The sequence below is a fragment of the Alteromonas sp. 5NW40-0090 genome (assembly GCF_057552975.1).
The window spans coordinates 115,344-173,014 of the sequence record NZ_BAAJLT010000007.1 but is presented as its reverse complement, the minus strand read 5'-3'; the positions used below and the strand labels follow the sequence as shown (position 1 = coordinate 173,014).

At 44.8% G+C, this 57,671-nt stretch carries 46 protein-coding genes and 1 tRNA gene (2 of these 47 cut by a window edge); 33 read left to right on the top strand and 14 right to left on the bottom strand.

Features of this window, described 5'->3' with window-relative positions; translation table 11 throughout:
- Nucleotides 1-49 carry the 3' end of a nitrogen regulation protein NR(II) gene (gene glnL, locus AC27KT_RS10545; protein ID WP_487129739.1) on the top strand. It extends 1,037 nt beyond the left edge of the window, so the window shows 49 of its 1,086 coding nt (coding positions 1,038-1,086); the start codon falls outside the window, past its left edge; its stop codon occupies nt 47-49.
- The gene (gene glnG / locus AC27KT_RS10540) at nt 39-1,448 is read left to right on the top strand and encodes a nitrogen regulation protein NR(I) (RefSeq protein ID WP_487129737.1); all 1,410 of its coding nucleotides are present in this window, start codon (nt 39-41) and stop codon (nt 1,446-1,448) included. Before glnL ends, glnG begins: the two co-directional genes overlap by 11 nt.
- 56 nt (nt 1,449-1,504) lie before the next feature.
- On the opposite strand, the gene AC27KT_RS10535 is transcribed toward glnG, so the two are convergent.
- The gene (locus AC27KT_RS10535; RefSeq protein ID WP_487129735.1) at nt 1,505-2,644 is read right to left on the bottom strand and encodes an HD-GYP domain-containing protein; all 1,140 of its coding nucleotides are present in this window, start codon (nt 2,642-2,644) and stop codon (nt 1,505-1,507) included.
- A gap of 203 nt (nt 2,645-2,847) precedes the next feature.
- Between AC27KT_RS10535 and AC27KT_RS10530 the strand changes: the two genes are divergently transcribed.
- The 4 genes from AC27KT_RS10530 (at nt 2,848) to AC27KT_RS10515 (ending at nt 6,555) form a co-directional block, all read left to right on the top strand.
- Entirely contained in the window at nt 2,848-3,573 is a 726-nt protein-coding gene (locus tag AC27KT_RS10530) for a 1-acylglycerol-3-phosphate O-acyltransferase (RefSeq protein ID WP_487129733.1), read from the top strand.
- Between the two features lie 32 nt (nt 3,574-3,605).
- Complete coding sequence (gene rraB, locus AC27KT_RS10525) at nt 3,606-4,004, top strand: ribonuclease E inhibitor RraB (RefSeq protein WP_136781856.1); 399 nt, start codon at nt 3,606-3,608, stop codon at nt 4,002-4,004.
- Between the two features lie 112 nt (nt 4,005-4,116).
- Nucleotides 4,117-4,932 carry a choice-of-anchor H family protein gene (locus AC27KT_RS10520; RefSeq protein ID WP_487129731.1) on the top strand — a complete coding sequence of 272 codons (816 nt, stop codon included), beginning with the start codon at nt 4,117-4,119 and terminating at the stop codon, nt 4,930-4,932.
- 168 nt (nt 4,933-5,100) lie between these two features.
- A complete protein-coding gene (locus AC27KT_RS10515) occupies nt 5,101-6,555 on the top strand; it encodes a diguanylate cyclase (protein WP_487129729.1) in 1,455 nt (484 codons plus the stop codon).
- A gap of 76 nt (nt 6,556-6,631) precedes the next feature.
- On the opposite strand, the gene AC27KT_RS10510 is transcribed toward AC27KT_RS10515, so the two are convergent.
- Nucleotides 6,632-6,841 (bottom strand): type II toxin-antitoxin system antitoxin, encoded by a 210-nt coding sequence (locus AC27KT_RS10510; protein WP_487129727.1) that lies wholly within the window; start codon nt 6,839-6,841, stop codon nt 6,632-6,634.
- 61 nt (nt 6,842-6,902) lie between these two features.
- The gene (locus tag AC27KT_RS10505; RefSeq protein ID WP_487129905.1) at nt 6,903-7,751 is read right to left on the bottom strand and encodes an SPFH domain-containing protein; all 849 of its coding nucleotides are present in this window, start codon (nt 7,749-7,751) and stop codon (nt 6,903-6,905) included.
- A 184-nt stretch (nt 7,752-7,935) separates the two neighbouring features.
- Between AC27KT_RS10505 and AC27KT_RS10500 the strand changes: the two genes are divergently transcribed.
- The 3 genes from AC27KT_RS10500 (at nt 7,936) to AC27KT_RS10490 (ending at nt 13,307) form a co-directional block, all read left to right on the top strand.
- Nucleotides 7,936-9,219, top strand: coding sequence for an ABC transporter substrate-binding protein (locus tag AC27KT_RS10500; RefSeq protein ID WP_487129725.1), 1,284 nt, complete (start codon nt 7,936-7,938; stop codon nt 9,217-9,219).
- A gap of 48 nt (nt 9,220-9,267) precedes the next feature.
- Entirely contained in the window at nt 9,268-11,934 is a 2,667-nt protein-coding gene (locus AC27KT_RS10495; protein WP_487129723.1) for an ATP-binding protein, read from the top strand.
- A 200-nt stretch (nt 11,935-12,134) separates the two neighbouring features.
- Nucleotides 12,135-13,307 (top strand): GGDEF domain-containing protein, encoded by a 1,173-nt coding sequence (locus tag AC27KT_RS10490; protein WP_487129721.1) that lies wholly within the window; start codon nt 12,135-12,137, stop codon nt 13,305-13,307.
- A 71-nt stretch (nt 13,308-13,378) separates the two neighbouring features.
- On the opposite strand, the gene AC27KT_RS10485 is transcribed toward AC27KT_RS10490, so the two are convergent.
- From AC27KT_RS10485 to pepA, 3 genes are read right to left on the bottom strand one after another with little or no spacing between them, the layout of a single operon-like run.
- Nucleotides 13,379-16,153: a valine--tRNA ligase gene (locus AC27KT_RS10485; protein WP_487129719.1), complete on the bottom strand. Its 2,775-nt coding sequence runs from the start codon at nt 16,151-16,153 to the stop codon at nt 13,379-13,381.
- 35 nt (nt 16,154-16,188) lie between these two features.
- On the bottom strand, nt 16,189-16,611 hold the full coding sequence (locus AC27KT_RS10480) for a DNA polymerase III subunit chi (RefSeq protein WP_071815862.1): 423 nt from the start codon (nt 16,609-16,611) through the stop codon (nt 16,189-16,191).
- A 6-nt stretch (nt 16,612-16,617) separates the two neighbouring features.
- Nucleotides 16,618-18,123 carry a leucyl aminopeptidase gene (gene pepA / locus AC27KT_RS10475; RefSeq protein WP_474854737.1) on the bottom strand — a complete coding sequence of 502 codons (1,506 nt, stop codon included), beginning with the start codon at nt 18,121-18,123 and terminating at the stop codon, nt 16,618-16,620.
- A gap of 263 nt (nt 18,124-18,386) precedes the next feature.
- Here pepA and lptF point away from each other — a divergent pair, with 263 nt between their 5' ends.
- Together lptF and lptG are read left to right on the top strand one after the other, a co-directional pair.
- Nucleotides 18,387-19,487 carry an LPS export ABC transporter permease LptF gene (lptF, locus tag AC27KT_RS10470; RefSeq protein ID WP_014950603.1) on the top strand — a complete coding sequence of 367 codons (1,101 nt, stop codon included), beginning with the start codon at nt 18,387-18,389 and terminating at the stop codon, nt 19,485-19,487.
- The gene (gene lptG, locus AC27KT_RS10465) at nt 19,488-20,549 is read left to right on the top strand and encodes an LPS export ABC transporter permease LptG (RefSeq protein WP_487129716.1); all 1,062 of its coding nucleotides are present in this window, start codon (nt 19,488-19,490) and stop codon (nt 20,547-20,549) included. It abuts the gene before it with no gap.
- 100 nt (nt 20,550-20,649) lie between these two features.
- Here lptG and AC27KT_RS10460 read toward each other — a convergent pair whose 3' ends face one another.
- Nucleotides 20,650-21,231 (bottom strand): RDD family protein, encoded by a 582-nt coding sequence (locus AC27KT_RS10460; RefSeq protein ID WP_487129714.1) that lies wholly within the window; start codon nt 21,229-21,231, stop codon nt 20,650-20,652.
- A gap of 244 nt (nt 21,232-21,475) precedes the next feature.
- On the opposite strand from AC27KT_RS10460, the gene AC27KT_RS10455 reads away from it, so the two are divergent.
- The 8 genes from AC27KT_RS10455 to AC27KT_RS10420 all read left to right on the top strand — a co-directional run bounded on the left by AC27KT_RS10455 (nt 21,476) and on the right by AC27KT_RS10420 (nt 29,821).
- A complete protein-coding gene (locus AC27KT_RS10455) occupies nt 21,476-23,506 on the top strand; it encodes a TonB-dependent receptor (protein ID WP_487129903.1) in 2,031 nt (676 codons plus the stop codon).
- Nucleotides 23,507-23,678: 172 nt separating this feature from the next.
- On the top strand, nt 23,679-24,212 hold the full coding sequence (locus tag AC27KT_RS10450; RefSeq protein ID WP_159493507.1) for an RNA polymerase sigma factor: 534 nt from the start codon (nt 23,679-23,681) through the stop codon (nt 24,210-24,212).
- Nucleotides 24,209-24,943: an anti-sigma factor gene (locus AC27KT_RS10445; RefSeq protein WP_487129712.1), complete on the top strand. Its 735-nt coding sequence runs from the start codon at nt 24,209-24,211 to the stop codon at nt 24,941-24,943. Before AC27KT_RS10450 ends, AC27KT_RS10445 begins: the two co-directional genes overlap by 4 nt.
- Nucleotides 24,944-25,108: 165 nt before the next feature.
- Nucleotides 25,109-26,701, top strand: coding sequence for a DUF4331 domain-containing protein (locus AC27KT_RS10440; protein ID WP_159493508.1), 1,593 nt, complete (start codon nt 25,109-25,111; stop codon nt 26,699-26,701).
- 11 nt (nt 26,702-26,712) lie between these two features.
- A complete protein-coding gene (locus AC27KT_RS10435; RefSeq protein ID WP_487129709.1) occupies nt 26,713-27,291 on the top strand; it encodes an Ig-like domain-containing protein in 579 nt (192 codons plus the stop codon).
- 83 nt (nt 27,292-27,374) lie between these two features.
- Nucleotides 27,375-28,445: a tetratricopeptide repeat protein gene (locus tag AC27KT_RS10430; protein ID WP_487129707.1), complete on the top strand. Its 1,071-nt coding sequence runs from the start codon at nt 27,375-27,377 to the stop codon at nt 28,443-28,445.
- 28 nt (nt 28,446-28,473) lie between these two features.
- Nucleotides 28,474-29,571, top strand: a complete 1,098-nt coding sequence (locus tag AC27KT_RS10425) for a HupE/UreJ family protein (RefSeq protein ID WP_487129705.1) — start codon at nt 28,474-28,476, stop codon at nt 29,569-29,571.
- Between the two features lie 163 nt (nt 29,572-29,734).
- Nucleotides 29,735-29,821, top strand: a tRNA-Leu gene (locus AC27KT_RS10420).
- Nucleotides 29,822-30,040: 219 nt separating this feature from the next.
- Here the strand turns inward: AC27KT_RS10420 and AC27KT_RS10415 are convergent.
- The gene (locus tag AC27KT_RS10415; RefSeq protein ID WP_159581769.1) at nt 30,041-30,382 is read right to left on the bottom strand and encodes a DUF6768 family protein; all 342 of its coding nucleotides are present in this window, start codon (nt 30,380-30,382) and stop codon (nt 30,041-30,043) included.
- Between the two features lie 43 nt (nt 30,383-30,425).
- On the bottom strand, nt 30,426-33,131 hold the full coding sequence (locus AC27KT_RS10410; protein ID WP_487129702.1) for a cation-translocating P-type ATPase: 2,706 nt from the start codon (nt 33,129-33,131) through the stop codon (nt 30,426-30,428).
- Between the two features lie 221 nt (nt 33,132-33,352).
- Between AC27KT_RS10410 and AC27KT_RS10405 the strand changes: the two genes are divergently transcribed.
- The 12 genes from AC27KT_RS10405 to AC27KT_RS10350 all read left to right on the top strand — a co-directional run bounded on the left by AC27KT_RS10405 (nt 33,353) and on the right by AC27KT_RS10350 (nt 51,255).
- Nucleotides 33,353-34,060: a Crp/Fnr family transcriptional regulator gene (locus tag AC27KT_RS10405; RefSeq protein ID WP_487129700.1), complete on the top strand. Its 708-nt coding sequence runs from the start codon at nt 33,353-33,355 to the stop codon at nt 34,058-34,060.
- Nucleotides 34,061-34,243: 183 nt separating this feature from the next.
- A complete protein-coding gene (locus tag AC27KT_RS10400) occupies nt 34,244-42,877 on the top strand; it encodes a glycoside hydrolase family 94 protein (protein WP_487129698.1) in 8,634 nt (2,877 codons plus the stop codon).
- Between the two features lie 78 nt (nt 42,878-42,955).
- Nucleotides 42,956-43,315, top strand: a complete 360-nt coding sequence (locus AC27KT_RS10395; RefSeq protein ID WP_487129696.1) for a BON domain-containing protein — start codon at nt 42,956-42,958, stop codon at nt 43,313-43,315.
- A 40-nt stretch (nt 43,316-43,355) separates the two neighbouring features.
- Nucleotides 43,356-44,441, top strand: coding sequence for an FtsH protease activity modulator HflK (gene hflK / locus AC27KT_RS10390; protein WP_487129694.1), 1,086 nt, complete (start codon nt 43,356-43,358; stop codon nt 44,439-44,441).
- Nucleotides 44,434-45,456: a protease modulator HflC gene (gene hflC / locus AC27KT_RS10385; RefSeq protein WP_487129692.1), complete on the top strand. Its 1,023-nt coding sequence runs from the start codon at nt 44,434-44,436 to the stop codon at nt 45,454-45,456. The genes hflK and hflC overlap by 8 nt, the downstream gene beginning before the upstream one ends.
- Nucleotides 45,437-46,291: a GGDEF domain-containing protein gene (locus AC27KT_RS10380; RefSeq protein WP_487129690.1), complete on the top strand. Its 855-nt coding sequence runs from the start codon at nt 45,437-45,439 to the stop codon at nt 46,289-46,291. The genes hflC and AC27KT_RS10380 overlap by 20 nt, the downstream gene beginning before the upstream one ends.
- A 598-nt stretch (nt 46,292-46,889) precedes the next feature.
- Nucleotides 46,890-47,486, top strand: a complete 597-nt coding sequence (locus tag AC27KT_RS10375) for an NAD(P)H-dependent oxidoreductase (RefSeq protein WP_474834880.1) — start codon at nt 46,890-46,892, stop codon at nt 47,484-47,486.
- A gap of 9 nt (nt 47,487-47,495) precedes the next feature.
- Nucleotides 47,496-48,038: a redoxin domain-containing protein gene (locus tag AC27KT_RS10370; protein ID WP_487129687.1), complete on the top strand. Its 543-nt coding sequence runs from the start codon at nt 47,496-47,498 to the stop codon at nt 48,036-48,038.
- Between the two features lie 8 nt (nt 48,039-48,046).
- Complete coding sequence (locus AC27KT_RS10365) at nt 48,047-48,421, top strand: cupin domain-containing protein (protein WP_487129685.1); 375 nt, start codon at nt 48,047-48,049, stop codon at nt 48,419-48,421.
- Between the two features lie 327 nt (nt 48,422-48,748).
- Entirely contained in the window at nt 48,749-49,105 is a 357-nt protein-coding gene (locus AC27KT_RS10360; protein WP_487129683.1) for a RidA family protein, read from the top strand.
- Between the two features lie 195 nt (nt 49,106-49,300).
- The gene (locus AC27KT_RS10355; protein ID WP_487129681.1) at nt 49,301-50,089 is read left to right on the top strand and encodes a lipase family protein; all 789 of its coding nucleotides are present in this window, start codon (nt 49,301-49,303) and stop codon (nt 50,087-50,089) included.
- Nucleotides 50,090-50,181: 92 nt separating this feature from the next.
- The gene (locus tag AC27KT_RS10350) at nt 50,182-51,255 is read left to right on the top strand and encodes an ADP-ribosylglycohydrolase family protein (RefSeq protein WP_487129679.1); all 1,074 of its coding nucleotides are present in this window, start codon (nt 50,182-50,184) and stop codon (nt 51,253-51,255) included.
- A gap of 127 nt (nt 51,256-51,382) precedes the next feature.
- Here the strand turns inward: AC27KT_RS10350 and AC27KT_RS10345 are convergent, their stop codons facing one another.
- Nucleotides 51,383-52,471, bottom strand: a complete 1,089-nt coding sequence (locus AC27KT_RS10345; RefSeq protein ID WP_487129677.1) for a Gfo/Idh/MocA family protein — start codon at nt 52,469-52,471, stop codon at nt 51,383-51,385.
- A gap of 175 nt (nt 52,472-52,646) precedes the next feature.
- Here AC27KT_RS10345 and AC27KT_RS10340 point away from each other — a divergent pair, with 175 nt between their 5' ends.
- Nucleotides 52,647-53,813: an AI-2E family transporter gene (locus AC27KT_RS10340; protein WP_487129675.1), complete on the top strand. Its 1,167-nt coding sequence runs from the start codon at nt 52,647-52,649 to the stop codon at nt 53,811-53,813.
- Between the two features lie 61 nt (nt 53,814-53,874).
- Here AC27KT_RS10340 and AC27KT_RS10335 read toward each other — a convergent pair whose 3' ends face one another.
- Entirely contained in the window at nt 53,875-54,621 is a 747-nt protein-coding gene (locus AC27KT_RS10335; RefSeq protein WP_487129673.1) for a hypothetical protein, read from the bottom strand.
- Nucleotides 54,622-54,729: 108 nt separating this feature from the next.
- On the opposite strand from AC27KT_RS10335, the gene AC27KT_RS10330 reads away from it, so the two are divergent.
- Nucleotides 54,730-55,599: a LysR family transcriptional regulator gene (locus AC27KT_RS10330; RefSeq protein ID WP_423076878.1), complete on the top strand. Its 870-nt coding sequence runs from the start codon at nt 54,730-54,732 to the stop codon at nt 55,597-55,599.
- Between the two features lie 157 nt (nt 55,600-55,756).
- On the opposite strand, the gene AC27KT_RS10325 is transcribed toward AC27KT_RS10330, so the two are convergent.
- The 3 genes in view from AC27KT_RS10325 to AC27KT_RS10315 are tightly spaced (at most 37 nt apart) and all read right to left on the bottom strand, a layout consistent with a single transcriptional unit that may run on beyond the window.
- On the bottom strand, nt 55,757-56,488 hold the full coding sequence (locus AC27KT_RS10325) for a HugZ family pyridoxamine 5'-phosphate oxidase (RefSeq protein ID WP_487129670.1): 732 nt from the start codon (nt 56,486-56,488) through the stop codon (nt 55,757-55,759).
- Between the two features lie 37 nt (nt 56,489-56,525).
- A complete protein-coding gene (locus AC27KT_RS10320; protein ID WP_487129668.1) occupies nt 56,526-57,356 on the bottom strand; it encodes an ABC transporter ATP-binding protein in 831 nt (276 codons plus the stop codon).
- 5 nt (nt 57,357-57,361) lie between these two features.
- Nucleotides 57,362-57,671, bottom strand: the 3' portion of a protein-coding gene (locus tag AC27KT_RS10315; protein WP_487129666.1) for a FecCD family ABC transporter permease. Its footprint extends 899 nt past the window's final position; 310 of the gene's 1,209 nt are visible here — the last part of the coding sequence; the start codon falls outside the window, past its right edge; it ends in the stop codon at nt 57,362-57,364.

Sequence of the window (57,671 nt, the reverse complement as noted above, 5' to 3'; positions counted from 1 at the left end):
CGTAATTTACATACCAATAGATCGTAAGGAGACAGACGATGACGAATGAGTCTGTGTGGATTGTCGATGATGACAGTTCTATTCGTTGGGTGCTGCAAAAGGCCTTACAAGCAGCTGATATCAGCTGTTTGAGTTTTGAAAACCCTGAAGATTTATTGCTTCAACTTCAAAGCGGTCAAGCCCCTGAAGTCATCATTTCAGATATAAGAATGCCACAAATGGACGGCATGACATTATTGAACGAAGTACACGCATCGCACCCACTGCTTCCCGTCATCATTATGACAGCGCATTCGGATTTAGACAGTGCTGTTAATGCTTATCAAAAAGGGGCATTTGAATACTTGCCAAAACCTTTTGATATTGACGAAGCGGTAACCTTATCCCAACGTGCGCTTGCTCACGCAAGAGAGCAATCAACCGTTTCAAAAACGCAAGTTGAAGATGTAGTAACAGAAATTATCGGTGAAGCGCCTGCTATGCAGGAAGTTTTCCGTGCCATAGGTAGACTTTCACGTTCTTCAATTAGCGTGCTTATCAACGGCCAATCGGGTACGGGTAAAGAACTGGTGGCGCACGCGCTTCACAGACACAGCCCCAGAGCGAGCAAACCTTTCATTGCGCTTAATATGGCCGCTATTCCCGCCGATTTAGTAGAGTCTGAACTATTCGGACATGAAAAGGGCGCGTTTACCGGAGCCCAAGCTGCTCGTCAGGGCCGCTTTGAACAGGCCGATGGCGGTACTTTATTCTTAGACGAAATCGGTGATATGCCGCTAGATGTGCAAACCCGCCTACTCCGCGTGCTCGCAGACGGTCAGTTTTATCGCGTTGGTGGACATCAGTCGGTGAGTGTAGACGTACGTATTATCGCTGCAACTCACCAAAACTTAGAGCAGAGGGTTGCTGAAGGTAAATTTAGGGAAGATTTATTCCACCGCTTAAACGTTATTCGTGTGCACCTTCCATCGCTGAACGAACGCCGCGAAGATATTCCACTGTTAACGCACCACTTTCTTCGCCGAGCAGCCAAAGAGCTTGATGTAGAAGCTAAAAGCATTTCTAAAGAAGCTGAGCGCGTAATGTCTCAATTACCCTGGCCTGGCAACGTTAGACAGCTTGAAAACGTGTGCAGATGGTTAACCGTAATGGCAAGTGGGCAGGAAGTTTTGCCAAGTGATCTGCCACCGGAAATTCATAGTGATAGCAGTATTGAAAAGCCTACAGCAGAGTCTGGTGATTGGCCTGACTTACTCGCAAGCTGGACCGACAAACAGCTTCGCGACGGTCATCACAACATTCTAAATGACGCGATGCTTACGTTTGAGCGCGTTATGCTTGAACGTGCGCTTCAGCACACACACGGCCACAAGCAAGACGCTGCTAAACGTTTAGGATGGGGTAGAAACACGCTTACAAGAAAATTAAAAGAATTAGGTGTTAACTAAGCCTTTGCGTTTTCCAGATAGCAGAGAAAGCCCTCTGCTATCTGATACTCTTTTAATTACTGCCCTTTAGTTAAAAGCGCTGTCATCGCCTGATTAAACAGTCTCACCCACTTCATACTGAACTGGCCTTTGGCACTGCGGTTGATCTCTATCACCGCTTCTTTTTTGGAAAGCACATTATCTTCATTGTGCGCTCTGGGGTGCGTCATTGCGTCGTAGGTATCGACAATGGCAAGTAGTTTCGCGCCTTCACAGATATCGTCTTCTTTTATGCCTAGCGGATAACCGGTCCCATCGGTGCGCTCATGGTGTTGCATCACTATTTTACGTGCCATGTCCCATTGGTCTAGGTGCTCTAACAAACGGGCGCTTTTGTAAACATGAGATCGCATCAGATTAAACTCGATATCAGTCAATTCATCGCCTTTATGCAGCAGCTTTAAAGGCATAAACGCCATGCCAAAATCATGAACGTAACTGGCTACTGCCAGCTGATCTTCGTCAATTGGATTTTCAGCAACATCGTTAATATACATGGCTAATTTAGCAATACGATCACCCCTTCCCCCCCAATAGTTAGAGCGACGTTCAATGGTTTGCATTAGGTCACGGAAAAACAAAATATCTTGTTTCTTTTCACTGCTAATGTCTTTTGGTATACCCGTTGCCGCTAATGTAGGTGGTTTTATCTGAACGCTCTGCGGGTCATCATCATCGGCAACAATATCTAACGCCGGATTTAACAGTAACACCGCTTCGGTAAGACGCTTTTCGTGTTCCGCTGTATTTTCAGGTGTTACACGACCAATTGCTAACACCAGTTGATTGTGAAGGTTATCGTCATACTCGGCCTTACCGTCAGCCATCACAGCCTCAACAAAGGCCTTCACCCTATCCATCGTCAGTAGCACCAAGTCGCTCATGGTACTGGTATACGCTACCTGTCCCTTGCGCAAGTAATCGAGTAAATCTTCGACATGCTGCAAAAGCGGGATCATGGGAGAGAAGTTAACCAAGCCCAAATCGCCTTTAATGGTGTGGATTGAGCGAAACAAAGCACGCTGCAGTTCGTTATCTTCGGGGCGAAGCTCTAGCTCGATCAAGGTTTGTTCACTTGATTCGTAGAGTTCGTTTATTTCCTCCATAAGGTCAGCAAGAATATCTTCTTCTAGGTCGTCTGGAGTAAATGTCTGCATGTACTGGTTACCGAGTCAGGTTCAATTAAACTATTTCTTATTGTAATTCGGTATCGGCAAAATTTCCTCATACTAAAGGTGATAAAAGAGGAACTTTCACGAGTGATGCACCGTGTAAGTCTTAATGCTGTAAAAACTCATCGGACAAGTGTACGCTGAAACTTCATCTATACTGCGCGCGTCAATTGTATCTAGGAGTTGTTTTGATTGCTTTATTTCGTATACCGGCACTGTTTATCGCCTTTTTATTAATCAACATTATTTTGTTGATCATTTGTATCGTGCGCCCTTTTCACAAGGATAACGTCCATGCTGCCGGTAGTTTGTATTCTCTCATGGCTAAAATAGTGGGCCTCAAAATTATCATACAAAGAGACCCCGCTGTACAAACGAACGAGCCTTATGTTTTCATCGCTAATCACCAAAACAGCTTTGATGTAATTACAATTTGTAAAGCTGCTCTTCCCGGCGTGGTCACTATTGGTAAAAAAAGTTTGAAGTGGATCCCTATCTTTGGCCAAATTTATTGGCTGTCTGGGAATATCATGATCGATAGAAAAAATTCAGGAAAAGCGCGCAATACCTTGGATATTGCCGCCAACCGTATCGCCAAGAAGAAAACATCTGTATGGCTTTTTCCTGAAGGAACGAGAAGTTATGGCAGAGGTATTCTACCTTTCAAACAAGGCGCATTTCGTTTGGCCAAAACCACTAATGAGCCGATTGTCATGGTAACGGCTAGCAATTTACACAACAAAGTGAAGTGGAATCGTTGGAACAACGGTATTGTACTTATTGATATTTCTGCGCCTGAACCGCTAACGGAAGAGCGTTCGATCAAAGAGTGGATGGCCTATTTCAATGATGAAATGAAACAAAAGTTTGATGCGCTCAATACACAGGTCGATGAACTGGAAAAAAGCAGGTAAACTTGCGCCTAAATTGCTAACGAGTGTTTATTATGACCCAGTTCGATGAAAGAGAAGAATGGTACGAGTTTAACCAAGAAACTATTGATGCCCTTCTAGAAGATGGCAGTCAAGCCGATGCCGACTACACCATTGAGCACCATTTCGCCAGCACCGACTTCGACGTGTTAGAAAAGGCAGCCGTTGATGCGTTCAAAGCCGGTTTTGAAGTGACAGATGCTGAAGAGCTTATTCTAGATGATGGCGAGACCATTTTTTGCTTCGATGCCGTGGTAGAAAGAAAGTTAGATATTGAAAAGCTTAATGCTGATTCAGACACTTTGCTAAAAATTGCAGACAAGCACGACGTGACCTACGATGGATGGGGTACGTACTTTGAACCACGTGAGGAAGGTGAATACGAAGAAGAAGACCATTTCTTTGACGACTAAACCTAACCGCCTATTTTACAAGCTGAGGGGTTATTAAGTTACTCTTCAGCTTTTGTTCATCTTTTTTGGTTAACAATGACCCTGTCATTATCGATTGGAAAAGGATGGACAGATGAAAAACTTAGTATTAGCACTTACTGCATACTCTGCTATCGCAACATTACAGCTTGCTCTTTTATCACCTGCACATGCAAATTCTGATAGCAAATCAGAAGATAAACAGGTTACCTCAAACGAATTCCGTTACGACAAACCCTTCGTAGCTTCTGAATCACTTTTACCTAAAACAACAGGCGAGCTGCCAAGTGACAGCCTGGTTGGACAGTCTGCCGATAGCACTGTCGCACAACAAAATACAGTTAGTGAAACGAACAAGCATCAGCAACATCTTGGTGTAAACAAATCATCAAGCGACATAGTGGTAAGCAGCGTTAACGAATTTTGGATTTATGAAAGTTGGGTAACGCTTGAGCAAGATATTGACTACGACGGTTATCACTCTACATTTTCAATCGAGTTTGACGCCGACACAATTTTTACACGAGCGCCTGTATACGCTGTTTTGTATTTAGGTAAAGAGGGTGTTTACGATGCAATTCACGTGTCGTCTGAATTTTATATTTATTCAGAAGATTCAACTGATACATTCACCATCGAAAGTTCATTAGTATCTGGATTTCCACCTAGCGAATACGACATTTTGTTGGAGCTTTACGATGCCGACACTGAAGAGCTAGTGGCTTTTACCGATGCCTATGACGACAGCGCTCTGGCCTATCTTCCTCTTGAAAGTGAAAACAACGAGTACATTGTAGAAGATACGGTGGTAATAGTAGAAGAACACGGTGGTGCTTGGTCGTTACTTCCATTGTTTTTACTAGGAGGGATTGTACTGAAAAGACGCTTAAGCAAGAGTTCTCGCCATTAATTTAACCTTTTATATTTGTCCTCGCCAAAAGCTGTTTGAAACACAGCTTTTGGCTATTTCTTAAACTAAAGTCTAATATATTAGTTGAACCCCCTCTCTAATTGACGTTGATTCGCCAATGTACAAAGAAAAACCGTACAGACTGACGCTTTCAAGTGGTGTAATGCAATGAGCTTCAACAATGTTAACTTATTCAATTTGTTAGATAATACACAAATTGGTGTGGTCATTCATAATGCTAATGGCGCAGTGGAGTATGCCAACCCCGCTGCGTTGGTTATGCTTAATTTAAGTCTTGATGAGCTTAAAGACAAAAGTATGGATGCAGAAACGTGGGAGTTCATTGATAGGCAAAACCGACGTCTTCCTTTTAATGAATTACCTGTGGTTCGAGTGCTGTCGACAGGCAAACCTGTAGACAACCAAATAGTGGGCACCATTGATAATACTACAGAAAAAATTGTTTGGTTTAGTGTGAATGCCTACCCAGAGGCGCGCAACACTGATGGAAGCTCGCCGTCGTTCGTTGTTGTTTACTTCACAAATATTACCGCGAAAATAAGCAACTTTTCTTATAAGGATATCGTACAAAATTCGCAAGACATGATCTTGGTAACAGAAGCCAAAAATATCAATGCGCCGCTATCGCCCAAGATAATTTATGCTAACGAAGCGCTTTGCAGACATACCGAATACTCTTTCGAAGAATTAATAGGCGAAACGCCCAGGATCTTTCAAGGAACGCTAACGGACAAAGCATCGACTGACCGCATTCGCCAAGCTCTTATTGAACAACGTCCGTGTACAGAAACTCTGTTGAATTATACAAAAACCGGCACACCGTTCTGGGTTCAAATGAATATATTCCCGCTAACAAATGAATTTGGTGAAGTAACACATTTTGCAGCAGTTCAGCGCAATGTAAGCGAGATGAAGTTTCAGACTGAACAGTTGGATAAACGAAATACAGAGCTAAAACGAATAAAGCACGATTTAGAAAGTTTAGTGCACGAACGCACAAGCGAACTACGCGACGCTAATCTTAAATTAGAAAAGCTGGCATATTTTGACGCCCTAACCAATATTCCCAACAGACGTGCCTTTATGGATGCTTTTTCTAAGTCATTAACGTTTGCCAGGCGCAACAGCCATGAATTACTGGTAGGAATTGCAGATGTTGATCACTTTAAATCAATAAACGATAACTTAGGCCACGGGTTTGGTGATGAAGTACTGACTATTGTTGCGCAAACAATGCAGAGATTCTTTCGCACAGAAGACGCGATAGGCAGAATTGGAGGAGAAGAATTTGCTTTTTGCATTGTGCTTCTAAGCCAAGTTTCGCCCCACCAAATACTGGATAGACTTAGACAAAAAGTAAGTAAATTACACGAAACCCAGCCGCTTTTAAAAGGCCATAAAATCACGGTGAGCATTGGTGCAGTGCAAACAAATGAACTCCAGCACAAAAGCCCCAAACAACTTCTCACCTATGCCGATAAAGCGCTCTACAAAGCAAAAAATAGTGGAAGAAATACAGTGGAGTGCATTCAAGAAGGTGAGAATATTTCACCGATTTCAGCGCCAAAGCCTTTAGACGATAAATCAAGAGAAGTGCTTTAATCGACATTAAAAAAAGCGCCTACCGCTTACTCTAAACATTCTCGCGCCGCTTAACCCAACGATCCCTTAGTGATCCTTATAAATCACCACCCTTCGACGGTTGAATTTCTTCAACTTCCACCACCACCTTTTCTACAAGCTTGACTCTGCCTTGCTTCACAAGCGCTTGTCTTAATACATACTCAATTTGTGCATTAACACTACGCAAATCATCAGCGGCCCACCTTTCCATAGCGGCAAGTACATTTTCATTAATCCGAAGTGGATACGCTTTTTTCTTTGCCAAAATAAAAACCTTATGTGCCGCTGTAAGTTGCGACGGCACCATAATTAGAAACTAAACTTTATTAGTAAATTGTACCTGTATTAATAACAGGTTGCGTTGATTTATCACCGCACAGCACGACTAGTAGGTTACTGATCATGGTTGCTTTGCGCTCTTCATCTAGCTCAACAACCCCTTTTTCGTTTAGTCGTTGAAGGGCCATTTCAACGGTTCCCACAGCACCATCCACAATTTGCTTACGCGCAGCGACAATCGCTGAGGCTTGTTGGCGCTGTAGCATAGCACTTGCGATTTCTTGCGCGTAGGCAAGGTGGCTAATACGAGACTCTAATATGGTGATCCCTGCTTTTGCTAAACGGGCTTGTATTTCTTCTTGTAACCGCTCTGAGATCTCTATTGGGTGGCTACGAAGGGCCACTTCAGCTTGTTCGTCATCGCGAGGATCATAAGGAAAACTACTTGCCATATTACGAATAGCAGATTCACTCTGAATGCGAACAAAGCTTTCATAATCGTCTACGTCAAATACGGCTTCTGCAGTATCCGTGACTTTCCACACCACAATTGACGCTATTTCAATGGGGTTACCCTGGTTATCATTTACCTTTATTTTAGCGCTTTCGAAATTTCTTATGCGAAGTGAAATGTTGGTTCGGCGAAATAATGGAATTGTCCAACGTAAACCTACATCAGAGACGGTACCGACGTAGCTTCCGAAAAAAGTCATCACTTTGGCTTGATTGGGTTGCACCATAAAGTACCCCATCCACAGGGTACCGACCAGAAGACTTAAAATAATTCCTCCCTCTGGGCTCCCTCCAACGGCATAGAAAAATGCCGCAACCTGTACAACCAATAAGACACAAATCATCAAATATCCGTTAATCGAAAAACCGTTCTTTTCTTGCATACCCATTACCTTTGATATCATTTTGATATCTTTATAATAGAACCGTTAATACTTTTCCATAAGCTAAGTGTTACCAGATATGTCAAATCCACTCTGCAACAAACTATTTTAAAAGATTCCTTGGTAAGTCTATGAAATAGATGCCAGAATGTTACAAAGGATACTTCTTATTCGGACTTTCATAATGCCTACTAAGCCTTGTAAGACCAAAAATTCTTCGGCGGAACGTCGTACCTTACTCAAAGGCGGGCTAGCATTGGGATTGACTGCAGGCATTACTCCTTTCGCTATCGGTAAAACAAAGCCCACGCTGCGTGTTATGGGTACTCACGTAACATTACAGGAAGCTATCCGACAGCGCGCTATCGAAGACTTAGGTATCAACATAGCGTTTGAACCTGGCGGCAGTGCCACTGTGCTGCAAAAGGCATCCATGAACCCTCGGTCGTTCGATTTATACGAGCAATGGTCAAATAGTATTAATGTTCTGTGGCGCGCAAAGGCTATTCAACCGATACAAAAAAAGCGCCTTCGCTACTGGGAAGAAATAAACGACTTAAGCAAAACCGGTAAGCTTACTGAAAATGCGCGTATGGGCGCCGGCGACGCGCCGCACAAGATTATTAATGTGCAAGAAGACGCCTCTTTAGGTGAAAAGCACACCGATGCCATCAGCTTTTTACCCTACGTACATAACGTGGATTCATTTGGTTATGACAGGTCAAAGCTTCCGACTGAACTGCAGGGGCAAGAAGAAAGTTGGGGCTGGCTGCTTGATCGTCACTTTTCTGGAAAAGTCGGCATTGTAAATGACCCTACCATCGGATTATTCGATTTAGCATTAGCGGCGCAAGCAAAAGGTTTTATCACTTTCAAAAATATTGGTGCTATTACCGAATACGAGCTAGACGACTTGTTTAACTTGCTTATAGAGTTAAATCAGTTGAGTCACTTTAGCGGTTTTTGGACATCGGTTCCTGAATCCGTTGAATTTATGAAAAGTGGCCGTGTCGCTATTGAAAGCATGTTCTCACCAGCGGTCTCCGCACTGAATGGTCAAAATATTCCCGTCACTTTCGCGGCTCCAAAAGAGGGATACCGAGGGTGGCACGGGGTAATGTGCCTTTCTTCTGCTACCCAAGGCAGAATGAAAGATGTTGCCTATGAATATATGAATTGGTGGCTGTCGGGTTGGCCGGGTGCATTCATAGCAAGACAGGGATATTACATTTCGAATCCCCAACGTTCGGCCGAATATTTATCGCAGGCTGAGTGGGACTACTGGTATAGGGGCAAAGTTGCTTCTGAACCACTAAAAGGCACTGATGGCAAAGTGAGTGTACAAAAAGGCGCACAACGAACTGGTGGCAGTTACGAAGAACGATTCAGTAATGTTGCAGTTTGGAATACGGTTATGCCAAGCTATGAATATAGCTTACAAAAATGGTACGAATTTATCACTGCATGACGCTGTGTAATACCGCTTCTTAAATGGAATAAGGTTCCCCAGGCTTATATGTTATCGTCAATCCGAGTACAGCTTATAACAGTATTACTTGCCTTAGTTGCACTAATACTTGCTCAAGGCTTCGTAGCGCGAAAAAACCAAGAGGTTTTAAATAAAGGCGTGGCATCCGCGGCTAAAGCCGTCATTGATGTAGGCATTGTAAAAGAGCTTGAACGGGACGTTGTCGACCTTCAGCGTAATGTTTTAATATTCAAAGAGAATGCAAGTAAGTCGGCTATTACGCGTTTTAGCCGCCTGATGGTTACCATTAACAGCAAGCTCGATAAACTTGCGGAGGTTAACGAGCATTCCAATCAAAAAGACGACAGCAATCAAATTCTCAGTAGAATGAGAGAGCACCTAAATGCTTATCAAGAGAACTTCTCTCAGGTTGTTGAAGCGCGCTCAGAAAGAGACAATCTCGTCGATCAAGGGACTATGTCTGATATTACCTTACTCGAAAGTGAACTCGATAAAGCACTAGCGAAAGGAATGGTTTCAGCGACTTCTGTAGAAGATGCAAAGCGCATTCTAATTCAAACAGAAAATGCGATGTTAAAATACTTGATGAAGCCTGATATGAAATTCATCAAGACATTCAATGACTCTGTTGACGCTTTAATGCGCATGTCCTTCTCAGCCAATGCTGAAATGCAGCAGCGTGTGGAGCGAATTATAGACAGAATAAAAAACGACTTTTTTAAGCTTACTCAAATAACACAAGGTAATCTTTTTCTGGTTAATGTAGTGATGGCAGGCTCTGCTAATGAGTTTCTCTATTTAAGCGGCGAATTAGCAAAAAAAGTTAGTACTCACTCAGAGGCTGTTACACAGCGTACTTACCAAATAGCAGAGAATACACAGCGTAATGGAGAGCTCTTTTCTTTATTTGCGATTTTGCTTGCTTTAGCAGCTGCGCTGTTTTCAATATTTCGTATCCTTGGCCCAATCCGCTCTATTACCGATGTTTTCAACAAGCTCGCGGAAGGCGTGCAAATCTCCAATATTCCGGGCAGTAGTCGCAAGGACGAAATAGGAAAGCTAGCCAGAGCCGCTCTTGTATTCAGTGATAAAAACCGAGAAACGGAAAAGCTATTAAACGAAGCGAGATCGATGAACTCTCAGCTGGAAAACTTAAACAAGGTCATCACCGAATCTAAAGTAAAAGCCGAGCAGGCTACCGCATCTAAAAGCATGTTTTTAGCGAATATGAGCCATGAAATTCGTACCCCCATGAATGGTATCATTGGCCTGATAGAACTAGCCCAACAGCAAGAAATATCACCAACAGTACGAGGCTATCTTGATAAAGCTTCGTACTCTGGGCAAATATTACTGAGCGTAATTAACGACATTCTGGACTTTTCAAAGATTGAAGCAGGTGAATTGAAGATAGAAGAGGTTAGCTTTTCACTGCACTCGCTATTTGACAACCTCATCGCGGTAATAGCGCTACGCGCAAAAGAAAAAAACCTATCTGTTCATTTTACGGTTAACCCTAGCATACCACCTCAGGTTATAGGCGACCCGTTGCGCATTGCTCAAATTATTATGAACATTGGCAACAACGCCGTGAAATTTACCGAACAAGGGCGTATAGAAATAGAGTTCGACGGTAACTTGAATGAAAAAGGTAACCTACTACACCTCATTATGCGAATTACCGACTCAGGTATAGGCATGAGCAAAGCGCAGCTCGATAAAATATTTAAGCCTTTTACACAGGCTGATGGCTCAACTAACCGCAAATATGGCGGTACTGGACTAGGCCTTGCCATTGTCAGCCAGCTTACTGAGCTTATGAATGGACGCATTCATGCAACCTCTACTATGGGGAAAGGCAGTAGATTCGAGGTTGAGCTTCCTCTTAAAGCATTTAAGAATCAGCCAGGGGTGTTACAAAACTCTCCACAGTTGCCTACTAATAGCCTTTACGTAACTGAATCACCGTTACTCCCAGAAGCCTATTGCACTCAAATTCAGCTGTCGACAGCATTAAGCATGTCAATTGAAGATGCTAAAGATGCTACTACTCTCCCCGACCATATCGTTGTCGATGTTCATGAGTTTAGCTTGTTTAGGAAAAATATTAGCTGGCTGAACAGCCTTTTAGAAAGCGGAAAGTCTGTAGGCTTAGTAATGGAGAGCGCCGGCAGTGCCCTGCAGTCTAAATATGACTCGCTGTGGAAAGGCCCCTTAATCATGCATCCTTTCACCCCCGCCCAATTTGAACGTTTCGTACACCAAATAATTTCAAAAGATGCTAATTACCAAAGCCGAGAATATAAAGAGGAATCCGAGAGCGTGAATCTTGAAGGGCACATATTGCTCGTAGAGGATAATAATATAAATCAACTCGTTACCGGTGAAATTCTAACAAACCTGGGACTTACATTTGATATCGCTGAAGATGGTAAGCAAGCAGTACAAAAAGTAGAAAACGCCCCTCAATACGACCTTATCTTGATGGACGTACAAATGCCCGTCATGGATGGATATGAAGCCACCAAGCTGCTTCGTGAAAAAGGCTTTACAGCCGTACCTATTATTGGCCTGTCAGCCAATGCAATGAAAGAAGATAAACAAAACGCGCTTCAATCGGGAATGAATGATTATTTGACCAAACCTATAAAGCAGAAGTCACTTATTGCAGTGGTAAAAAACTTTTTAAGTTAACGTTCACAAACAGCGACCCCTAAATAAATTAACAAATTCTTATATTGCATGAACTTAGTACCTCTTTTTCAAAAAAAATCTTGCTTTAAAGGTATATAAAAAAATACTTATTTATTCACCGTTATACCCTTATCGTTACGTAATTTTTTAGTTTAACGCCATTATTATTAATACTTTTGTCTAATATCGTTGGCGAAAAAATGACAAGCTCCGTATTGATTGTGTTACTTCTGTCGCTTGCTATAAATACAGCAGTAGGTGGATATTTTCGTATCTTGGCGAAAAATCAATACGAACCTGTCGCGTTCAACTTTTGGGCCGCATCGTGCTTGGTGTATTGCTTAGGGCTAGTCGGCAGCGCGCTCACTATGTTAGTGCCAAGTATAAACGTGCTCAGCACACTCGCAGGGCTTCTTTATTTAACGGCCAGCTATTTGCTACTTCATGGCTTTTTAAGTTTCAACATTCAATGTGTGCACTCTACCGTCAAACGCACGGGTAACCGCGTTTTTGTAATAGCCGTTCTCTCTTTGTTTGGAGCGTCTTGGTCCCCTGATTTAGTCGAACCAACAACTTCCTTTTTTATTGCTTTAATGTTTTTATTTTGTTTTCAGAGCTTTCAATCGCAGCAATGGAAAACCATTGAGGGTATTTCTATACTGTTACGAAGCATACTGTTCATTCACTTTATCATAATGATGATACGGGCAGCGCTTACCACCGGTACAACCTATTATGGCTTAGAATCTAACTTACAAGTTTTTATAACGATTACTGTTGGGCTACACGTACTGCTTTGCGTTGCCACCTCAGCACTTCTTCCATTTATTATTCTGTCTAAAGAAAAAGGCGAATGGGAAGCAATGGCAAACTTCGACGAGTTAACCGGTGTGTTAGGACGTCGCGCGTTTATTCGCACAGTATTGAAAAAGTTGAAGTCCAAAAGCAAAAGGCCTTTCACTTTGTTGGTAATTGACATCGATTTTTTTAAAGCTATCAACGACAACTATGGTCACCCTGAAGGCGATAGAGTGCTGAAAAACGTGGCACAGTGTCTACAAGGACAGTTACGCGAGGGTGACATCGTGGGTCGTATAGGAGGAGAAGAGTTCGGCGTAATTATCTCTCATCAACATTCTGAACACGCTTTCATCGTTGCCGATAGATTGAGAAAATCGGTGTCTTCACTTGTTATATCCACTGGCACTGAAGAAATAAAGGTAACCATTAGCGTAGGTATGTCTTCTTCGAGCAACATCGAAGATACGTGGAATACACTGTTTAATCGGGCAGATAAAGAACTGTATAACGCAAAAAAAACAGGGCGAAACAGGGTGTCGCCAGTGATCATTACAGAAACAACGTTGGTTTAGCGAACAAAAGGTTCATAAGAAAAACGCTGCCATATGGCAGCGTTTTAGTCTTTATTTCGAAGCGTATCTAGCTACAGCGCTTGTATAGTTTCAAACTGCTCTTTAAGTTTGGCTAGGGCTTTTTCACCCTCTTCCAACTTACCGCGTTCTTTTTCAATTACCGCTTCTGGCGCATTGCTTACGAATTTCTCGTTGCCCAACTTGCCACGAGTACGAGATACGTCTTTCTCGATTTTCTCCATGGCTTTTTTAATACGAGCAAGCTCTGCGTCTTTGTCGATAAGCCCTGCCATTGGGATAAGAATTTCCATCTCGCCCACAAGCGCTGTGGCGCTGGCTGGTGCTTCTTCACCGTCTTTCAAAATAGTCACGGTTTCAAGCTTAGAAAGCTTGTCTAGGAATGCCTTAGCCGCATCAAGACGACGCGCGTCTTCATCGCTTACGTTTTTAAGTAGCGCATTAAGCGGTTTGTTTGGCGAGATATCCATTTCACCACGGATATTACGAATACCCACGATAAACTTCTTCACCCACTCGATATCGGCAAGCACTTCATCGTCTTGTTTCGCTGCATCAACTTCAGGGAATGCCTGAACCATGATGCTTGCGCCCTCTTCCACCTTAAGCGCACTTAGTGGCACAACGCGCTGCCAAATAGTGTCGGTGATAAATGGCATTAGCGGGTGCAACAAGCGAAGCAGGCTTTCAAGCACGTTAATAAGGGTATGACGTGTACCGCGCTTTTCAGCTTCAGTGCTGGCGTCATTGTTAAGCACTGGCTTAGTAAGTTCTAGATACCAGTCACAGAACTGGTTCCAGGTGAACTCGTAAACCGTTTGCGCAGCAATGTCGAAACGGTAGTCTTCAAGCGCCTTTTCAAACTCAACCAGCGTTTGTTGGAACTTCGCCCAAATCCAGCGATCGGCCATGCTAAGCACCATTTCGCCGCCGTCACGACCTGTATCGTGTTCTTCTGTGTTCATCAATACGAAACGCGATGCATTCCAAATTTTGTTACAGAAGTTGCGGTAGCCTTCAACGCGGGCCATATCAAAGTTGATATCGCGGCTGGTTGACGCCATAGCTGCAAAAGTAAAGCGCAATGCGTCTGTACCGTAGGCCTGAATACCATCAGGGAACTGTTTACGGGTACGCTTGGCAATCTTTTCAGCAAGCTGAGGCTGCATCATGCCCGCGGTGCGTTTAGTGACTAGCGACTCAATATCAATACCGTCAATCAAGTCGATTGGGTCAAGCACGTTGCCCTTCGACTTTGACATTTTATCGCCATTCTCATCACGGATAAGACCAGTAATGTAGATGTCTTTAAACGGAATTTTGCCCGTGAATTTCTTGGTCATCATGATCATTCTGGCAACCCAGAAGAAAATGATGTCAAAGCCGGTTACTAGCACTGAAGACGGTACAAAGGTTTCTAGATCTGGCGTTTCTTCTGGCCAGCCCATGGTCGCGAACGGCCATAGTGCGCTTGAGAACCAGGTATCTAGCACATCATCGTCTTGTGAAAGGGTTACGTCACTGCCAAGGCCGTGCTTTTCACGCACTTCTTCTTCAGTGCGGCCAACAAAAACGTTGCCGTTTTCGTCATACCACGCAGGAATGCGGTGTCCCCACCACAGTTGACGTGAAATACACCAGTCTTGAATGTTGTGCATCCACTGGTAGTAAGTCTTGTTCCAGTTCTCTGGCACAAAACGAATTTCGCCACTTTCAACCGCTTCAATTGCAGGCTTAGCAAGAGACTCAACCGCTACATACCACTGGTCAGTTAGGTATGGTTCAATTACCGCCCCCGTTCTATCGCCGCGCGGCACTTTAAGCTTGTGCGGCTCAATTTTAACCAATGCGCCTTGTGCGTCTAAATCAGCAACAATTTGCTTACGGGCGTCGAAGCGATCTAAACCGCGATACGCTTCTGGCGCTTCGTCGTTAATTTTCGCATCGTCGGTAAGAATATTGATCATAGGCAAGTTATGACGCTTACCCATATCGTAGTCGTTGAAGTCGTGAGCAGGCGTAATTTTAACGCAGCCTGTACCAAATTCTTGATCTACATAGTCATCGGCGATAACTGGAATTAAACGGCCAGTAATCGGTAGTTTAATTTCTTTGCCGATAAAGTCTTGATAACGCTCGTCATCTGGGTGTACCGCAACTGCGGTATCGCCTAGCATGGTTTCAGGGCGCGTTGTCGCAACCACTAGCTCACCGCTACCATCTGCAAGTGGGTAGCGCATGTGCCACATGTGGCCGTCTTCTTCTTCGTTCAGTACTTCAAGATCAGATACTGCAGTGTGAAGCACTGGATCCCAGTTAACCAAACGCTTACCACGGTAAATAAGGCCTTCTTCGTGTAGTTTAACGAACACTTCAGTGACGGCTTTAGACAAGTCTTCGTCCATGGTGAACACTTCACGAGACCAGTCAGGTGACGTACCTAGACGGCGCATTTGACCGGTGATAGTACCGCCGCTGTGCTCTTTCCATTCCCACACTTTTTTGATGAAGTCTTCGCGACCTAAATCGTGGCGCGTCTTGCCTTGTGCGTTAAGTTGGCGTTCTACCACCATTTGGGTAGCAATACCGGCGTGGTCAGTACCCACTTGCCATAGCGTATTGTCGCCCTTCATGCGGTGATAACGGGTTAAGGCGTCCATAATGGTTTGCTGGAAACCATGGCCCATGTGAAGGCTACCGGTAACGTTTGGTGGCGGAAGCAAAATACAATAAGGGTCGCCGCTACCTGAAGCTTTAAATAAACCCGCCTCTTCCCATGACTTGTAGCATTGCTGCTCGATGGACTGCGGTTCGAAGGTTTTATCCATTACACACTCTCAAATTGAAGCTAAACGCGAATGACTTATGCAGATTTGAACTGCATGTTGCATCCAGCTTGCTGATAGTTTTTGTATCTTACCCGCGCGGCCTGTTTGGCGTTCTCGTCCACGGGTACAAAATCGATGATTTGACGATGCTGGTTGGGTGAAGGCACCATACCGGAACCCACATTAACCACCATTTGTCGTCTGGCTACCTGCTCTGGCCGCCAACAAATTTCCACCGGCGTTCCCGATTGCGGCCCTTCACCATAAAGGTTATGGGGAACAAAACGGTCAGCCGGCAGCTGCCACAACAATTCATCAACGTCTTCAGCCTGCGCCTGTGTATCGCACAGCACGCTAATCTTTTGCTTATTAGCAAACGCTGAAGCAATAACTTCGCTGGCGCGGCCTGCCACACCATTGTCACTGCTGGTAAGTTGATAAAATATCACTTGTGGCATGAATGATTAGTCCTCTAGCTTGATATCAGCGCGGTTCATTAGGAACTGAGACAGCATAGGCACTGGACGGCCTGTTGCGCCTTTGTTCTTACCACTGCGCCATGCCGTACCGGCAATATCAAGGTGAGCCCAGTTGTACTTCTTAGTGAAACGCGACAAGAAACAACCTGCGGTGATTGAGCCCGCTGGGCGACCGCCTAAGTTCGTCATATCGGCAAACGGGCTTTCAAGCTGCTCTTGGTAATCGTCCCAAAGCGGTAAACGCCATGCGCGATCTGAGCTTTGCTCTGACGCATTAAGTAGTTCGTGAGCAAGCGGGTTATGCGTGCTCATGACTGCAGTTGCATGGTGACCAAGCGCGATAATCGCTGCGCCAGTTAGCGTGGCTACGTCAATCACTAGCTCTGGGTCGAAGCGCTCAACGTAGGTTAACGCATCGCACAATACCAAACGACCTTCCGCATCAGTATTCAGTACTTCAACGGTTTGACCCGACATGGTCGTTAGAATGTCACCGGGGCGGTACGCTTTACCATCTGGCATGTTTTCACAGCCTGCCAATACGCCAATAACGTTAATGGGCAAATTCAGCGCCGCGATAGTGTGCATAGTACCAAGTACGCCCGCAGCACCACCCATGTCGTACTTCATTTCATCCATGGCTTCGCCAGGCTTAATTGAAATACCGCCTGAATCGAAAGTAAGGCCTTTACCTACAAGCACAATTGGCGCTTGGTCTGCAGGACCACCGCGATGATGCATAATACTCATCATGCTTTCATTTGCCGAACCGCGACCAACCGCAAGGTAAGACTGCATACCAAGCTCAGCCATTTGGGTTTCATCAACCACTTCGGCGGTTACGCTGTCGTACTGGCTTGCTAATTCTTGTGCTTGCTGCCACAGATACGCTGGGTTACAGATGTTTGGCGGCATGTTGGCTACGTCTTTGGTTACTTTCGAACCACGAGCGACAGCTAAACCATGCTCAACTGCACGTTCACCAACGGTAAGCTCACGACGGGTAGGTACGTTAAATACAATTTTACGCAGCGGGCGGCGAGGCTCACCTTTCTTGGTTTTAAGCTGCATAAAGGTGTAAAGCGTGTCTTCAGTTGCTTCTACTGCCTGACGTACTTTCCAGTAGGTATCGCGACCTTTAACGTGAAGTTCGGTAAGGAAACATACCGCTTCCATCGAGCCTGTTTCATTCAATGTTTGAATGGTTTTGGCGATTATATTTTTGTACTGGCGCTCGTCTAATTCGCGCTCTTTACCACAACCGACAAGAAGCACGCGCTCGCTTAGTACATTTGGCACGTTGTGTAGCAACAACATTTGGCCGGCTTTACCTTCAAGGTCGCCACGGCGTAACAAGTTGCTGATATAACCTTCACTGATTTCGTCTAGTTGTTCAGCCACTGCCGTTAGGCGGCGCGGCTCGAAGACACCCACAACAATACATGCGCTGCGTTGTTTTTCAGGACTGCCACTTTTTACACTAAACTCCACGATATCACCTCGCTTTTCGTCGTTTATGGTTTGCACGATGACTAAAATCACGTAACGTTTCGCGCTGCTTTATGTTTTAATACGCAGCATAACTTTTTAGTTCGCTGCAATTCACGCTTACAGACCTATTGAATATAGGTTAAATTTGCGTCAAAACACCATGCAAACGGTTTATGATTGCAGGCAAAACTTGTAAAAACGGTAAGTTTAAACAAAATTGTGCTTTCTTTCACTAAAATTCCTAATTTTCCGGAAGGGCTGAGATGCTGATATTCCGCTATTTACTTAAGGAAACGCTGAAATCTCAGTTAGCGATTTTCTTTATCCTAATGGCCATTTTTGTCACCCTAAGGTTTGTGCGCGTTTTAGGCGATGCATCAGACGGTGATATACCCGCTGGACTTGTACTTGGCTTCCTAGGTTTATATGCCCCAATTCTCTCTTCACTCGTACTACCTATCAGTGCTTATCTAGGCATTATGTTGGCGCATGGAAGACTGTATGTAGACAGTGAAATGACCGTAATGCGCGCTTGCGGTATTAGTGAATGGTACGTCACTAGGGTAATGCTGTTCTTGTCTGTTCTTATCATGATAGTTACAGGTGCAATTACCCTTTATTTCGCGCCATTGGCTGCAGAGAACGAATACCAGCTGCGAGAAAAAGCCAGAAACGAAGCCGGAATCTCGGCGCTAATGCCGGGTAGATTCCAGCAAACGGGTAACGAAAAAGCGGTTATTTTTGTTCACGATGTGGACAACAACGATAAGCTGCAACGCGTGTTTTTATCGCAAAATCAAACGGACGACAGCGAAGGCGACGTGCGCGTTGTATATGCGCAAACTGGTGAAGTGGCCAACAACCCTGACGGCACACGAAACCTTGTATTGAAAGAAGGGGTACAGTACGAAGGTAAGCAATCGGAAAAAGCTTTCCGCAAAGTAGAATTTGATGAATACCAAATTCAGATTGCCGACAAACCCGCCGACGAAACCCGTCGTAAGGTAAGCGTGCTGCCTACTAACGAACTGTGGGAAGACGACAGTATTGAAGCCAGAGCCGAACTTCAATGGCGTATCGCTATCCCCCTTTCTATTCCATTTTTAGTACTGATTGCTGTGCCGCTAAGCGCGGTCGATCCGCGCCAGGGTCGTTTTGGTAAAATGTTCCCTGCCATCCTTCTTTATCTGGGATATTTCTTGCTGCTGCTTGCGAGTAGACGCGTACTAGAAGATGGAAAAATGCCGCCTCAATTGGGTTTATGGTGGGTGCATACCATCATGCTGATTATTGGTGTCATGTTGATTGTAAGGGACAGAAAAACCGGCACTGAGCTTCGCGCATGGATATTGGGGAAAAAATAGATGTTTAAAATCCTCGATTTATACATTGCACGTACGTTGTTAGGTACTATCACGGTTACACTGAGTGTACTTATTGGCTTAAGTGCACTCATAAAGTTTGTAGAACAGCTTCGGAAAATTGGCGAGGGTGACTACGACATGCTGGTCGCCTTTATCTACGTTTTACTAAGCTTGCCTCGCGACTTAGAGCAGTTCTTCCCTATGGCAACATTGCTAGGCGGCCTTATTGGTATGGGCGTCTTGGCTAGCAATAGCGAATTGGTAGTGATGCAAGCCGCAGGTATGAGCCGCTGGAACATCATAAACTCAGCGATGAAATCTACCCTTGTAATGATTTTATTGGTAATGGCCATTGGTGAGTGGGTTACTCCGTACAGCGAAACCAAGGCAAAACAGATAAGAACCGAAGCCATTTCAGGCGGTAGCCTGTTTTCTTCAGATAAGCTGGTATGGGCAAAAGATGGCGACCGATTTGTAAGTATTGGTCAGGTTCTAAGCCAAGACTCTCTCAAAGATGTGAGCATATTTAGCTTTAACCCTGACTTGTCTCTTGAAAGTATTACCTACGCTAAAAACAGTGCCTTCGATGGCGATGGCTGGTGGTTAAGCGATGTTGAAGTCACCGAGTTTTCTGAAACCAAAGTGTCGGTAAAAGAAAACGAGCGTATGCGATGGAATTCAACACTGACGCCAGACAAGCTAGGCATTGTTGCGGTTAAGCCAGAAGCTTTATCTATTACAGGGCTGCTGGATTACGTGAACTACCTGGAAAATAACGACCAGGATCCTTCTCGTTATCAACTCGCCTTGTGGCGCAAGGTATTCCAACCGATTTCGGTAGGCGTAATGCTGTTAATGGCATTGTCGTTCATCTTTGGCCCGCTGCGAAGCGTTACCATGGGCGCACGCGTGATTATGGGCGTACTGACTGGCTTCGGTTTCTTTATTCTCAATGAAGTATTTGGCCCAGTAAGCTTGGTTTATCAATTGCCGCCATTCCTTGGCGCCTTGCTACCTAGCGTACTATTTGCAGCCATTGCAGGGGTAATGTTGAGGCGTTGAGCAAGCTATCAGCATTCGTCTAGTTTAACAGTCAAAGCTTAAAAAAGAGGCTCTTTGCAGCCTCTTTTTTAATGATTTTTTTAGCGCCGTACAAGGCATTTTACCAGCTCTTGTGGTCATTCGCTTCCTTGGTCAACTTCAACACTTCGGTCTTTGCCAGGCGGTCTTGCAAAGATTGCTTATTTTTGAAATCGAATAACACAAGTAACGTACCCAAACCACCCAATGATGCGACGAGGCGGATAAACAAGCGCGGCCACGTCATGGGTTCTTCAACCGTACTATAAATGCGTAAACGCCAAGCACGCATGCCTAGGGTTTGCCCACCTCTGCGCCAGAACCACAAGAAAAAACCGGCTATCCACAGGCCTACCCACGTTTGAATAAGCAATTTATAGCCAAATGAAGCCTGGATCAGGTCGGCGGGTTCAGCATAGCCTTGCAGGTCAAGCGCACCGTTTTTCAGCATAACCACCAGCGTTACGATCATCACCATGGCTGCACACATGCCCACAGCGGTGGCCACTAGCGTGTCGTAAATCATAGCCAACAAGCGTCGCACAAACCCCGCGCGCTCGAGTGACGAGCTTTCAGGTTCTGAATTACGTGTATCATTATCACCTTCCGCTTTATTTAGATTAGATGATGTCTGGTTCTTGGCCTTTCTATCGTGTCTCGCCACTGGCTTCTCTTAGCTGCATTGATAACTTCGTATATTTTGACACAAGCACCTGTGAGCTTAAACAACATAAACCACACTTAATGCCTTTTAATGAAGCAATAACCTTTAACGCTAAGTGAGAAATATTTCTCAACATTTGCATCCAAGCCTCATAGATAGCCGTTAATAAAATTACAAATGGACGAAAGAAGTAAATACGGTGACACATAAATCTTTTTCAACGACGGCACTAGCACGGGTACTAATGGTAAGTTCTGTCTCTATCAGTATGAGCTCTGCATTAGCGCTAGATGATCCCGAAGGCGATATCGAACATATTCGAGTGCGTGGTGACGCTTCAATAAAAGACGGCGAATTCATATCAGCTTCTCAAGGATGGGTGTCTGGAGACACGCTAATTGAGCGGCCTATGCTTCGAGCTGGCGAAATACTTGAATTTATCCCCGGTATGATGGTGACCCAACACAGCGGTTCGGGCAAAGCCAACCAGTATTTCCTGCGCGGCTTTAATCTGGACCACGGTACCGATTTCACGGTAAGTGTTGACGGCATGCCCGTGAACATGCGAAGCCATGGGCACGGCCAAGGTTACAGCGACCTAAACTTTATTATCCCAGAATTTATTGACAACCTTAGCTATTTCAAGGGCACTTATTACGCCAACATTGGCGATTTTTCTAGCGCTGGCGGTGCGTTCTTTAACTTAAGAGACTCACTTGAACAGAACCAGTTATTTTTAGGCCTAGGTGAATATGGATACAAGCGCGCCGTTGCATTAAATCACTTCGAAGCTGGCGAGAGCCGTGTTGTAACCGCCTTGGAATATCAAACCTATGACGGCCCGTGGACTGATGTAGACGAAGACGTAAAAAAGAAGAACGCCCATATTCGTTATATTACGCCCTTACTAAACGGCCAACTTACTGTAACTGGAATGGCTTACGACAATAGTTGGAACGGGGCCGACCAAGTACCAGAGCGAGCGATACAAAGCGGTTTAATCGACCGTTTGGGATCTATTGATACCCAAGTCGGCGGAGAGTCATCACGCTACAGTTTGTCAGCAAACTACACCAGTGATACATGGAATGCTTCTCTTTATGCCGTAGATACCGAACTTAGTTTGTTCTCTAATTTTACCTATTTCCTTGATAATCCTGAGCGAGGCGATCAGTTCGAACAAGCTGACGACAGAAAAATATACGGTGGCGAAATATTCACTACCCTGCCCTTAGCCATTACCGATGGAAGTAGTATTACCCTTGGCGGCCAGTGGCGTTTTGATGATATCGATAATGTAGGCTTGTATCGCACCCAAAACTTAGCCCGCTTTGGCACTGTCCGAGAAGACGAAATAGACAGCAACAGCTACGCACTTTTTGCCCAATCAAACATTGTGTTAAGTGACGCACTGAGCCTTTCATTAGGTGGTCGATACGATTATTTAGATGTTGATGTAACGAGTAACCTTAATGCTAATTCAGGTAATGAGAGCGATGGCTTATTTACATTAAAGGCGGGCTTAAAATATAGCGTTTCTGACGAACTTACCGCGTTTGCCAATATTGGTCAGGGCTTTCATTCAAACGATGCGAGAGGGGCAACCCTCAGGATTGACCCTGTGACCGGTGATGAAACAGAGGCAGCCCCCTTACTCGTGAAGAGCCTTGGCTATGAAGCGGGGATTAATTATACCGATAATAAAACCTATAACTTATCTGCCGCACTATGGCGGTTAGAGCTCGATAGTGAACTGGTTTACGTTGGCGATGCTGGTTTTACCGAGGCTAGCCGCCCCTCTGAAAGACATGGCATCGAAGTAAGTGCCTACTATTGGATTAGCCACCACGTCACAACAGACATCGAAGCGGCATGGACAGAAGCGAGATTCAGCGACCGTGTTGAAGGCGAAGGCCGTCACATTGATGGCACCGTGCCCGGCGTAGTAAGCGCAGGCTTAACCTATTACCAGCAGAGCAATCAGTTGGGGTTCAGTTACACATTGAGAGGCCGCTATTTAAGTTCTAGAACCGTTGAAAGTTTCGATAAAATTTCACCACCATCGACGTTTTTAATAAATGCACAGGTCGCTTATCGTCAGCCAATGTGGGACGTGACTTTAGAGGTACTCAATGCCTTAGACAGTGACGATCATGATATTGACTATTTCTATGCATCGCGACTACCTGGAGAGCCGGAAGTCGGTATAGAAGATTTGCATTATCACCCTGTTGAGCCAAGAAATGTGCGCCTTACCGTTTCCCTTAAATACTAGGCGAGCAGAGGTTTTTAATCGTCATAACGGCGCGAGCGCTTTTTAAGTACCGCTATTTTTGTGTGATTAATCAAAAAGGGTGCTAGTTTAAATACTTAGAAACATTATTTTTGTTTCACTAGCGAGTCTTTTTGTGAAGACAGCGCCATAACAATAAAAGGTAGGAGCAACGATGGAACATGAAACTTTGTTCCCACTGCTGTGTAAAACGGCAGACGGTGACAAAAAAGCGTTCGCAGAGCTTTATAAAATAACCAGTCCACAGCTTTATGCGGTTGCGTTAAAGCTATTAAAACGCCCAGAGCTTGCTGATGAAGCAACCCAAGATGCCTATATAAAAATATGGCACAATGCGGGGAATTATCAGCGAGGTAAAGGCACAGTGTTGACGTGGATGGTCAGTATTGCCCGCTATCGCGCGTTAGATTTGATTCGCTATCACAATGTAAGAAACGAGGTTGAGCTTGACGATGATGCCCCATCAGGAGCAGAAGGCGCCCAAACCATCAAACTTGGTGCCGAACAGGCAAAATTGGCGGCTTGCCTTGATGAACTTGATGGTCCTCAGCGACAAGCTATTCATTTAGCCTACGTTAACGGGATGTCTCATCAAGAAGTGGTGAGTCATTTAGCGTCTCCCCTTGGAACAATAAAAAGCTGGATAAGACGAGGCTTGCAAAGTTTGCAGAGGTGCCTATCACTATGAATTATTTAAAAGAAGAACGACTGAATGCCCTGGCGGCAGAATACGTTGTTGGAACCCTTCGCGGTAAAGCGCGCACCCGATATCAAAAACTAATGATGCAGTACCAAGCTGTGAGCGACGCAACGGCCCAATGGGAACAATACCTGACGGGCTTTGCGGAGACGCTTCCGCCTGTGGCGCCACCAGATTACGTGTGGGAAAGCATCCAAGTCAAACTCGGGCATAAAGCCGCTAACGACGCAAGCGTAGCTAGCGATACAAAACCTTCCAGCAAGCCTGGCGAGGTTATCGACTTTGAACAAGAGAAACAGAAACGCTGGAAGAGCTTGTCATTCATATCCACAGCTGCTGCATTGGTGTTAGCCGTATTGCTTTTCGTCATGCAACCTGTGCCTACCCCAGAGGTTTCCCATATTGCCGTAGTCAACAATGCGGACAACACACCGTTATGGGTAATAGAAGTCTCTGACGAAACCATGAATGTTAAGGTAACTGATGCCTTTGTTGCATTGGCTGATAAAGACTATGAACTTTGGATGGTACCAGCAAACGGTGAAGCACCGATTTCCCTTGGCCTAATGCCTGAAGCCAATGGCGATACAAGGGCGACGCCGGATATCCTGCTTGATCAAAGCATCGCGGCGTTGGCAGTAAGCTTGGAAGCACCGGGCGGCTCAGTAACAGGATCGCCAACTGAAGTCCTTTACATTGCTCCCATTGTGTCAGTTTAATTTTTCAAAGAAGAAATAACATATGCCAAGGCCACATATTATGTGGCCTTTTTTACTTTTAACGCTTTCATAAAAACTTTTTCCATCTTTTTACATTTTTTTGCATCTAAAGCGAAAACTCAGTCGTTTGGTCTTTTGAACTCATAAAAAACAGAGAGACTCGACATGATCCAATTCAAACGCAAAACCTTGTCTTTGGCCGTTGCTGTGACGTGTGCAGCAATAACAGCTGGCGCAGTCGCGTCAAGTCATAGAGAAGCACCTAATATTACTCGTCACCCAGCGCTTGATAGCACTGACTTCTACGCTTTCAACAGTTATGAGCAAGGTCGTGAAAATTACGTCACCTTTATCGCTAACTATATTCCATTGCAAGATGCCTACGGTGGCCCTAACTATTTCGCGATGGACCCGAACGCCCACTATGCCATTCATATTGATAGCGATGGGGATGCGGTAGAAGATATCAGCTTTGTATTTAATTTTAACAACATGCTTGCTGCTGGTAACGAAGGTATTGCGCTTCCGATTGGTCCAGAAGGCAATCAGAAAATGGTAAAAGTACCGCTTAAAAATGTAGGCGGTATCAGCGCAGACGATTCAAGTGCCGCGAATTTTTCAGAGATGTATAGCCTCACCATGGTGAGTGGCGATATGCAAACAGGTACCCGCACTACGCTTACGCCAGCCATGGGCGATATGTTTAAAAAGCCGCTTGACTACATCGGTAATAAAACCTTCACCAGCGAAACGGAATATGCGCGCTACGCTGAAAGCTTTATTTACTCATTCAGCATTCCTGGCTGCGATAACATGGGGAAAGTGTTTGTTGGCCAGCGTAAAGACCCCTTCGTTGTGAACTTGGGCAAAACGTTCGACTTGGTAAACTACGTCCCTGTTGAGGGTGACAGTGCGCCGGGTGCAGGCGATGGCCAGGGGTTCCCGGGCGGTATTACACAAAGCGCGATGAACGATGACTTGGTAGACAAAAACGTAACCGCCCTTTCTATTGAAGTACCAAAAGCGTGTGTAACAGGTGACGGCAACGGCGTTATTGGCAGCTGGACAACAGCAAGTTTGCCACAGGCGCGCATTCTAAACCCAGATGCCACTTTTGCTAAGCCTGAAACCAACGGCGGTGCCATGACACAGGTGTCTCGCTTAGGTAGCCCGCTGGTGAATGAGCTTGTTATTGGAATTGGTGACAAAGACAAATTCTCTTCTTCTCACCCAAGTGCAGATGGTCAATTCGCTGACTATGTGACCCACCCTTCGTTACCAGAACTGCTCAACATTCTGTTTAGAGATGCGGTAAACACTACGCTAGGTACTGACATTGAAACCCTTGCGCCAACTAATTTCCCACGTGTGGACTTAGTGACAGCGTTCCTAACCGGCTTCCCTGGTGTGAACCAGCAAGCTACCGTAACAGCGTCTGAAATGCTGCGCCTAAATACGGGGATCCCAGCAACACCAGCCGAGTCTCAGTCAGCATTTGGTGTGGCAGGTGATGATTTAGCAGGTTTCCCTAACGGTCGCCGCCCAGGTGATGACGTGGTTGATATTGCCCTTCGCGTAGTGATGGGCCGTTTGTGCTACCCCATCCCGGTGGCAGGTGAAGACACTGACTTAGGCTTGTGTGCACCAGAAGATGCAAGCGTAGGTAACGTACCCTTCACAGACGGTGCTCCTGTGGATGCAAGCATGATTGACTCGTCATTCCCGTATCTAAAAACACCGCTTGCGGGTTCTGAATAGGGAGACCCATCATGTCCATGAAAATTAGCCAAACAAACAAAAGCTTTGGTAACGCTTCAGTGAAAACGCTAGCGCAAGTTAACCGCCAAAAACACCGTTTGTGGATTGTTTCTGGGTTGGTATTGGCACTCTCTGGCTGTTTTGACAGTGATGACGATGACGATTATCAAGCGCCAGAAGAAAACGTCGCGCCAGTGGCCGTTGATGAGATGCTGACGACTCAGGCTGACATTGCCTTTGACGGAACGCTAACGGCAAGCGATGCAGACGGCGATGCGCTCACCTTTGGTCTTGGAGAAGACGGCAGTTTAGGTAGTGCAGTAGTCAACGCTGACGGCAGTTTTACCTACACGCCTAATGCTCAGGTTACAGGTAGCGATAGCTTTACTTTTACCGTATCTGATGGCGTTAATCCCGAGGTTACTGCTACCGTGAGTGTGACTATAGAAGCGCAGCAGGTATCGTTTTCTAGCTATACCCGCGACGCATTTAACCAAGCACCGACCGATGAACCTTTACCGATAAACGGACGAGAGTTCACCCAAGATGCTGACGACACTACATTCGATGATTTATTGATAGGTCAATAATACCCATCGAATGCGAGAAAAGTGTTAGCAGGTAACAAGTGTCAACCGTAAAGCCAGGGACGGCTTTTTTTAAGGACGTATTGATGAAGTATGTAAAGCGCCCAGCGCTGAAATTCGCTTTAGTAAGTGCATTGTTAGTCTTATCACCTTGTTCGGTCTTCGCACAACCTCAAAAGCTAGATTTCGATACGGTTATCGCAAGCTGGCAGCCTCAACATTTATCGATAGCGAACTTAGATGAAGCAGAGAAAGTGCTGTCTTCAAGCCGCTACCTCTCGGCAACCGGAGACGAAAGAGAGCGCGTGATTCGATTTACAAATAGGATGCGAAAGGATTTCACCTCATTAAATGCTGGGCAAAGAGAACGCTTAGTCATACTAGAGGCACGATTATTACAAGGCATTCATAAATTTGAGCAGGCCGAACAGCACCTAAAACAAATTGCACACTTTCGCTCACCAGGGGCTTACTTACTTATGGCAGATATTGCCATTCAACAAGGTGACGCTAAAAAAGCGAAAGAGAACTGCGAGAAGCTGGTAGGAAAAACAAGCTTTCTCGTTGCCTTTACATGTATGGTAGATGCTGAGTTCTCACAAAACACAGAGTCTAAATTACTGAAAAAGCTTAAGGCTTTTGAAACCTATACCAGCAAGGCCAGAGTCGCCGAACGCCAATGGTTTTATGAAGTACTTGCAGATATGTCACTGCAGCTTGGTGGCGCTGAAGAGGCGCTTCAGCACCTGTCACAGACCGAGTTTGAACACCTCCCCATCAGCGCCATGTTAGTTTGGGCAGATGCTAATTTTGCGTTAGAAAATTATGAAGTGGTAACTTCCACGCTTTCCCGACTTGTTCCCGATATATCGAAGGCTGATGACGGTTTACTGCTTAAATGGGTCAAGGCAGAGCGTAAACAAGGGATTGAATCTTCAGCTGTACAATCTCAGCTAGCAAAAAACATGGAAATAAGAGTTTGGCGAGAAGACAGTTCTCATGCTGCACAAGTCGCCACATACTTTTTGGAGATAGCGCCTAATTATCCACTGGCGGTTAAATTCGCTGAACTCAATTGGCAGTACGCTCAGGCCTCAAGCGACAAACGCCTGCTAGAGCGCGCTCGCTCAGCACTTAACGCTTCAGCAGAAGCGTAACGGCCTCAACCCTTTCAGTGAACGACTCATGATTAAATTTATTGCATTTTTTATCTTCGCCGCCTTCAGCGGTTTGTCATCATCTCACGAATTAAGTAACGGCTACTTAACGCTTAACAAGGCATCGAATGACACGCTTTCAGGCGAGTTGTTGTTGAAGCCTGAAGATATTGGGCGTGCTGCGGGGTTAGATATTAATAATGACGGCACCCTGACTTGGGGTGAAGTAAACAGAAACCATAATTTGGCGAACGGTTATATTCAAAATAATCTGGTAATCCGCGGTAACGAGAGCCGGTGCATTGTGGCCGTTGCCCCACCCTCAATGAGAGATATATCTGCTGAGTCACTGTTGGTATACCCGCTTACCGTGCATTGCGCTTTTTTAAACGAGGTCTCAGTGCGCTACACAGGTATGATGAATGACTTCCCTACACATAAATTACTCGCTTCAATAACCCTTGATGAACAAACCAGTGTGCATGTTCTAGATAGCGAACGCTCATTTATCACTGTTTCTCCTCAAGACAATAATTGGGTTTCCCAATTTGGTGAGATGGTTTACCAGGGTATTTGGCATATTTTTATTGGCTTAGATCATATCTTATTTTTAGTCGCCACATTACTTACTGTTAATCTATATAGAAAGAATAAACGTTGGGTCAAAGCACATAGTAAGAGGCACATATTAAAGAGCACAGTCATTTTGGTCAGCACGTTTACCCTAGCGCACTCCATTACGTTAACGGCTACCGCCCTAGATTTTATTAACCTTAACAGCCGAATTGTTGAGTTAGGCATTGCGATATCAGTTGTTATTACAGCACTCAATAATGTGTTTCCCATGATCCTACGTTTGGGCTTTATCACTTTTGGATTTGGCCTACTTCATGGAATGGGCTTTGCGAGTGTGTTTGGCGACCTTAATGCCCAGTCAGGCAGTTTGGTAATGAACGTTATGGCTTTTAATATAGGGGTTGAGTTAGGCCAACTTGCTATCGTGACACTGCTTCTTCCCTTACTCATTTTAGTGAGAAACGTAAAACTTTATTCGAAAGCTATTATGCCCATTGCGTCGTCAATCATTGCGGTAATAGCAATTAACTGGACACTTCAACGTTGGTGATAGCCGACGCTTTATTGATTATTAATAAACAATATAGAACGTCGAATGCGTTTTTGGACAATCTTTCGGCACTTGATCATAAAAAGCTTAAAAAGTTGTTGTATAGGCGCGACGCATCGCTATAATGCTAAGCATCGACACCGCGTTGATAACCATACACAATGCCAGTGTGATGGAATTGGTAGACATGACGGATTCAAAATCCGTTGCTAGCGATAGCGTGGCGGTTCAAGTCCGCCCACTGGTACCAAACATTAAACCAACTTTTCAGTTGGTTTTTTTGTGTCTGAAGTTCAGCAAATCGCCACGCAAGCGTGTCGGCCGAGTGTCGGTCCATCGCGTGGCGACCAATCAAAGTCCGCCCGTGGTACCAAGCATTAAACCCACTTTTCTCATGTCATTGCTGCCGTACACTTAGCTGATGTTTTATGTTCTATGTTTTACTTTATTCTGCCTAATTCAACAGGCGTTAAGATGGGTGTTTCTTCTCGCGAAGTGCTTGCATAAGAATATTGTGGTTGGTTTGCATGTAAATCCAAAGCTTTACCGTAATTTGAGCATTAACGCTCAAAACTAAACAAACGCCCCAAAAAAGTTCGCTATTTTTGTCTGCGGTGAAAAAGTGATAGCCGCTATAGAATATCAACACACTAAAGATAATAGCCATGGCATAGCCAAGCTTCATAATGGCAGGGAAGTCAGAAGCGAACCCCATCCGCAAATAGTTGATAAAACCTGTGCTTTGCGCGTCGAGTTGTTTATCTTTTTTCTGTCCGTTTACTTCTTTATTGAAATTCTTTTGTTGTTTCATTTCACTTGCTCCTTACCTTAGCTTTTGTAATTAACCACCGTTATCAAAGGATTTGCTTTACTAACTTTTCAGTTTCAAGAAATACCCACAACAATGCGCCTGCTATAAAAATCGTTACATAGTCGATGACGGCTGGGGAAGCCGTACCAAAAACGTCTTGTAAAAAAGGAAAATGGCAAATCATAGCCTGCGCGGTAATAACCAAAACAATGGCTATCCACACGGCTTTACTTGTTTTTGTACCTTTTATTTTAAAGGCCCGCAGGTGCATACGACGAATAAATAGCAAATAGAATATTTCAAGGCCCACTAACATATTCATTGATTGCGTACGTGCAAGCGCTACGGAGACATTCTGCGACATGGCAAAATGATAAACACCAAACACTGCAATAAAGAAAAGTACACCCACCATCAAGATGTGCCACAGCAAATCACCTTGAATAAGCGATTGGTTTCTGGGCCTAGGAGGTTGCGCCATAATATTTTTGTCGGGCGGTTCAAACGCTAGTGCGATGCCTAACGATATTGCGGTAATCATATTTACCCACAATATTTGCACCGGAGTTATGGGGTAAGGCATACCTGCAATTAAAGCTACGATTATAGTGAGCGCCTCTCCGGCATTCGTCGGCAGTGTCCAACTCACTACTTTTTTAATGTTGCTGTAAACGGTACGTCCTTGTTCTATGGCTGCTACGATGGATGTAAAGTTATCGTCTGCCAAAACAATTTCTGCAGCATCCTTCGCGGCCTCGCAACCTTTAAGACCCATCGCAACACCGGCATCTGCACGCTTAAGAGAAGGGGCGTCATTCACCCCGTCGCCCGTCATCACCACCACTAAATCTAAGGCTTGTAGCGCCATGACCAACCGTAATTTATGTTCAGGTGTGGTTCTGGCAAAAATGTGGGTATTTTGTGCGCTTACTTTTAAGTCATTATCGCTCAACGCATCTATCTGTTCACCGGTGAGTACAGTGTCGGCACGTGCCAACCCTAGCTGCTTACCAATACATTGCGCCGTAACGGCATGGTCACCCGTTATCATTTTTACCTGTATTTGAGCGCGGTGACATTCTTCTATTGCGGCACTAACGCCGCTTCGAGGTGGGTCCATAAGCCCTACAAGGCCAAGTAGGCAAAGGTGCCCATCAATTTCTTTGTTTGTTAACTGAGTGGATTGTTCCAGCCTGCTGTTTTTACAGGTTGGATCCAGCACAGCGAGCGCAAGCACTCTTAATCCGCTTGCCGCCATTTCGTTCGCTTCTTGTAACCAGAATGACCGCTCAATGGACACATCGGCGCTTTCTTCTTTCTGACTACGACAAAATGCGATGACTTTTTCAGGCGCCCCTTTCACAAATAGCTCAAACTCACCCTGACTATTTGCGTTTAATGTTGCCATGTATTGGCTATTTGCGTTGAATGGCATCACGCATTTACGTGGCCAACTATCGCGAACGTTGAAGTGCGTGGTACCTAACACCTTATGAGAGAAACTGAGGAGCGCAGCTTCCATTGGATCACCATGATGAAGCCATTGCCCCTCACTTTCATAGAGTTCAGCGTCGTTACACAGATTACAAGCCAGAGCGAGGGTTGTAAGTGCCTGTCGATGTTGAAGCGTAATAGGTACACCTTTATTGCGTATTTCTCCTTCAGGCTGATAACCTTCGCCACTTACATCGAACGCAGCATACGCGGTGTGTATTTTCGTCACCTGCATTTCATTGCGGGTCAGTGTACCGGTTTTGTCAGAGCATATAACCGAAACGGCACCCAATGTTTCAATAGCGGAAAGTACTCTGATTATGGCGTTGCGCCGAGCCATGGCTTGCACGCCTACGGCCAGCGTAATGGTGAGCACTGCTGGCAGCCCTTCGGGAATAGCTGCTACAGACAACCCAATCACTGCCATAAAAACGTCCAAAAAAGGGCGTTGTAGTAGGAAGATGCCAAAAAAAAGTAGAATAGCACCTACACCAATGATGAGTGCAGTTACCCACTTTGCTAACACATTCATTTTGAGCGTTAGGGGCGTTGTCAGTTTTTCAACTTTTGATAGTAACCCCCCTATTTTACCGATTTCAGTGTGTGCCCCCGTGGCTACCGCAACGCCTATGCCCTGCCCCCCAACAACATTGGTACCACTAAAAGCCATGCAGCTTCGATCTCCCATCGCAACCTTAGCATCGAGGGCGTCAGTTTTCTTCATTACGGCCTGCGCTTCTCCAGTCAGTATACTTTCCTGAATCTGCAGACTCTCTGCTTCGATAAGACGAAGATCTGCAGGCACTTTATCCCCAGGTGCTAAAATAACGATATCGCCTGGAACAACCTCCTCACCATCGATAGTCGTTCTAATACCGCCTCGGATAACCGATGCTTTTACGGCCAGAAGGTGGCGAATAGAGGCGATTGCTTTTTCTGCTTTCCCTTCTTGCACAACGCCGATAAGTGCATTAATTAGAATAACGGCAAAGATAACGCTCGCATCTAGCCAATGCTGAAGTGAAGCGGTAAGTATTACGGCTACCACAAGTACCAAGACTAAAAGGCTCTTGAACTGCAAGGCAAAACGGAAAGCAAGGCTTGGAGGCGACGCTTGGGCGATGCTGTTTCGCCCATACTTTGCTCTAAGCAAAACGACTTGTTTTTCGGTGAGTCCTTCTTTCGAAGAATCTAACGCCTTCAACACGTCATTTACTGTCTTTTGATACCAGTGGGTATTACTTACTTTTGCCACAGTGCAATCCATTTCGTTCTAAAAGTAATTCGACTATTAATGCGCCAGATCAATATAACTAGCACTTGCCCCTCTATACTCACCTATATTCAGTACGTTCTTTGTTCGCTATCGCACAGAAGCGAAAATAAATAACGTTTACATTGCAATAAAAAATTCGTTTTCACTGCATGCATATGTAGCGCAAATAACGATAATAATAAGTAAAGGAACGTACAGTCATGATCAAATGTAATAACACGCTTTTATCTGCCCTCCTCTCGGTATTACCTGACAAATGTGAAAAAAAACTTGAATTGGTGCCACTTGAGCTGGGGAAGGTACTTTATGAATCAGGAGAAGCACTGCAGTATGTATACTTTCCTGTTGATGCCATCGTTTCTTTACTGTTTGAAATGTCTGACGGTGCTTCCGCCGAGATCTCCGTTGTGGGGAATGAAGGCATTGTCGGCATTGCCGTGTTTTTAGGCGGTGGCAGTACCCCAAGCCGGGCAATTGTGCAAAGTGAAGGAAAAGCCTATCGCGTCTCTGCAACATCTATAAAGCAAGCATTTAACCATGATCCTGCTGTTCGAGTTCTCCTCTTGCGCTATACCCTTTCCCTTATAACTCAAATGTCGCAAACTGCGGTGTGCAATCGACACCACACCATAGTGCAACAGCTCTGCCGTTGGATTTTGTTATCGCTAGACCGTTTACCCAACAATAATCTAGTGATGACACAAGAACTCATAGCAAACATGTTAGGCGTTAGAAGGGAGGGCGTAACGGAAGCGGCGGGCAAACTCCAAAGAGCAGGTGTTATTACTTATAAACGTGGCCATATCAAGGTTATAGACCGCCCAAAGTTAGAGCGCATGTGCTGTGAATGCTACCAAGTAGTAAAAGAGGAGTCTGACAGATTAGAAGCCTTTCCTATTAAATGTTAGTGGCAAGAAACTAAGTAATAATTTTTTTCAATGTATGTGCTTAAACGCACAGATTAATTAATCATCCAAAGGCTAAATAGTTAGGCAATACCCCATTTGCCTAATGCATTAAACGCCGCCAAGAACACAGTAACAATGCGTTTTTTAGGTATTCCGTGTAAGTACCTAAAAGGACCTTTTGTTATGTCGTACACTTTACTTTCTACTTCTAAGTCAAATACCGCTTGGGAAAACATTCCTATTCGCAAAGATATTTACAGTACCGAGCGTTTGGGTAAGTATGCTGAAGCATTGGCTAAGCATCACAAGATGACAGCAAAATTGCTGCGCGTCCCGTCGCTTTATAAACGGTTTGAGGATAACGCACAGACACTTGAACAGATAGTGTCGAAAAGCAAAACACATAAACGCAATAGCAAAGACGCGCCTAAAGGGCTCGATTGGTTACTCGACAATTATCACGTTGTTGATGCACAAGTTTGGCAAACCACATTAGACCTTCCAGAACGTTCGTATCGTCAGCTACCTCGCTTAGCCGTTGGTAAGTTTACAGGCTATGCCAGAATATTAGCCATAGCATGGTATTACCTAGAACATACGGACTGCCATTTTACTACGGAAAGTTTTTGCCACTTTATTTCGTGTTACCAGCGCATTGAAATATTGAGTATTTTAGAGTTGTGGTCACTCCCTTGCATTTTAAAAGTTGTTCTAATTGAAAATCTGCGCCGCTTATCTCAAGCACAAATGGATAGGCATGTAGCGCATAATCAAGCTAATAGTGCCGCAGACAAAGTACTCGCAAAAACGGATAGCTCAACCACGTCGCCACAGTTTACACCACCTGACTTAAGCGATTACTCACCTAGCGCGCATGTTGCGTTTTTAGCACAACTGGCAAGGCGCTTACGAGGCAAAGATCCAGAGAAATACCCATTACTTCGTTGGCTAAGCCAACAACTGTCTAAAGAAAGCCAGTCTGTCGACGCCATAATTCAACAAGTATCGCTTGAGCACAGTGTAGTAAGCGAAACCATGAGTAATATTATCAATAGTTTAAGACTGTTGGGCGAAATGGATTGGAAGGTTCCTTTTGAACAGTTGAGCCATGTTGATAAGCGGTTGCGCACCTACCCTGCTTATACAGACATGGACTTTAGCACACGCAACTTATATCGCAGTAATATCCAAAGGTTGGCCTCTGGTTCTGGGCTGACCGAATGTGACGTTGTTGACGCCGCCCTAGCACGCGCTAGAACCTTAAGCATAAATGAAACCATCGAATCTGAAAAACGTCGCATTAGTGACCCTGGCTACCACCTATTTGGCGATGCTCATCGTCAGTTTGAAAAAGAGGTTGGCTACAAACCCTCAATAGCTGAACGATTACGCTATGCGTTGGGAGAGTGTGGCACCAAGGTTTACGTGGGGCTTATCATTTCAGTAAGTGCGCTATTACTCATTCTTTTTGTTTTCGCACTATTTGCTTTTAATTTCTCCCTATTGCTGCAAATTGTCTTGGCATTGATTGCTCTGATCCCTATTGGCGAGGTGTCAGTGCTTTTAGTAAACCAAATAATTTTGTGTGTTGTTCATACACATCCTTTACCCGGTCTGTCGCTAAAGACCGGCGTGCCAAACGCCAGTAGAACTTTCGTAGTCATACCGTCCTTGCTCTCTAACAAGGTAGGCGCTGACAAACTTATTCATCAGCTTGAGATGCACTATTTAACCTGTATTGATGATAACGTGAGTTTTGGGCTTTTATTAGATGGGGTTGATGCCACCAGCCAAGCATTATCTAGCGACAAAATTCATTTACAGCAAATGAGTGAAAACATTGCCGCACTGAATAGGAAATACCCAGGCTGCGGAAAACGCAAGCGATTTTACCTGTTGTACCGCAAACGTATGTTCAATCGTCACGAGCATACGTGGATGGCGTGGGAACGAAAAAGAGGGAAGTTACACGAACTCAATCGACTTTTAAGGGGGGCGACAGATACCACTTTCACGCCTGTTAATTCCGATCACATAGACATCCCAGAATACATTAGATATGTGGTGACATTAGATGAAGATACACAGCTTACACGCGGTGTGATTAAAAAATTAATAGGCAAAATGGCTCACCCGCTCAATACACCGCTGCTCGACAGAATAAAGCGCCGCATTGTTAAAGGGCACGGTATTTTACAACCTAAAGTGACGCCTTTAATGCCAAGCAACGGTAACGGCTCGTGGTATCAATATATTTTCTCAAGCCCGGGGGGAATAGACCCGTATGTGTCCAGTAGCTCAGACGTGTATCAAGACTTATACGACGAAGGGTCTTATACCGGAAAAGGGATTTACGATGTTGATGCATTTGAGAGTGCGCTGAAATCTCGTGTACCTGATAACAGACTGTTGAGTCATGATCTTTTTGAAGGAATATTTGCACGTGCAGGCTTTGCTTGTGATGTTGAAGTATTGGAAAGTTACCCCCGAAGTTATCATGCCGATATTAACCGCCTTCACCGATGGACAAGAGGTGATTGGCAACTGCTACCGTGGCTATTAGGCATAGTAAACGGTACAGGCAAAATCCCCACGCTAGGACAATGGAAAATTATCGATAATTTGCGTAGGTCACTGGTCCAGCCTTACCTTTTTGCCACACTGATGTTGTCTTTTTTCTTTCCTTTGTATCAAGCTATATTGCTTTGGTCAGCAGTATTTGGCGTATTGGCTGCTCCATTTTTTATTCACCTGCTGCTGCTTTTTATTTCATATCGTCGAAGCCAGGGAAGAATAATCACGCACTTGAAAATGTGGTTATCAGACGGCATCCTGTCGTTTCTCAATGCTTTTTTTATTTTTACGTTCCTCCCCGATAAAAGCGTAAAAACCTTAGACGCATTAGGAAGATCACTTTTGAGAATGGCGGTTACCCAAAACCACCTTTTACAGTGGGTATCGTCAGATGAGATAGAACGCACCCACAAAGCCTCGCTAGTGAACTACTACAAGCTCATGTGCACAAGTGTTGTCATTGTGTTGTCTGTAGCAATTGCAACGCTTTTATATTCACCTACCTACTTTTTCACAACAATACCTTTTGTACTGTTATGGCTTCTCGCCCCTGCGATAGCGTGGTTGTTGAGCCGGCCAAATGTGCGCCCTTACTTACATCTTAGCGACAATAGGCAAACTACACTTCGTCTTATCGCGCGCAGAACCTGGCGCTTTTTCGATGAGTTTGTAACGCCAGATGAGAACATGCTGCCACCGGACAACTTTCAGCAACTGCCCGAAGCGAAAACAGCCCATCGCACGTCTCCTACTAATATCGGGCTATATCTGCTATCGGTAGCAAGTGCTAGAGATTTTGGCTGGATAGGGCTTGTTGAAGCAACCGAAAAGCTTGAAGAAACGTTGGAAACACTCGGTAAGCTTGAAAAGTATGAAGGGCATTTACTGAATTGGTATCACACACAAACACTTCAACCATTGCACCCTAAATATGTGTCCTCTGTTGATAGTGGTAATTTAGCAGGGCACCTTATTGCACTGGCAAACACATTGGAGGCTTGGCAGGTACAAGTTGAACAGCGTGTTGAGCCGGATATTAGGCAGGCACTTCATGATAATTTACTGCTGCTAGACGCCGCTATTATGGCTGCTGAGTCACCACAAACGCACTGTTCTCAATGCAGAATTGAAATACTGAATTTACTTAATTTGTTGGAAGATACAGACAGCAATACAGCTTATGATTTGATCAGCGTAGAGAAAACCCTTCATCTATTATTGTCACTACTGCCTAGCCAAGAAACGTCAAGCGACAGGAATATCAACTACTGGTTACAGACCACAATCAATCGTATAGAAGCAGCGAAACAAGACAAACAGATCTTATCTGTCGCGCAGGGTAACCTGAAAACACGGTGTGAGCGCATTGCTTCTTCTGCGCGCTCACTTGCGCTAGGTATGAACTTCCACTTTCTATTCAATCAAGAGAAGGTCTTACTCAGTATTGGGTATTCTGTTGATAACGATGAATTAGATAAGGGTTGCTATGATTTATTAGGCTCTGAAGCGCGTTTGGCCAGTCTATTTGCCATTGCCAAAAACGACATTCCTTCAAAGCACTGGTTTCACTTGGGTCGCACAGCATCGCCTGTTGGATTCAGTGCGGCGCTGTTATCGTGGTCAGGTTCGATGTTTGAATATCTCATGCCATCCTTAGTTATGCGGGCGCCTTTTGGCAGTCTGATTGCCAGTACAAATAACATGGCAGTGGTTCAACAACGGCATTATGGCAACCATCACAATGTCCCCTGGGGAGTTTCTGAGTCGGCATACAATGCACGAGACTTAGAATTTAACTATCAATATTCAAATTTTGGTGTACCGAGTCTAGGGCTTAAACGTGGCCTTGCCGACAGCATTGTGGTGTCACCTTATTCAAGCGGACTTGCCGCAATGGTAGACCCAAATAGTGCCGTAAAAAACTTCAAAGAACTGGAATCGTTAGGGTGCTTGGGGCCATACGGGTTCTACGAAGCTGTCGATTTCACTCCCTCACGACAGCCCAAAAATGCAAAGCATACGGTGATTGAAAGCTATATGGCGCATCATCAGGGCATGACCATTGTTGCTATCAACAATGCGCTCAACAATGGCGTTATGCGCAATCGTTTTCATAACGAGCCAATGATTGGCGCCTGTGAATCGCTGCTTCAAGAGCGTATTCCCCGAAATGTCTCACTAAGACGACCTTTAACTCAAGGGGAAAGCGTTGTGCAAAACCTCTCTCCCTCTAAACCCTCATCCCGGGTTTTCAGCCCGCATAAAAACGGCCCTAGACAAACCAATATGCTGTCAAACGGCAGGTATACAGCCATGGTCACCTCAGCAGGTAGCGGCTATAGCATGTGGAAAGATATCGCGATCACACGCTGGAGTGGCGATACCACAACCGACAATGACGGCATGTTTTTCTTTATTCACGACGTAAAATCGAAACGAACGTATTCGCCGTCGATACAACCCTTACCCGCTGCAAACAGCAAAAACCACGGCAAATACTCGGCTGAATTTGCCGAAGACTATGCCCGTTATGAAGCTACACACGATAACATTAAAAGCTGCCTAGACGTCGTGGTCACCAGTGAAAGCGATGGCGAGGCCCGTCAGCTAAAAGTGACTAATACATCGCTTACCAGTAAACGTGTTGTTGTAACTTCTTTCAATTCGCTGGCGCTGGCGCCAAGAAACGTTGATAGCGCTCACCCCGCTTTTTCTAAAATGTTTGTTAAAACAAGTGTACTTAAAGAGCGCAACGCACTTATTGCAACAAGGCGAAAACGTTCGCCTGAAGAACGTGAAATATGGGTTGCGAACTTTGCTGTCGTGAGCGACCAAGAAGTCAATGAATTCGAGTTTGACACCAGCAGACTCACCTTTATAGGCCGAGGTAAGACAATACGCGACGCCAAGGGAAACGAACTAAAACACGATGCGCTTATCCGGCTTAGCAGTTCAATCGGCGCCGTTATCGACCCCGTATTTGTATTGCGGCATCACATTGATATTCCCGCAGGAAAACAAGTAACAATTACCTACTGGCTATTAGTCGCATCATCTCGTAAACACTTACTGTCGCTTATCGATCAACACGCTGACACCTATTCGTTTGAGCGCGCTAAAACCATGGCATGGACACAGGCACAACTCTTACTAAGGCACCTGGGTATAGACAATGATGAAACCGCAACCTTCCAAAAAATTGCAACACCGCTACTTTACTTAGATACCCGGGACACGCAGCAAAAGACAGCACCTTTACCGGTGAAAAGTATAAAGCATGTGTTATGGCAAGAAGGCATATCTGGCGACCTCCCTATTGTGGTTATGCGAATAAGTGAAAGTGCTGATATTAAACATGTAGAGCAGCTGTTGCGTGCACATGAGTATTGGAAGCTGAAAATGCTGTATGTGGATATCGTGATCATCAATGACCAGCGTTCAACCTATTTTCACAGCTTACACGACGGGATTGAAACCGCGGTGCGCTGCAGTCAATCGCCGGTTTACCATTCGGATGAACACACCCGCCCAGCACACTGCTACGTACATGTATTGCGTCATGACCAAATTTCAACAGACTTGTCCAATACCATCATGCATGCCGCTAGACTGGTAATTGACGCTCGCGACGGTGATTTAGACACTCAATGTCACCATCTTCTTGAAACGGATTTCCCAGAGAAACCATTTGCTGACCAAACTGTGCAAAAACAAGCGCGATATATGACGCCGACAACGTTAGACAAAGCGGCGACTTCCACGCTTTCCTTTTTTAACGGTACAGGCGGCTTTGATACCAAAAACCACGAGTATGTTATTCAATTAAATAACGGTCTTACTCCCCCTGCCCCATGGATAAATATCATTGCCAATGACGATTTTGGTTTTCAGATAGCTGAAGATGGTAATGGCTACACATGGTCCCAAAATAGTCGCGATAACCAGTTAACTCCTTGGTATAACGACCCTGTGTGTAACCCATGCGTGGACTGCTGGTATGTGAGAGATGAGGATACGCTTGCGTTGAGCAGTGCAGCCAATCAACCCATTCAAGATGGCGGTGAATACCAGGTACGCCACGGCTGGGGCTACAGTGTATTTTCACACCATGCCGACCAACTCTACATGGAGTCCACCCATACCGTAGTGCAAAACGCCCCTGTAAAAATGGTGCGCCTATCGGTTCAAAATACGGGGAAACGGGAACGTAAACTATCAATTACCAGCTACATTGAGTGGGTACTGGGTAACGACAAATATGATAGCGGACCTTTCATAAGCACATCATTCGAGCACGACTTTCATGCCATTATTCTGTCCAATCCGTTTTCCACCGAATTTTATGAAAGTGAAGCATTTGTGATGCTTCAAAATGAGCTGAGTGAATGGACCACCGATCGTACTGAATTCTTAGGGCAATATGGTAACCCAACTAACCCTAATGCTTTAGCCGTAGATACGCAGATGAAAAAACGTGTTGGACATGGGTTCGATACCTGTTCGGCCCTGCAAACAAAGTTCACCCTTCAGCCGAACGCCTCCCACGATGTAGTACTGGTTTTTGGTTACGCAAGCAGCCATACCCATGCCCTTACTTTAATGAAACGCTATAAGCACGAGAATTTCGACGCTGTGCTACAGAAGACGAGAGCCTATTGGCTACGCCTACTCACGCATGTTCAGGTAAATACCCCTGACCAAGCAGCTAACCTAATGCTGAACGGCTGGCTGAATTATCAAACGATGAGTAGCCGAATTCTAGCGCGATGCGGCTTTTATCAGGCCAGCGGCGCTTTTGGGTTTCGCGACCAATTGCAAGATGGTATGTCAATGCTATGGCACAGTCCCGAGCGGGTGCGCGAACATATATTGCGCGCAGCGTCTCGACAGTTTAAAGAGGGAGACGTTCAACACTGGTGGCTTCCACTTACAGGGCGAGGAGTGAGAACCCATATTTCTGATGACAGAATATGGTTGGTAGTCGCGGCAACCCATTATGCCAAAAACACCCAAGACCAAGATATTTGGCAAGTGCAAATACCTTTCCTTGAAGGACCACTTCTAGATCTAGAATCCCATGACGCGTTTTTCATGCCGAATAGCAGCGACGATACCGCAAGCCTATTAGATCATTGTATCTTGTCGATAAACGCAGCGCTTTCCACTAGAGGGGAACATGGCTTACCGCTAATTGGCACGGGTGATTGGAACGACGGCATGAACGGTATCGGCAAACTGGGCAAGGGGGAAAGCGTGTGGCTAGGCTGGTTTGTTTTATATGCCATTGACCAGTTAATTGCACTTCCATCACCTTATTGTCAGCAGAAACTAATGCCTCATAAAGGACTGTGGCAACAAGCCTCTCGAGAACTCACCAATGCAATAGAGCAACATGCCTGGGATGGTGAATGGTACCGACGAGCCGTTTTCGATAACGGTATCTGGCTAGGCTCTCAGCTTAATGATGAATGCAAAATTGACGCTATTTGTCAGTCGTGGGCAGTGCTTTCAAATCGCGCAATTCCCAACAGAGCCAACAAAGCCATGAAAATGGCGTCTCAGTATCTGATAAGAAAAGAGCTCGGCTTGGCGCTGCTATTCACCCCTCCTTTCGAAAAAACTATTTTGGAGCCGGGCTACATAAAAGGTTATCCCGCAGGTTTTCGAGAAAACGGGGGGCAATATACCCACGCGGCAGTCTGGTCAGTCATGGCGCTGTGTAAGCAAGCAAAAATAGATCAGGCTTTCGAGCTCTTTTCCATGCTAAACCCCATCAACCACGCGCTTAATGAAGCACATTGTGCTCAATACAAAGTTGAGCCTTACGTGATGGCGGCAGACATTTATTCTGTACCGCCCCATTGCGGTAGAGGTGGCTGGACTTGGTACACAGGGGCCGCAGGTTTAATGTACCAAGCGGGGCTCTCTTTCCTACTAGGCATAGAGAAGCGAGGGAACGCATTAGAAATAACCCCGCAGTTACCGTCACACTGGGATCGATTTAGCGTAACGATATATATGGATAAAGCACACTACGTAATCGAAGTAGTAAGACACTTGCCAAGCGCAAAGACCATGAATATAGATGAAGCTTCTTGTGCGCGTAACGAGCTCATATCGTCATCTTGTGCTAATGAAAAGTGCGACGTTTATATCGATGACGAGAAATATAGCTTCACCACAAACATCGCGTTTCCACTGTTAGCAGGCAAGCATCATGTCAGAATTTTAATAAAAGACTAGGTAATGTGGTCCAGCGCACAGAGACGCTCGATACAGCGAGTATATTAGTGAAAGAACCTATACTAAAGGATATATCTAATGACGCGATTTCACGTATTTTTCACTGTTATCGTTTTGGCGACACCGCTTACAGGATGCTACAAACAAGCAAGTGATAGCAACACAGCGCCAAGTTCCGCACCCATTGACGCACCTTCAGTGCAAAACGCTCCCCCCGCGTACCAGCATGAAGATTTAACGCAGGAGATCCGCGCGAGGCTTAACACACTGGGCATGAATGTCGCTAATGACATCACTGTAGATGCGGTCGATAGCGACATTATCCTTTCCGGCAGAGTTTCGTCTGAAAAACAAAAACAAATGGTATTAAATGCTGTTCGAGAAATTGAGGGCATCAATGTGATTACCGACGAAATTATGGTGGTTCCAATAGATTAGTACTTCGCTTAGAAACGCAACAATTGAAAGGAGTACCGAGATGACCATTCAGATGAATAGCCCACCTGAGAATCCTTGGGGTAGCGGTCAAACGGGAGGACCGCCGCCTGATTTGGACAAAGATATAAAGCAGTTGCTCGAGAAACTTAAACGCTGCTTGCCTGGTGGAAGTCCGAAGACGTTTCTAATATTCGTACTGCTTTTGTTCACTATTTTTGTGATATGGAACGTTTTTTATACCGTGCCTAGTGACTCTGTTGCCGTGGTTCAGCGGTTTGGCAAACTGCATGCTCAAAAAGAACCTGGATTACATTTAAAAATTCCCTTTGGGGTTGACGCAATACATATTGTGCCTACGAAGCGTCAGTTAAAGCAGGAGTTTGGATTTGCTACGGCATCGGCAACAAATCCAGGGCAAGGCTCGAGGGGTGACTACGCATTAAGAGAAACCCAAATGGTAACGGGCGACTTAAATGCAGCGCTTGTAGAATGGGTGGTTCAATACCGTATTGCCAACCCCGTTAACTACCTGTTCGAAGTACGCGATCCCAGTGAAACGCTACGTTACATTTCCGAGTCTGTCATGCGAGAAGTAGTCGGGGACAGAACGGTAGACGAAGTAATAACGATAGGTAGGCAAGACATTGAATTTCAATCTTTGGAGCGCCTCAGAGAAATAGCACAGACCTATGCTATGGGGATTGCTATCGACCAAGTACAACTAAAAAACATAAACCCGCCCTCGCCGGTTCAAGCATCATTTAACGAAGTGAATCAAGCACAACAGGAAAAAGAGCGCCTCATCAATGAAGCGAGGAGAGAATATAACAGGGTAATTCCGCTTGCCGAAGGCGAAAAAGATCAAAGAATACGCGAAGCCGATGGTTACCGTTTACAGCGCATCAATGAGGCCCAGGGCGATATACGTCGATTTAATGCGCTTATGGTGGAATACCAAATGGCGCCGGAAGTAACCCAGCGTAGAATATATATAGAACACCTTGAACGCCTGCTTCCTCAAATCAAGCACACCTATTTACTCGACGGTGATAAGGGGTCGGTCTTACCCATTATGAATTTAAGCGCTAATAGTTCGGTACTGCTGGGGGAAGAACAAAATGACTAAAAAACGAATGTCGATTTTGCCCTTATTTGCTCTACTAGCGTTAGTGGGCTGGATCATTAGCCATACACTTTTTACGGTAAGCGAGACCGAGCAAGTCATTATTACCCAGTTCGGTAAACCAATGGGAGAGCCCATCACAGAGGCAGGTCTTAACGCAAAAATCCCTTTTATCCAAACCTTAAACTCTATTGATAAACGCATACTGGAATGGGATGGCCCGCCTTCCGATATGCCTACCAAAGATAAGCTTTACATATCCGTTGACTTGTTCGCTCGTTGGCGCATTGTCGAGCCACTGCAATATTTTTTGCGCTTGAAAGATGAAAGAAGTGCGCAGTCTCGACTCGACGATATTTTGGGAAGTGAAACCCGTAATGCGGTGGCCAAGCACAAATTAATAGAGATCATACGCACTACAAAACTGAGGGTGCCTGAGAAAGACGCGCTTCTCAATGACGTTGAGAGGAGGCTAAATATGGGTAATTTAGTGCCCATAGTAAAAGGGCGAAAAGTTATTGAAAAAGAAATCTTTGAAGCTGCAGCGGAAAAAATAAAGGTTTTTGGCATAGAGCTACTCGATATTCAGTTTAAACGCATTAATTACAACACGAGTGTACGCCCTAAGATATACGACCGGATGATTAGCGAACGACGCCAAATTGCTGAACGCTTTCTGTCCGAGGGCAATGGCGAGTCTGCAAGAATAAGAGGCAATAGAGAACGCGAACTCAAACGTATTCGCTCGGAGGCCTATCGACAAGTTGAGGATATAAGAGGAAAAGCGGATGCTCAAGCTGCCAACATTTATGCTACAGCGTACAACCAAAGTCCAGCATCACGGGACTTCTATGCATTTACGCGAACACTGTCTGCGTATGAAAAATTATTAAATAAAAACACCACGCTGCTTCTTTCCACAGACAGTGAACTATACCAACTATTAAAAGCAGCACCACTTGCAGAAAAAGACCAACTTAACTTTGCTAAGGACACAAATGGTGAAGACGATCTTTAGCGTTTTTGAAGCGAAGCACCATATGTGGATATGGGGAACCTGCATCACATTTGTATGTGTAATCACCGTGGTGAACAATCAGCTTCTCACCTCAGTATCGTTGGAGCCCCTTCTTTTACTACCCGTAGTGATTGCAAGCTGGTATGGCAACCTGTTTACAGGGTTGTCTGTATCTTTTATCACTGCTCTTGCTATCCTTGTTTCCTACGACCACGCGTTACTTGCTTTGCCCACCACTGACGCGGTATACACTGCGCTCGTTTACTTGTCGGCATTGAGCATTCTCAGCATTTTAGTCCATAACTTCAGTGAAGTTTTCAAGGTTGAAGAGGCGGCGGCCGAACACGACCACCTAACAGGCTTACTGAACACTCGTGGGCTTACTTCGTTGCTCGAAGAGGAAATCGCTCGCACCAAACGCTACAGACATCCCTTCACAATTGCCTATATCGATATTGATAACTTTAAAGCAATCAACGACTCAAAAGGGCACTGTGAAGGCGACGCTATACTGTGCAAACTAGCAAAAATCATAACTACATCATTTAGAGAAAGTGATTACATTGGCCGTATTGGCGGTGATGAATTCGTGTGTTTATTGCCAGAAACAAAACAACCAGATGCTAAAATTGTATTTGAGAAGCTCCAGAAGAATTTAGACAACGCATTCTGTAACGAAGACATTATGGTTACCTTTAGTATAGGCGTAGTTACTTTTGAATCTGCGCCACCAAGTACGCAAACAGCACTGGCATTGGTCGACAAAGTCATGTACCGAGTTAAGAAATTAAACAAAAACGACGCAGCGTTTCAAGTTTACTCTTCAACCCATTAATGGGATTTTCCTTATCAATAATGTGGCCGGTAACAAAACCGTATAGCTTGCGAAAGTTGTTGTGGCCTCGGCCTGAAGCAGGCACGCGATTATGCAAAGAATTTGCAAAGGTTCTTTTTACCTCTTTAAACATTTGAATTTTATAGATTAAAACATACGCTATCTTTTCAAAATCCGTTGCTAGCGATAGCGTGGCGGCCGAGTGTCGGTCCATCGCGTGGCGACCAATCAAAGCCCGCCCACTGGTACCATCTCTTCTTTGTAGAAGTAGATACTGAAACCGACTTTTGAGTCGGTTTTTTGCCTGAAAGAAAGTTTTTTCTATAAGTATTGCGCTACCAAACATCGATCTAGCGTAAAGCCATAAATATAAGCCTCCTGCACAATTTTCTTCTTCAATGAATAACTCTTCGTAACTTGCGTCATCAGCTCCGTTACGTCAGATCACTTTTTTGATTATCTAACTATTTGTTCAGAATAAAGTTAATAGAAAAACCAGCATAGTCACCAAAACACCACTAGTTGAAAACAGTTATAAGGTCACTAAAATAAACCACCTAAACCAATGAGCTTTATTTAAACCTTTTGGAGTTTTGAGATGACTACGACAAAAACCGGCAATGTACTAATTATTAATGCACACCAGTATTACCCTTTCTCGGAAGGCAAGCTAAACGCATCTTTCGTCGATAAAGCAGTAACGCTGCTTGAAGCTAAAGGCTACAACACTCGCGTAGTGACAATGGCCGAAGAACACAACGTTGAAGAACAGTTGGCCCATCATCAGTGGGCTGACATTGTTCTTCTACAGGCACCAATTAACTGGATGGGTGTGCCATGGTCATTCAAAAAGTACATGGATGAAATATACACTGCAGGTATGGGTGGCGCTTTATGTGCTGGAGATGGCCGCGTTGCCGAATCACCGAAGAAAAACTACGGCACAGGCGGTACCCTTACTGACGTTAAATACATGATGTCTTTAACCTTCAATGCACCAGAAGAGTCATTCAACGACAGCGAAGAGTTTTTCGAAGGTAAATCTGTAGACGATTTACTGTTTCCAATGCATATGAACTTTAAGTTCTTTGGCATGAAGCCAATGGAAACTTTCGCCAGCTTTGACGTGATGAAAAACGCCGATGTAGAAAACGATTTCAAACGTTTTGAAGCCCACATCAACAAGCATTTTTAAGGATTTATCATGAGTACTGAATACACCAATAAGTTACATGCAGGCTCTGCTTTTCCAGATATTTCGGCAACGCTGTTAAATGGCGACACTATAAAGTTAGCGACACCTGAGAACGGTCTTGATTGGAAAATGGTGGTGATTTACCGAGGGCAACATTGCCCACTTTGCACTCGATACCTCAATCAACTTGAGAGTGTTAGGGGTTATCTTGCCGAAACTGGCGTAGACCTTATTGCAGTGTCTGGCGACAGTAAAGCGCAGCTTGAAAGTCACCTTCCTAGGTTGGACATTAACTTTCCAATTGCGTACGGCTTAACGGTTGAGCAAATGGAAGAATTAGGCGTTTATATCTCTGATCCAAGGTCGCCTCAGGAAACTGATCACCCGTTTTCTGAACCCGCGCTGTTTGTTGTGAACAATGAAGGTAATGTGCACGTCGCTGATATTTCTAACAACCCATTTGTTAGACCTGAGTTAGAAACGTTAGTAAGTGGTTGGGGCTGGATCCGTAACCCTGATAACAACTACCCTATTCGCGGTATGCACAAATAGGAGCTTCTATGAAAAAAGCGGCTAACTTCGTAGCAGCCCTGTTGGCAACGGGTGCTATGTTATCTGGGAATGCTATGGCGAACGATGACAATGCAGGACACGCTCATATTGTATCGCCAAAGCACTACACTCTTCTTCTAGAAAACGAAAACGTGCTCGTTTTAAAAATGACGCTTCAGCCCGGAGAAGAAGATAATTGGCACAAACACAATGCTGAAACCGTCTACTTTGAAGATGGCGGAAAAGCCATCATCAAAACAGCTGACAAAGCAATGACCTTGGAAATCCCTGATGGTTATGTCATGTGGCATGACGAATGGGAGCACCAAGTTAAAAACATCGGTGACACAACGATTACTGCAATAATTGTGGAAGCCAAATAGCCAAACTTGCCACGTTAGCAAGTGAAAACAACGCCTTTTAAGTTAGTGTCAGGCTACTTGGCACTAACTTAAACATTTTTACGCATACTCATTGTTATACTTGCCTTTCCCGATAGCAGCCCATGCTGGAAACAATAGTCTTATGGATCTTTCCTTGAAACCAATATGATTTTGAAATTATCGCGTTAGATTTTGACTTACGGTACCTAGGATCCAAGTGTCTCCGGGATAACATTGTCTAACATGGAGTAACAATTGAAGTCCCCCAACAAACCGATTAAAGTCGCTCGACATAAACTCTTCTCACTTTCTCAAAGGCTTTAATTTATGAAGATTGAACGAATGGAAACCAAGCAGCGCATGAGTCGCATTGTGAAACACAATGGTGTCATCTACTTATGCGGGCAAGTATGCGCAGATGCCACGCAAGATATTACTCATCAAACTCAAACCATGCTCGATAAAGTTGATAGCTTACTTCTTCAAGCGGGCAGCGATAGAAAGCATATGCTTTCAGCGACCATTTATCTTAAAACCATGGACGACTTTGCGAAAATGAATGAGGTATGGGATAACTGGGTACCTGAGGGTTATGCGCCGGCTAGAGCTTGCGTTACAGCCGATATGGCACGCGAGGCACTGCTTGTAGAAATCTCTGTTGTTGCTGCTGAGATTATAGAATAAGCATAGAAAGCAAGAACTGATTTTAGGCTCTATGATTGTGGGCATGCCCCATACATAGAGCCAACCGTGCTAAATTTATTCAAATATCCATCGCCGTCACATCTCTGAAATAATTATACTATAGCGTATAAGGTTCTCTTAAAGTGCCGTCAAAAGCACTATTTCAATATGCACATTGCTCCGATATGAGTTTTCATGAAAAAATTGAAACGCTATCAATACGAACGATATGCCATCCTCTGTCAACTCGCCTACCCCGACGCCGACGCGCAATACAAAAAAATATTAGACCCCTTTCATGAGCGCCATCTTGTCGATAAGAACGGCAGAATGAGCGTAAGGATATTGTGGGTTGAAAACAAAAAAGAAGTCATCATCGTTTTTCGTGGTTCGTTGGGCTTCAAAGATTGGTTCGCAAATTTGTTTTTCATACCCTATCGATTGCGTCAGCTGAATCGAAGTTTCTTTGTTCATTGGGGGTTTGCAAGATTACTTGCGCAGCCGATGTATTCAAGTACGAAAACGTCTGATGACGCGTTACCTCTTAGAGAATTACTCGTCAAAGTTTTAGAGCCACTTCGCGCCCAAGGTAAACGGTTCTCGTTTATTGGTCATTCATCCGGTGGTGCGGTCGCTGTGTTAATGGCCGATTATTTCGAAAGGCGATTCCCGAAGTCAGTAAAAAGAGTGGTTACTTTTGGGCAACCAGCCGTTGGTACGCGTTCTTGGTATAAGCATTACTTGTTGCACCATCGAACATATCGCATTTGCTGCGACTTAGATGTAATTACCTTCATGCCGCCCTTCCCTTTTTACTTCTGGCACGTAGGTAAAATGCTATGGCTACACGACGACAAAATATATGAAAACACGCCTACGCATAAACGCTTTTTAATGTCGCTCCAAAGTTGGTTGTTGCGCCCTATAACCTACCACTACATGCGAAAATATATCCGCAACAAGTCATTGTTTGACGAACACTAAAAACGATCACTTTTCGCTTCAAGCCCGTATTTTTAGTTGTTTAATAAAATGTGTTACCACCTAAACGGCTTAGTTTGCAGGCGAAATACAGTATGACTTCATTGACGATTGAACGGGCGAAAGCGGCACTTAAAAACGCATTTGTGGGCGACGCACTTGCTATGCCGGTACACTGGTTTTACAACCCAGCTGATATCTATAAAGCATTCCCATTAGGAATAGAACAATTTGAGGATGCGCCATCCTTTCATCCCTCTTCAATAATGTCGCTACACTCTACTCAGCAAGGCGGGCGAGCAAACAAAGCATCAGCTAGCCAAAAAGAAATAGTGGGTGAGGTCATTCTTAAAGGGAAAAGGCAGTACTGGGGTAAAGACAATGTGCATTACCATCAGGGAATGAAAGCTGGTGAAAATACGCTTAATGCCTATTGCGCCCGTATTGTACTGACCTGCTCGCTTAAAGGTTATGATGAAAATGATTTTTTAAACCAATACATTAGCTTCATGCGTGCCGATGTTCCTAAACACCCTGACACATACGCCGAGTCTTATCACAGAGGTTTTTTCGCTAACCTTGAGCAAGGCTTCCCTGCGGATAAGTGTGGAGCAATTACCCATGACACGGCTTCTATAGGGGCTTTTGTATCAGTAACACCTTTAGCGGTAGTAGAAGCAGCTAAAAATACTGCACTTAACGACATCAAATACCTGTGTCGTAAGCACTTGTATTTGACTCATCCCGACGAATCGTTAGCTTCAGTGTGCGATTACTATGTTGAGCTGATCTACAAATTAGCGCACCGCCAAGATGAATCCCCGAAAAATATTTTAGAAGAAATTGCGACTAAGTCAGCAGGGCTGAACTTGGCGTCCCTTACGGCAAAGAACAAAAGCGATATTGAAGTTGTTGGGCGCATGTATTCGCCGGCATGTTATATCTCAGACGCCTGGCCCGCCGTTTTGTATTTCGCATACCGCTATGCAGATAATCCGAAAAGAGCGCTTATAGCAAACACTAATGTGGGCGGTGACAACGTGCATCGCGGTTTTGTTTTAGGGGCCATACTAGGTTTAATGCACGGGGCCGAGATAACTTCATGGTTTAGCGAGTTAACCGACGCGAAAAAGCTAAACTCGCTAATCGATTCTCTAGACGTTGAATGACTCAAGGGGGAAGCTTCGTAACTTGAAGCTTCTTACATTCAAGGCGAAGCGAATGCAAAACCTAGCATTACATGAACAACTAATTGTTGATGCTTCACTTGCGCCCATTAAGCGCGGTGACAAAACGTTACAGCCTAACTGTTTGACCCGTTTTCGCCGCTTTAAATATGGCGTTAACAATCTTAATATCAGCAAGCCCTTCACTACCGGTTACCATTGGCCGGCGCCCAGTTAATATGGCTAAAGCGTCGTTATCCATTTGAAGCGTTTGCTGCATACCGTCAATAGGTGGCAGTGTTTTCCCGTCTGACGTTGTCCCCGTTACACCGTTGTAGCTCTGCATAGGTTTAAGCTGATACCAACCGTCTTCACAGTCAGCTTTGAAATGATTAAACCCTCTTACTACGCTGGTACCGCAATCTGCCACCAATCCGTCACCAAAATCCATAGTAAACAAGGTAGTTTCATCAACTTCAGTGAATTTTTCGGGGAAACGTTGAGGAGGATGGCTACCAGTTACAGACAAAGGCTCTCGCCCCGTTAGAAAGCGCGCGCTGTTTATCGCATAAACGCCCATGTCATAGAGTGCACCGCCTCCCATATGCTTTTTCATACGCCAATTGTCTGCCGCTCTACCCTGCCCGGCATAACCCGCAAAGCTCGATACTGCCGTTATATTTCCATAGGGTTTCGTTTTTAAATACTGATGAAATGCGCGTGTATTAGGTTCGTGCTGCATGCGATAGCCGATAGACAAAGTCACATTATTTTTATTACAGGCATCGATGATAGCTTGGCACTCCTCGCTATCCATCGCCATTGGCTTTTCACACCACACGTGCTTTCCAGTATTTGCAGCCTGCACTGCAAAGTCTTTATGCGTACCTGTGGGCGTTACGACATAGATAACGTCAATATCATCATTATCCGCAATCTCAGCCATAGTGCGGTATGTATATACGTTGCTATCCTTAATTCTGTGCTTTCTTTGCCACTTGGGAATTTTCTCTTCGCTACCTGTGATGATGCCTCGCAGCTCACAATGCTGGGTGTGCTGTAGCGCAGGCGCTAACAAATTTGTGCTGTAATTACCTAAGCCAAGCAATGCAACGCCTAACTTCTTTTCAGAAGGCTGCGCCAGTGAAAAAGGGCTGCGTGCAACCAGCAAACTTGAGCCAGCTAGCTGAAGAAAATGACGACGAGTGATACGAGACATTAGCACTCTCCATAAGAACGTAATCCATGTATGCTTTTAGTAGTGTCTTTGGTGTACTCAAAGATCACTCGTATTTGAGTATTGAACTTTCAACATGAATTTTTCGTAATATTTAAATTCGAGCTACACCTGTACATAACTCGCGCAAAACTCGCTTCTCACCAAAGGCTAAGACATGGATAACGCTGGCTCTACTAACGACGAAAAAGTAAAAAAGAATTTAACCGGTGCGTATCCTAAGATAGCCAAGCAAACTAAGTTACTCAATACTCTAGTTATCTTCGCCTTTATTTACACGTTGTATTTGGCGAAATCACTACTCATCCCACTATTCTTTTCTGCCTTTATCGCCTTGCTTTTAAGCCCACTTGTTGCCATTGCCAGGAAAGCATATGTACCACGTACAATATCTGCAGGTGTATTAATTGCTCTATTGATAGCCCCTTTCACGCTGCTTATTTTGGAGCTTGCTGAACCCGCTGAACGCTGGATGCATTCACTACCTAAAATAGCTGCCGAGATAACAGAAGAGATAGAAGAAATTAGCAGTAGCATTGATGCCTATACTTCACCACCTGAGGCCGCTCCCGTGGAAAAGGAGTCTTCTATTTTTAACTGGTTTGGCGACGATGATTCCACTAAACAGGTGCTTACTCCGCCAGATACTTCGAGTTCAGTGACCGACAAAATCAAACAAAGTGGCATTGATATGGGTTTGAACCTTTTCAGCAGTGCGCCTTTCTTACTAGCGCAAGTGCTTGGCTGCGTAGTGTTGATCTTTTTCTTACTAGTCTTCGGTCCAAACCTCTTCCACGTTTTCATCAGAGATTTTCCAATGGTTACCGATAAAAGGCGAGCACTGGTATTAGTCGATCAAATTCAACGAGAGCTTTCTTCATACATTGTAACGATAAGTATCATAAACACCTGTTTAGGGCTGGCTACGGCTGGTGCCTTCCATTACTTCGGAATTGAAGATGCATTATTGTGGGGAGCGCTGGTTGCTTTGATGAACTTTGTCCCCTATTTAGGCGGTATCGCTAGTTGTCTCGTATTGCTCGTTGTGGGCCTAGTTCAATTTGGGCTTACCGGCAGCGCATTTTTACCCGCCAGTGTATTTTTAACATTAAACATTGTCGAGTCTCAGTTAATTACACCCGCCGTACTGGGGCGCAGTATGCAGCTCAACCCGCTGATAATCATAATTTGGATAGCTATCACAGGCTGGCTATGGGGCGTAATAGGAGTCCTATTAGCAGTACCAATTCTAATGTGTGTGAAAATCATCTTGGAGAACTTAGGCGTTTTTAATCATTGGATTCGGCTTATTGAGTCAAAATAGCTAACTGATTATTGCTTGTTTACACACGCAACGCTTTAGCAATACGCTTACGCCTTTTCCCCTAAATCCTTGGTCGCACCGTATGAAGTTCAAAATCTACCGTACCGTTGTTAAGTTTTTCGAGCTGCGCTGCATATTCTGATGATGCAAGAACCGCCTCAATATCATTCGCGCTATTCCACTCTAGAATCACAATCTGCTGTGGCGCTACGGCATAGGGATTATGATCACTTAGTGATATATCCTGAGTTGTGGACATTATTTTACCGCCCAACGCTTGCGCTTTTTTCGCAAAGCTGTCTATAAAATCATAATAGCTGTTAGGTGCTTTGGGGTTCACCCATGCCAATGAAACTGAATATATCTTGTTTGTGGAAAATGTCAGAGTGGTAGGCTTAGTTACCTCATAGTCATAAAGCTTTAATGCTTCCCATGCTTCTCTTCTTAACGCCTTTATTTCGCTGAAAAGTGGTTGCGATTGAAATGATTTTTGCGCGTTAAGTGAAGGCCACTGACTTACCACAAAAACATTGGGGCTAAACTGTCCCATAAGCGTTTTCTCGACAACAAGTACACCATTTTGCGTGTACCCGTGCTCTCGGGCAGTTTGCGCCCCTAATTCAAAATATTTATCACGCAGCGGCCGTTTTTCCGCTTCAGTTACAGGTGCGATAAGCTGCATCACCGCGCCTGGATTAAAATGCACCGACAGCGTTTTCTCTTTTTCATTAGCTATTACGGGTGAAGCAAACAAAACACTCAACAACCCAAAATTTAAAGCCATGAATTTCATTGAATTAAGTGACATTTAAACTCTCTCTGTGATAGTTAACTTTGTGGTTATGCAAATACATTAGCAACTGAAGCAACCCAAAACACGGTTTGTTTTTTATTCACAATGGTGCATTATTGTTCCATGAAAGATTGGAACGATTACGCATTAATTCTTGCCCTTCACAGGTCGATAACCTTAAGAGCGGCCGCTGTAGCTTTAGGAACCACTCATACCACGGTGGCAAGACGCTTGGCATTATTGGAAAAACAATATAGCGCCAGTATTTTCGAGCGTATTCCAGGCGGGTACCGCGCTACCCCTTTTGGCGAGCAGCTTGTCGCCACCGCAATGCAGGTTGAAAATGTTGTTCGCGAGTCAGAACGACTTTACTGCGCAAGCAATGAAAAACTCGCAGGCCCAATAACGCTCTCACTGGGCGAGCCCATGTCGCAGTTTTTATTAGCCAAAGAACTCGGTGAGTTCGCTCGGCTATACCCGTCTATCCAATTAAAAGTGAAAAGCTCAACAACGTTCGCCGATTTAGACAAAGGTGAGGCGGATGTCGTAATTCGGGGGGCACCTAAATTACCTGAACATTTAATTGGAAGGCGACTTTACAAGCTAGGCTTGTGCTTTTATGCACATAAAGATTACTGTGAAAATACGCCCCGTAAAGACTGGCGATGGATTGCGCCGTTAGAGAATGAAGTTTGGCCACAATGGCTAGCACAATCGCCTTATCCAGAGGTACCTATTGGAATAGCAATCGATGACATCATCTCTCGATATCACGCTATATTAAACGGCGTAGGTATGGGAAGAGCTGCATGTTTCATGGGCGACCCACACCCTGACCTAGTGCGATTACCGGGCAGCGCGCCCGTTTTGAAATACGACATTTGGCTTCTCACCCACCCTGATTTATATGAACAGCCTAAAGTAAAATTGCTGATGCAGTTTTTAACCGATGCGTTAATGGCTAAAAAAACGCTCGTTGAAGGAGAGGCATAAGTTTATTTACGGTAAACCATTTAGATGGCTTACTGCTGCAGTACAACGCTTTATTTATAACAAGCGAACCATGTTAGCAGCTGCAAACCTATGCCTTTTTTACAAGAGCCCCCCACACTATAAGCCGCCCGTATGGATGTCGCATTATGCGGTCAGGCTACGACACCGCTTTGGGTACGTTAAGCGCATTCCGTGCGTCATTGGTTAGTTTCACTAACGCTTTTCGTACGTCTGTTGACGACATGCATGGCGCCTCAAAAGGGATAAACCAAGTCTGTTTTTCTGTACCGCAATGCAGGCCTTCTGGAAATACGCTGTGCATAATCGGCGCTTCAACGTTAACACCTACTTTGTGCTGCAAGATAAGCTGCATCGCGTCCTGATGGTCTTCATTCATATGGGTAATCATGCCCTCTGGTGCGCTATGCCAGTCCTGGGCTTCAACGCGCCAATAGTTTTTATCAACCCAATGGATTTTTCCGAACCCACCAATAAAACGTACTCGCTCAGTACGAATAACGTAAAAATTGAAATCGTGGGTTTGCTCGTATTTTTTAGCTTGTGGGAATAAACGAAGATACTGTGCTTTCACGTCATCTTGGTTCGCTAGCTCCGCACTCCCCATAATAGTCACCCGGCCATTCGCCTGAGAGTCATCTTCACTAGCATCGAAAATGGTTAAGCTAACCTTGTCGTTCGCTTTAATATTACGCGTATGCAGTGCGATATCACTGATGTAGATAATTGCGTCACCGGCAGGCGTTAAATAATAAGGTACAACCGAACCAAAAGGGTAGCCGGGCATTGATGTTGAATGCGTACCCAATACACCGCTGTGATGGGTGCGGCTTAGCTGTTTTGCTTGAAATGCAATATCTTGCATGCTCATGGTTAACTCCGTTCTTGTTTATCGGTTTTCGTAAAAGTTAATGTGTCACGAAAACTTGTTTTTCTTCGTTTTTAATTAGGTTTAACTGGGTGTGATAGCACCGAGAAAGAATATCGTTAGTAAGTACTTGCGCTGGTGGTCCGTCGGCTAAACAATGCTTTTCCCCCAGTAAAATGAGTCTGTTGCAATAAGGGGAAATTAAATTTAGATCGTGACTTACGCAAATAATGCACAGCCCTTTTGTTCGCAGGGCGACCAATTGTTCCATTACCAGTTTCTGATGGCGCAAATCTAGGGCTGAGGTAGGTTCATCTAACAGCAACAGCTTGCCCTCCAAACTCTCGTTTTGATCGCCCGGTATTATTTGAAGAATTGACTTGGCTAAAAATATTCTCTGCCTTTCTCCACCAGATAAGGTTTGAATATTGCGAGCAAGTAAATGCGTAATGTCAAACTGCTCGGCAATACCATGAATTAACCTACTCTTTTGTTCCAATGATTCAACGTACTGATACCGCGCCAAATGGAGTAATTCGTCGGCGATAAATCCAAATGGCGTTGACGCGCTTTGCGCCATCACCGCACGCTGCATTGCTAACTGATTTGCGCTTAGCGCGCTAATTTTTTTCCCGCCAAGCGTTAGCGTTCCAGCAGATGGCGTTTCTACACCACTGAGCATACTTAATAGCGTAGATTTACCGCATCCGTTTTCACCCGCTATCGCGGTAAACTCACCAGTGTTAAATGACAAAGATATTTGTTCAAGCAAACGCGTGTCACCTCTGGCTATCACAACATCTTTCAATGTAAGCAACGCCGTGTTTAACCGTTTACCATTGTCGCTTTGCTCTAGGATTTCCACTTTCATTTTAGCTACACCCCACCACTAAATATACGGCGTTGTTGCCACAGTAAGTAAAGGAAAAATGGCGCTCCTACTGCTGATGTAACAATACCAATAGGTATTTCCATAGGCACAAATAAGGTACGAGCCAATGTATCGGCAACCAACAATAGCAAAGCGCCCATTAGCGCGCTGGCAGGTATTAGCACCTGGTGGTTTACACCAAATATGGCCCTGCACATGTGGGGCACCACCAAACCAACAAAGCCAATAATGCCGCACAGCGCCGTCGCTAGCGCCACAGAGAACGCCACCAGCCATAAAACCCAGTGTTTGTAT

Coding starts and splice junctions, on each gene's coding strand:
- AC27KT_RS10515 (WP_487129729.1), top strand. CDS start 5,101: ATGAGCTTCAACAATGTTAACTTATTCAATTTGTTAGATAATACACAA.
- AC27KT_RS10320 (WP_487129668.1), bottom strand. CDS start 57,356: ATGAAAGTGGAAATCCTAGAGCAAAGCGACAATGGTAAACGGTTAAAC.
- AC27KT_RS10450 (WP_159493507.1), top strand. CDS start 23,679: ATGGAACATGAAACTTTGTTCCCACTGCTGTGTAAAACGGCAGACGGT.
- glnG (WP_487129737.1), top strand. CDS start 39: ATGACGAATGAGTCTGTGTGGATTGTCGATGATGACAGTTCTATTCGT.
- AC27KT_RS10325 (WP_487129670.1), bottom strand. CDS start 56,488: ATGAGCATGCAAGATATTGCATTTCAAGCAAAACAGCTAAGCCGCACC.
- AC27KT_RS10520 (WP_487129731.1), top strand. CDS start 4,117: ATGAAAAACTTAGTATTAGCACTTACTGCATACTCTGCTATCGCAACA.
- lptF (WP_014950603.1), top strand. CDS start 18,387: ATGCTGATATTCCGCTATTTACTTAAGGAAACGCTGAAATCTCAGTTA.
- AC27KT_RS10500 (WP_487129725.1), top strand. CDS start 7,936: ATGCCTACTAAGCCTTGTAAGACCAAAAATTCTTCGGCGGAACGTCGT.
- lptG (WP_487129716.1), top strand. CDS start 19,488: ATGTTTAAAATCCTCGATTTATACATTGCACGTACGTTGTTAGGTACT.
- AC27KT_RS10480 (WP_071815862.1), bottom strand. CDS start 16,611: ATGCCACAAGTGATATTTTATCAACTTACCAGCAGTGACAATGGTGTG.
- AC27KT_RS10430 (WP_487129707.1), top strand. CDS start 27,375: ATGAAGTATGTAAAGCGCCCAGCGCTGAAATTCGCTTTAGTAAGTGCA.
- rraB (WP_136781856.1), top strand. CDS start 3,606: ATGACCCAGTTCGATGAAAGAGAAGAATGGTACGAGTTTAACCAAGAA.
- AC27KT_RS10350 (WP_487129679.1), top strand. CDS start 50,182: ATGACTTCATTGACGATTGAACGGGCGAAAGCGGCACTTAAAAACGCA.
- AC27KT_RS10345 (WP_487129677.1), bottom strand. CDS start 52,471: ATGTCTCGTATCACTCGTCGTCATTTTCTTCAGCTAGCTGGCTCAAGT.
- AC27KT_RS10415 (WP_159581769.1), bottom strand. CDS start 30,382: ATGAAACAACAAAAGAATTTCAATAAAGAAGTAAACGGACAGAAAAAA.
- AC27KT_RS10375 (WP_474834880.1), top strand. CDS start 46,890: ATGACTACGACAAAAACCGGCAATGTACTAATTATTAATGCACACCAG.
- AC27KT_RS10495 (WP_487129723.1), top strand. CDS start 9,268: ATGTTATCGTCAATCCGAGTACAGCTTATAACAGTATTACTTGCCTTA.
- AC27KT_RS10395 (WP_487129696.1), top strand. CDS start 42,956: ATGACGCGATTTCACGTATTTTTCACTGTTATCGTTTTGGCGACACCG.
- AC27KT_RS10445 (WP_487129712.1), top strand. CDS start 24,209: ATGAATTATTTAAAAGAAGAACGACTGAATGCCCTGGCGGCAGAATAC.
- AC27KT_RS10535 (WP_487129735.1), bottom strand. CDS start 2,644: ATGCAGACATTTACTCCAGACGACCTAGAAGAAGATATTCTTGCTGAC.
- AC27KT_RS10405 (WP_487129700.1), top strand. CDS start 33,353: ATGATCAAATGTAATAACACGCTTTTATCTGCCCTCCTCTCGGTATTA.
- AC27KT_RS10380 (WP_487129690.1), top strand. CDS start 45,437: ATGGTGAAGACGATCTTTAGCGTTTTTGAAGCGAAGCACCATATGTGG.
- hflC (WP_487129692.1), top strand. CDS start 44,434: ATGACTAAAAAACGAATGTCGATTTTGCCCTTATTTGCTCTACTAGCG.
- AC27KT_RS10370 (WP_487129687.1), top strand. CDS start 47,496: ATGAGTACTGAATACACCAATAAGTTACATGCAGGCTCTGCTTTTCCA.
- AC27KT_RS10340 (WP_487129675.1), top strand. CDS start 52,647: ATGGATAACGCTGGCTCTACTAACGACGAAAAAGTAAAAAAGAATTTA.
- AC27KT_RS10425 (WP_487129705.1), top strand. CDS start 28,474: ATGATTAAATTTATTGCATTTTTTATCTTCGCCGCCTTCAGCGGTTTG.
- AC27KT_RS10360 (WP_487129683.1), top strand. CDS start 48,749: ATGAAGATTGAACGAATGGAAACCAAGCAGCGCATGAGTCGCATTGTG.
- AC27KT_RS10355 (WP_487129681.1), top strand. CDS start 49,301: ATGAAAAAATTGAAACGCTATCAATACGAACGATATGCCATCCTCTGT.
- AC27KT_RS10365 (WP_487129685.1), top strand. CDS start 48,047: ATGAAAAAAGCGGCTAACTTCGTAGCAGCCCTGTTGGCAACGGGTGCT.
- AC27KT_RS10485 (WP_487129719.1), bottom strand. CDS start 16,153: ATGGATAAAACCTTCGAACCGCAGTCCATCGAGCAGCAATGCTACAAG.
- AC27KT_RS10335 (WP_487129673.1), bottom strand. CDS start 54,621: ATGTCACTTAATTCAATGAAATTCATGGCTTTAAATTTTGGGTTGTTG.
- AC27KT_RS10400 (WP_487129698.1), top strand. CDS start 34,244: ATGTCGTACACTTTACTTTCTACTTCTAAGTCAAATACCGCTTGGGAA.
- AC27KT_RS10455 (WP_487129903.1), top strand. CDS start 21,476: ATGGTAAGTTCTGTCTCTATCAGTATGAGCTCTGCATTAGCGCTAGAT.
- AC27KT_RS10490 (WP_487129721.1), top strand. CDS start 12,135: ATGACAAGCTCCGTATTGATTGTGTTACTTCTGTCGCTTGCTATAAAT.
- AC27KT_RS10505 (WP_487129905.1), bottom strand. CDS start 7,751: ATGCAAGAAAAGAACGGTTTTTCGATTAACGGATATTTGATGATTTGT.
- AC27KT_RS10440 (WP_159493508.1), top strand. CDS start 25,109: ATGATCCAATTCAAACGCAAAACCTTGTCTTTGGCCGTTGCTGTGACG.
- AC27KT_RS10435 (WP_487129709.1), top strand. CDS start 26,713: ATGTCCATGAAAATTAGCCAAACAAACAAAAGCTTTGGTAACGCTTCA.
- hflK (WP_487129694.1), top strand. CDS start 43,356: ATGACCATTCAGATGAATAGCCCACCTGAGAATCCTTGGGGTAGCGGT.
- AC27KT_RS10330 (WP_423076878.1), top strand. CDS start 54,730: ATGAAAGATTGGAACGATTACGCATTAATTCTTGCCCTTCACAGGTCG.